The 55970-nt window shown below is 64.2% G+C and carries 52 protein-coding genes, 1 pseudogene and 1 riboswitch (1 of these 54 running past the window's edge); of the genes and pseudogenes, 34 read left to right on the top strand and 19 right to left on the bottom strand.

Going from position 1 to position 55970, the window contains the following annotated elements:
• Positions 1-519: the 5' end (the start) of an adenylate/guanylate cyclase domain-containing protein gene (locus DPM33_RS33245; protein ID WP_112101599.1), read on the bottom strand. The gene continues 579 nt to the left of window position 1, outside the view; the window shows 519 of its 1098 coding nt (coding positions 1-519); its start codon is at positions 517-519; its stop codon lies off the left edge, out of view.
• A 162-nt stretch (positions 520-681) separates the two neighbouring features.
• Between DPM33_RS33245 and DPM33_RS33240 the strand changes: the two genes are divergently transcribed.
• A complete protein-coding gene (locus DPM33_RS33240) occupies positions 682-1116 on the top strand; it encodes an SRPBCC family protein (protein ID WP_112101596.1) in 435 nt (144 codons plus the stop codon).
• A 144-nt stretch (positions 1117-1260) separates the two neighbouring features.
• On the opposite strand, the gene DPM33_RS33235 is transcribed toward DPM33_RS33240, so the two are convergent.
• On the bottom strand, positions 1261-1719 hold the full coding sequence (locus tag DPM33_RS33235) for a GNAT family N-acetyltransferase (protein WP_112101595.1): 459 nt from the start codon (positions 1717-1719) through the stop codon (positions 1261-1263).
• Positions 1720-1880: 161 nt separating this feature from the next.
• Between DPM33_RS33235 and DPM33_RS33230 the strand changes: the two genes are divergently transcribed.
• Complete coding sequence (locus DPM33_RS33230) at positions 1881-2651, top strand: sulfite exporter TauE/SafE family protein (RefSeq protein WP_112101594.1); 771 nt, start codon at positions 1881-1883, stop codon at positions 2649-2651.
• Positions 2652-2697: 46 nt separating this feature from the next.
• Here the strand turns inward: DPM33_RS33230 and DPM33_RS33225 are convergent, their stop codons facing one another.
• Positions 2698-3249 carry a DUF2269 family protein gene (locus DPM33_RS33225; protein WP_112101598.1) on the bottom strand — a complete coding sequence of 184 codons (552 nt, stop codon included), beginning with the start codon at positions 3247-3249 and terminating at the stop codon, positions 2698-2700.
• A gap of 537 nt (positions 3250-3786) precedes the next feature.
• On the opposite strand from DPM33_RS33225, the gene rcdA reads away from it, so the two are divergent.
• From rcdA to DPM33_RS33185, 8 genes are all read left to right on the top strand, one after another.
• Complete coding sequence (rcdA, locus tag DPM33_RS33220) at positions 3787-4317, top strand: protease adaptor protein RcdA (RefSeq protein ID WP_112101593.1); 531 nt, start codon at positions 3787-3789, stop codon at positions 4315-4317.
• A 296-nt stretch (positions 4318-4613) separates the two neighbouring features.
• Complete coding sequence (locus tag DPM33_RS33215; RefSeq protein ID WP_112101592.1) at positions 4614-5678, top strand: glycosyltransferase family 2 protein; 1065 nt, start codon at positions 4614-4616, stop codon at positions 5676-5678.
• 89 nt (positions 5679-5767) lie between these two features.
• A complete protein-coding gene (gene ruvC / locus DPM33_RS33210) occupies positions 5768-6286 on the top strand; it encodes a crossover junction endodeoxyribonuclease RuvC (protein ID WP_112101591.1) in 519 nt (172 codons plus the stop codon).
• A 44-nt stretch (positions 6287-6330) separates the two neighbouring features.
• On the top strand, positions 6331-6600 hold the full coding sequence (locus DPM33_RS33205) for an AbrB/MazE/SpoVT family DNA-binding domain-containing protein (protein ID WP_112101590.1): 270 nt from the start codon (positions 6331-6333) through the stop codon (positions 6598-6600).
• Positions 6578-6997 carry a type II toxin-antitoxin system VapC family toxin gene (locus DPM33_RS33200; protein ID WP_112101589.1) on the top strand — a complete coding sequence of 140 codons (420 nt, stop codon included), beginning with the start codon at positions 6578-6580 and terminating at the stop codon, positions 6995-6997. Before DPM33_RS33205 ends, DPM33_RS33200 begins: the two co-directional genes overlap by 23 nt.
• A 10-nt stretch (positions 6998-7007) precedes the next feature.
• Positions 7008-7628 carry a Holliday junction branch migration protein RuvA gene (gene ruvA, locus DPM33_RS33195; protein WP_112101588.1) on the top strand — a complete coding sequence of 207 codons (621 nt, stop codon included), beginning with the start codon at positions 7008-7010 and terminating at the stop codon, positions 7626-7628.
• 43 nt (positions 7629-7671) lie between these two features.
• Positions 7672-8709: a Holliday junction branch migration DNA helicase RuvB gene (gene ruvB / locus DPM33_RS33190; protein WP_112101587.1), complete on the top strand. Its 1038-nt coding sequence runs from the start codon at positions 7672-7674 to the stop codon at positions 8707-8709.
• Between the two features lie 133 nt (positions 8710-8842).
• A complete protein-coding gene (locus DPM33_RS33185; RefSeq protein WP_112101586.1) occupies positions 8843-9745 on the top strand; it encodes a metallophosphoesterase in 903 nt (300 codons plus the stop codon).
• A gap of 8 nt (positions 9746-9753) precedes the next feature.
• On the opposite strand, the gene DPM33_RS33180 is transcribed toward DPM33_RS33185, so the two are convergent.
• Both DPM33_RS33180 and DPM33_RS33175 read right to left on the bottom strand, forming a co-directional pair.
• Positions 9754-10443, bottom strand: a complete 690-nt coding sequence (locus tag DPM33_RS33180) for a glutathione S-transferase family protein (RefSeq protein ID WP_112101585.1) — start codon at positions 10441-10443, stop codon at positions 9754-9756.
• Positions 10444-10590: 147 nt separating this feature from the next.
• Positions 10591-11844, bottom strand: coding sequence for a glycoside hydrolase family 5 protein (locus tag DPM33_RS33175; RefSeq protein ID WP_112101584.1), 1254 nt, complete (start codon positions 11842-11844; stop codon positions 10591-10593).
• Positions 11845-11896: 52 nt separating this feature from the next.
• On the opposite strand from DPM33_RS33175, the gene ybgC reads away from it, so the two are divergent.
• The 9 genes from ybgC to ftsH all read left to right on the top strand — a co-directional run bounded on the left by ybgC (position 11897) and on the right by ftsH (position 21896).
• Positions 11897-12370 carry a tol-pal system-associated acyl-CoA thioesterase gene (gene ybgC / locus DPM33_RS33170; protein WP_112101583.1) on the top strand — a complete coding sequence of 158 codons (474 nt, stop codon included), beginning with the start codon at positions 11897-11899 and terminating at the stop codon, positions 12368-12370.
• 299 nt (positions 12371-12669) lie between these two features.
• A complete protein-coding gene (gene tolQ, locus DPM33_RS33165) occupies positions 12670-13380 on the top strand; it encodes a protein TolQ (RefSeq protein WP_112101582.1) in 711 nt (236 codons plus the stop codon).
• Positions 13381-13389: 9 nt separating this feature from the next.
• Complete coding sequence (tolR, locus tag DPM33_RS33160) at positions 13390-13851, top strand: protein TolR (RefSeq protein ID WP_425373608.1); 462 nt, start codon at positions 13390-13392, stop codon at positions 13849-13851.
• Between the two features lie 7 nt (positions 13852-13858).
• Positions 13859-15013 (top strand): TonB family protein, encoded by a 1155-nt coding sequence (locus DPM33_RS33155; protein WP_112101580.1) that lies wholly within the window; start codon positions 13859-13861, stop codon positions 15011-15013.
• 66 nt (positions 15014-15079) lie between these two features.
• The gene (gene tolB / locus DPM33_RS33150; protein ID WP_245442610.1) at positions 15080-16366 is read left to right on the top strand and encodes a Tol-Pal system beta propeller repeat protein TolB; all 1287 of its coding nucleotides are present in this window, start codon (positions 15080-15082) and stop codon (positions 16364-16366) included.
• 233 nt (positions 16367-16599) lie between these two features.
• A complete protein-coding gene (pal, locus tag DPM33_RS33145; protein ID WP_112101578.1) occupies positions 16600-17106 on the top strand; it encodes a peptidoglycan-associated lipoprotein Pal in 507 nt (168 codons plus the stop codon).
• A gap of 217 nt (positions 17107-17323) precedes the next feature.
• Positions 17324-18487, top strand: a complete 1164-nt coding sequence (gene ybgF / locus DPM33_RS33140) for a tol-pal system protein YbgF (protein WP_112101577.1) — start codon at positions 17324-17326, stop codon at positions 18485-18487.
• Positions 18481-19857, top strand: a complete 1377-nt coding sequence (gene tilS, locus DPM33_RS33135; protein ID WP_112101576.1) for a tRNA lysidine(34) synthetase TilS — start codon at positions 18481-18483, stop codon at positions 19855-19857. Before ybgF ends, tilS begins: the two co-directional genes overlap by 7 nt.
• A 104-nt stretch (positions 19858-19961) precedes the next feature.
• Positions 19962-21896, top strand: coding sequence for an ATP-dependent zinc metalloprotease FtsH (ftsH, locus tag DPM33_RS33130; RefSeq protein ID WP_112101575.1), 1935 nt, complete (start codon positions 19962-19964; stop codon positions 21894-21896).
• A gap of 200 nt (positions 21897-22096) precedes the next feature.
• Here ftsH and DPM33_RS33125 read toward each other — a convergent pair whose 3' ends face one another.
• Entirely contained in the window at positions 22097-22621 is a 525-nt protein-coding gene (locus DPM33_RS33125; RefSeq protein WP_425373607.1) for a hypothetical protein, read from the bottom strand.
• Between the two features lie 174 nt (positions 22622-22795).
• On the bottom strand, positions 22796-23671 hold the full coding sequence (locus tag DPM33_RS33120; RefSeq protein WP_112101573.1) for a hypothetical protein: 876 nt from the start codon (positions 23669-23671) through the stop codon (positions 22796-22798).
• A 366-nt stretch (positions 23672-24037) separates the two neighbouring features.
• Here DPM33_RS33120 and glmM point away from each other — a divergent pair, with 366 nt between their 5' ends.
• From glmM to serA, 5 genes are all read left to right on the top strand, one after another.
• Entirely contained in the window at positions 24038-25390 is a 1353-nt protein-coding gene (glmM, locus tag DPM33_RS33115; protein ID WP_112101572.1) for a phosphoglucosamine mutase, read from the top strand.
• A 219-nt stretch (positions 25391-25609) separates the two neighbouring features.
• Positions 25610-26467, top strand: coding sequence for an outer membrane protein (locus tag DPM33_RS33110; protein WP_112101571.1), 858 nt, complete (start codon positions 25610-25612; stop codon positions 26465-26467).
• A gap of 205 nt (positions 26468-26672) precedes the next feature.
• Positions 26673-27446 (top strand): outer membrane protein, encoded by a 774-nt coding sequence (locus tag DPM33_RS33105; RefSeq protein WP_112101570.1) that lies wholly within the window; start codon positions 26673-26675, stop codon positions 27444-27446.
• A 193-nt stretch (positions 27447-27639) separates the two neighbouring features.
• Complete coding sequence (locus DPM33_RS33100; protein ID WP_112101569.1) at positions 27640-28815, top strand: phosphoserine transaminase; 1176 nt, start codon at positions 27640-27642, stop codon at positions 28813-28815.
• A gap of 64 nt (positions 28816-28879) precedes the next feature.
• The gene (gene serA, locus DPM33_RS33095; RefSeq protein ID WP_112101568.1) at positions 28880-30481 is read left to right on the top strand and encodes a phosphoglycerate dehydrogenase; all 1602 of its coding nucleotides are present in this window, start codon (positions 28880-28882) and stop codon (positions 30479-30481) included.
• A gap of 87 nt (positions 30482-30568) precedes the next feature.
• Here serA and DPM33_RS33090 read toward each other — a convergent pair whose 3' ends face one another.
• A complete protein-coding gene (locus DPM33_RS33090; RefSeq protein WP_112101567.1) occupies positions 30569-31468 on the bottom strand; it encodes a DMT family transporter in 900 nt (299 codons plus the stop codon).
• 321 nt (positions 31469-31789) lie between these two features.
• Here DPM33_RS33090 and DPM33_RS33085 point away from each other — a divergent pair, with 321 nt between their 5' ends.
• Both DPM33_RS33085 and DPM33_RS33080 read left to right on the top strand, forming a co-directional pair.
• Positions 31790-33088, top strand: coding sequence for an adenylosuccinate synthase (locus tag DPM33_RS33085; RefSeq protein WP_112101566.1), 1299 nt, complete (start codon positions 31790-31792; stop codon positions 33086-33088).
• 70 nt (positions 33089-33158) lie between these two features.
• Positions 33159-35024: a hypothetical protein gene (locus tag DPM33_RS33080; protein ID WP_112101565.1), complete on the top strand. Its 1866-nt coding sequence runs from the start codon at positions 33159-33161 to the stop codon at positions 35022-35024.
• 72 nt (positions 35025-35096) lie between these two features.
• On the opposite strand, the gene DPM33_RS33075 is transcribed toward DPM33_RS33080, so the two are convergent.
• The 4 genes from DPM33_RS33075 to DPM33_RS33060 form a co-directional block, all read right to left on the bottom strand.
• Positions 35097-35396: a CcdB family protein gene (locus DPM33_RS33075; RefSeq protein WP_112101564.1), complete on the bottom strand. Its 300-nt coding sequence runs from the start codon at positions 35394-35396 to the stop codon at positions 35097-35099.
• Positions 35396-35638 (bottom strand): type II toxin-antitoxin system CcdA family antitoxin, encoded by a 243-nt coding sequence (locus DPM33_RS33070; RefSeq protein WP_112101563.1) that lies wholly within the window; start codon positions 35636-35638, stop codon positions 35396-35398. Before DPM33_RS33070 ends, DPM33_RS33075 begins: the two co-directional genes overlap by 1 nt.
• Before the next feature lie 62 nt (positions 35639-35700).
• A complete protein-coding gene (locus DPM33_RS33065) occupies positions 35701-37515 on the bottom strand; it encodes an ABC-F family ATP-binding cassette domain-containing protein (RefSeq protein WP_112101562.1) in 1815 nt (604 codons plus the stop codon).
• Between the two features lie 11 nt (positions 37516-37526).
• Positions 37527-38171 carry a thiamine diphosphokinase gene (locus tag DPM33_RS33060; RefSeq protein WP_112101561.1) on the bottom strand — a complete coding sequence of 215 codons (645 nt, stop codon included), beginning with the start codon at positions 38169-38171 and terminating at the stop codon, positions 37527-37529.
• 136 nt (positions 38172-38307) lie between these two features.
• A riboswitch (TPP riboswitch) is annotated at positions 38308-38412 on the top strand.
• Between the two features lie 42 nt (positions 38413-38454).
• Here DPM33_RS33060 and thiB point away from each other — a divergent pair.
• The 4 genes from thiB (at position 38455) to DPM33_RS33035 (ending at position 43732) form a co-directional block, all read left to right on the top strand.
• On the top strand, positions 38455-39465 hold the full coding sequence (gene thiB, locus DPM33_RS33055) for a thiamine ABC transporter substrate binding subunit (RefSeq protein WP_112101560.1): 1011 nt from the start codon (positions 38455-38457) through the stop codon (positions 39463-39465).
• A 241-nt stretch (positions 39466-39706) separates the two neighbouring features.
• The gene (gene thiP / locus DPM33_RS33045) at positions 39707-41329 is read left to right on the top strand and encodes a thiamine/thiamine pyrophosphate ABC transporter permease (RefSeq protein ID WP_112101559.1); all 1623 of its coding nucleotides are present in this window, start codon (positions 39707-39709) and stop codon (positions 41327-41329) included.
• The gene (gene thiQ, locus DPM33_RS33040; protein WP_112101558.1) at positions 41326-42114 is read left to right on the top strand and encodes a thiamine ABC transporter ATP-binding protein; all 789 of its coding nucleotides are present in this window, start codon (positions 41326-41328) and stop codon (positions 42112-42114) included. The genes thiP and thiQ overlap by 4 nt, the downstream gene beginning before the upstream one ends.
• 151 nt (positions 42115-42265) lie before the next feature.
• Positions 42266-43732: a M48 family metalloprotease gene (locus DPM33_RS33035; protein ID WP_112101557.1), complete on the top strand. Its 1467-nt coding sequence runs from the start codon at positions 42266-42268 to the stop codon at positions 43730-43732.
• Positions 43733-43808: 76 nt separating this feature from the next.
• Here the strand turns inward: DPM33_RS33035 and DPM33_RS33030 are convergent, their stop codons facing one another.
• Together DPM33_RS33030 and DPM33_RS33025 are read right to left on the bottom strand one after the other, a co-directional pair.
• Entirely contained in the window at positions 43809-45683 is a 1875-nt protein-coding gene (locus DPM33_RS33030; protein ID WP_281004845.1) for a caspase family protein, read from the bottom strand.
• A gap of 210 nt (positions 45684-45893) precedes the next feature.
• Positions 45894-46757: an RNA polymerase factor sigma-32 gene (locus tag DPM33_RS33025; RefSeq protein WP_112101555.1), complete on the bottom strand. Its 864-nt coding sequence runs from the start codon at positions 46755-46757 to the stop codon at positions 45894-45896.
• Positions 46758-46782: 25 nt separating this feature from the next.
• Here DPM33_RS33025 and DPM33_RS36505 point away from each other — a divergent pair, with 25 nt between their 5' ends.
• The 4 genes from DPM33_RS36505 (at position 46783) to DPM33_RS33010 (ending at position 49443) form a co-directional block, all read left to right on the top strand.
• Positions 46783-46959: a hypothetical protein gene (locus DPM33_RS36505; RefSeq protein ID WP_167449297.1), complete on the top strand. Its 177-nt coding sequence runs from the start codon at positions 46783-46785 to the stop codon at positions 46957-46959.
• Positions 46960-47062: 103 nt separating this feature from the next.
• The gene (locus DPM33_RS33020) at positions 47063-47836 is read left to right on the top strand and encodes an amino acid ABC transporter substrate-binding protein (RefSeq protein ID WP_112101554.1); all 774 of its coding nucleotides are present in this window, start codon (positions 47063-47065) and stop codon (positions 47834-47836) included.
• A 159-nt stretch (positions 47837-47995) separates the two neighbouring features.
• A complete protein-coding gene (locus DPM33_RS33015; protein ID WP_112101553.1) occupies positions 47996-48676 on the top strand; it encodes an ABC transporter permease subunit in 681 nt (226 codons plus the stop codon).
• Positions 48673-49443 carry an amino acid ABC transporter ATP-binding protein gene (locus tag DPM33_RS33010; RefSeq protein WP_112101552.1) on the top strand — a complete coding sequence of 257 codons (771 nt, stop codon included), beginning with the start codon at positions 48673-48675 and terminating at the stop codon, positions 49441-49443. Before DPM33_RS33015 ends, DPM33_RS33010 begins: the two co-directional genes overlap by 4 nt.
• A 135-nt stretch (positions 49444-49578) precedes the next feature.
• On the opposite strand, the gene DPM33_RS33005 is transcribed toward DPM33_RS33010, so the two are convergent.
• From DPM33_RS33005 to DPM33_RS32985, 5 genes and pseudogenes are all read right to left on the bottom strand, one after another.
• Complete coding sequence (locus tag DPM33_RS33005) at positions 49579-50160, bottom strand: CarD family transcriptional regulator (protein ID WP_112101551.1); 582 nt, start codon at positions 50158-50160, stop codon at positions 49579-49581.
• Between the two features lie 375 nt (positions 50161-50535).
• Positions 50536-50874, bottom strand: coding sequence for a ferredoxin FdxA (fdxA, locus tag DPM33_RS33000; protein ID WP_112101550.1), 339 nt, complete (start codon positions 50872-50874; stop codon positions 50536-50538).
• Positions 50875-51022: 148 nt separating this feature from the next.
• Complete coding sequence (locus DPM33_RS32995) at positions 51023-51409, bottom strand: RNA-binding S4 domain-containing protein (RefSeq protein ID WP_112101549.1); 387 nt, start codon at positions 51407-51409, stop codon at positions 51023-51025.
• Between the two features lie 151 nt (positions 51410-51560).
• The gene (locus tag DPM33_RS32990; RefSeq protein WP_112101548.1) at positions 51561-55010 is read right to left on the bottom strand and encodes a helicase-related protein; all 3450 of its coding nucleotides are present in this window, start codon (positions 55008-55010) and stop codon (positions 51561-51563) included.
• 709 nt (positions 55011-55719) lie between these two features.
• Positions 55720-55970 (bottom strand): annotated as a pseudogene (locus tag DPM33_RS32985) (integrase); the annotation flags it as partial.

The raw sequence follows: 55970 nt of genomic DNA, 5'->3' as shown, positions 1-55970 counted from the left end.
ACGGCCGGCCAACACCTGCGCCGCGCTCCGCTGCCCGAGATAGGCCTCGAGCAGGGCCGAGAGCGCCGACCTGGCGGCGAGAGCGGCAAGTGGCGCGGCGGCAAAGCGCGCCACCTGGTCCAATGTGTTCGATTCGTGCTCCGCGAGAGGACGGGCCGCGGCCCAATTCAGTTTTGGATGCTCGGATTGTGCATCCTCGCGCTCAGGCCCAACCGTATAATCGTGCACGACACCGGTTCCCAATCCCGCCAGCCAATCGCGTCCGAGATCGCCGTCCCCGGCTCCAGGCATCGTGCCGCCGCCAAAACCCAGCGCCTCCATGACGACGCCTGTCTCGGCTCGCCACAGCCAGGCGCGGCGCGTTATGATCGGATGCGGCGCGGCGAGCGTGAGGGCTCCACCGGCGAGCGGCAGCCCGTCGTCAACCAGCCGCGCGCCGAGCGTAGCCAGAAAATCATCCGGTTGGACGGCGCCGCCGGCGCTGTCGACCAGCCAGGCGAGAGTTGATGAAAGCCGCATCGACACGATCATGCTTCGGCCTTTCGTCGCTGTCACCAGCGCGAATTAACCCAAGGAGATTTTTGTTGATCGGAAGGGCGATTTGGCTTCGAATCGAAAGTGCTGGTCCGGCGCCGCCTGCCAGGCGAACCGTGTTGCCGAGCGCATACTTGGGAGATTTCGATGGCTGAACCCTTGATCGTTCATCGTGAGGTGCAGATCGCGGCGCCGCCGGCGACGATCTTCGCCTTCCTGACGGATCCCGACAAAATCGTGCGCTGGATGGGAACGGAGGCGACGGCGGAGCCCAAGCCCGGCGGTCTCTACTTGCTGAATTTGGCGGGAAGAGCCACGGCACGCGGCCAATTCACCGAGGTTGTACCCGTCCACCGCCTTGCCTACAGCTTCGGGTGGGAGGGCAACGACAAGACACCGCCCGGTTCGAGCCTTGTTGAAATCGATCTGGTCGAAGAGTCCGGCGGAACGCGGGTCAAGCTCACCCATAGCGGCCTTGCCGACCGAGAGATTTGCGACAGCCATGAGAAGGGCTGGACGCACTATCTCAGCCGGCTGGCAATCACCGCCGCCGGTGGCGACCCGGGACCGGACAAGATGTAGGGTTGCGGCCGCGATTGCCGACGGCCAACGACACCAAGCGTTAAAGCGCTTCGCGCCGAAACGGAGTCAGGCGGCACGCTTTAAGTCTTTGTTTTGATGCATGTCGTTATCCCGGAACCGCTGCACACTTCTGGGCGACATGCATTAGAGCTCCAGCTTGTAGCCGACGTGGCTGGCCTTGAAGCCGAGGCGGTCATAGAAACGATGCGCGTCTGTCCGGCTCTTGTTGGTCGTCAGCTGAACGACCCGGCAGCCGCGCTCGCGGCATTTCTCGATCGCCCATTCGAACAGGCGCTGTCCCAGCCCCTCGCCGCGGCGGTGCGCGGCGACGCGCACGGCCTCGATCTGGCCGCGCCGGGCGCCGCGCAGCGACAGTCCGGCGACAAAGGTGATCTGCAGCGTGCCGATAAGCTGGTCGCCGTCGGCCATCACGGCGAGGAACTGGTTCGGATCGCCGTCTATCGCCGCGAAGGCGTCCAGATAGGCTTGCGACAGCGGCAGGCTTGTGTCCTCACGGGCCTGGCCAAGCGGATCGTCGGCAAGCATCGCGACGATCGCCGCAACGTCCGTTTCGCATGCCCGGCGAATGCTGATGGCGCTCATTTCACACCTCGAAGGCAGCGAGCCGGCCGACCGAGATCCCTTTACGGCGCAGCCGATCATCGATGTCGAGCTGCATAGCCGATGTCGGCATTATCGACTATCCCGCAGACGGCATTCTGCGCTATGGCTGAATTCCCGCCTTCCTCAACCTCCCTTTGCCGATGTCAGGCCTGCTCAGCGATCCGTGGTTCTATGCCGCCGCCATTCCGGCGGTGATCCTTGTCGGCCTGTCGAAAGGCGGCTTCGGCGGCGCCGTCGGTTTCGTCGGCGTGCCGCTGATGGCGCTGACCATCCCGCCGGTTCAGGCGGCCGCCATCCTGCTGCCGATCCTGTGCCTGATGGACGTCGTTTCGGTGTGGACATGGTGGGGCGTCCATGACCGCAAGATGCTGGTCGACATGATGCCCGGCGCCGTCATCGGCATCGGACTCGGCTGGCTGACCGCGGCTTTGGTGACAGAGGAGATGGTGCGGCTGATCGTCGGCGCCGTCGCGCTGGTCTTCGTGTTGCGCTGGCTCTATCTGCAGTTCCGCCACGGCGCCGACCATGCGGCGGAGCCGAACCGCATCGCCGCCGCCTTCTGGGGCACGGTCGCCGGTTTTACCAGCTTCGTCGCCCATGTCGGCGGCCCGCCATTCCAGGTCTATGCGCTGCCGATCCGGCTCGACCCGAAGGTGCTGTCGGGCACGGCGGCGATCTTCTTTGCCGCCACCAATGCGCTGAAGCTCGTCCCCTATTTCGCGCTCGGTCAGTTCGACACCACCAACCTCACCGCCTCGGCGGTGCTGATGCCGTTGGCGCCGCTTTCGACGATCGCCGGCGCCTGGCTGGTGCGCCGCATGCGGCCGGAAATCTTCTATCCGTTCACCTACGCCACCGTCGCTGTGGTTGCCGTCAAGCTGCTGTGGGACGGCATTGCCGGCCTGATGTAGAAACGAAGCGGCCCTCCAGCCGCCCCGCACCAAACAATTACGACGCTCAGGCGGTGCTCGGCACCATCTGGCGGCTGCCGCCGAAGGCGAGCGCGGCGCCGAGCCCAACCACCATCGCCATGCCGGCAAGAATGCCGATGTCGTGCAAAGTCGGCTTCAGCACCATGTCGGCGATGATCACCAGCATCACCGCATAGTCGAGGCGCGCCCAGCTCATCATGCGCTGGCCGATGGCGAGAACCGCCGGCGTCACGCCATCCTTGGCGATCATGGCGCCTATGCGCTCGCCGGTCGGCTTGAAGACCAGCATGCCGATCGAGAAGGTCGTGGCATAGCCGACGAGGCCGATGACGACCCAAAGCTCGCTAAAGCCGACCCAGAAGCCGCACATGATGAGGCCGAGGACCAGCGTCAGCATCGACATCGGCGCGAAGAACTTGCCGCCGAGCTGGCCGCTGGCGCGCATCGCCTGCAGCTTGTCCTCGATGTTGCCGGCGCGCTCGGCCAGCACGCCGAGCAGGAACAGCACGAAGCCGCCACCGACCCATAAAATGGCCGAAACAACGTGCAGGAATTTGACGATCGAATACCAATCCATGGTTTGCTCCTGGATGTCTTTGTTGACTTGCAGCGGCGCGGGTTTGCGCAGCGCCTGGGAAGGAGCGGCCTTTTGCGTGGCTCGTGTTTCGGAACGATGCCGCGGCAGCAGCCGGCATGTTTCGGCGCCGCGAGAGGCGGTCGGAAAATCAGGCTTTCGGATGATCTGGGGAGGAAGGCCGGCTGTCCTGTTCCGGCACATGAAAGCGCGTTCGGTCAAAAAATCGCCGCGGCGTTAAGGCTTCATTAAGCTTTACAGGCGTTTACTATCCACATCCAGTTTTGCTGGATTCTTACCGAGTGGTTGGAGCCACTTTGTTTGACGCCTCCCTGTTAAACTCCTGAGAGCCGCCTTATCCGCGGCTCTTTTTTTTGTCGGCGGGCGGCGGGCTCGAACGTAACCGGCGTTAACCGTTTGTTAAACATGCGCTTGCCTTCATGGGCATCGAAGCGCATTTTCAAGCCTCAGTCATTTATGGGTGCTGGCCACGTCGGCAAGGATAGTCGAATCGGCTGGCGGCAGTGCAGGGGCGTATCGATGAACGAGCCTTCGAAGGGCAGCGCGAAAACCGTCAAGCTGGCGGAGCGCCGGGTTTTCTCCCAATCCTTCAAGCCGCTCTACCAGGAAGGCATGGGGCTGGTCGAACAGGCCGCCGAATATCTCGATGGCAAGGGCAGGCTCGAGGCCAAGAAATTGTCGCGCACGGCGGCGACGCTCTACGCGGCCGAATCGATGCGGCTGACCACTAGGCTGATGCAGGTCGCGTCCTGGCTCTTGCTGCAGCGGGCGGCGAATTCCGGCGAGATGACGCGTGACCAGGTGGCTTCGGAGAAATCCAAGGTGCGGCTCGACACCGCCTCGGCGCATGACGAGGCGCTCGGCTGGAGCGAGCTGCCGAAGGAATTTCTCGAACTGGTGACGCGCTCGCTGCGCCTGCAGGCGCTGGTGCGGCGCATGGATGAAGAAATCTATGGCGGCGTCATCAGCGACATCCACGCCCCCAGCCGCCGGGCCAACCCGGTTTCCGACCAGATCAGCCTCTTGAACACGGCGTTCGCCCGCGGCTGAAACCGCGTTTGCAACCAACGCTGCGATAGCGCCTCGCGGGAGCGAGGCTTCTCGATCGAGCCGCAATTGGCGAGCCGTGATCGGACGCAAGTCGAGCGCCTGTGGCCCCGACCGTACTTCGATATTGCGGCAGCCCCTGTCGCGTTGAAGGCCATGCCGGCCTTTGCGGGAAGAAACACCCTTGCCTTGAGGCGATAGGCCCCTAGTTGGGGCCGTTCGCCGCAGCCGGGTCGACCCGACCGGTTTTGCACCAAATCACCGTCATTGTGACCAAAGCAGATTGCGAGGCCTGATCCGTGCATTCGCCATTGGACCGCACCCCGGTATCGATCATCATCCCCAATTACAACTACGAACAGTTTCTAGGACGCGCCATCGACAGCGCCTTGGAACAGGACCACCGGAATGTCGAGGTCGTGGTCGTCGACGACGCATCGACCGATGCGTCGGTGGCCGTCATCGAATCCTACGGCGACAAAATCCGCCCGTGCCTGAGGCGCAGGAATGGCGGCCACGCCGCTGCATTCAACACCGGGTTCGAGGCGAGCACCGGGGAGATCGTTCTTTTCCTCGACGCCGACGACTATCTCTATCCGAACGCCATTTCCGAGGTGCTCGGCGAATGGGACGCGGCTGTCGCTCAGGCGCAGTTCAGACTGCATCTCGTCGACGAGGACCAGCGCATCAAGGATGTCTTTCCACCGCCGGAACAACCGTTCGACTCCGGCGACGTCGTCCCGGAATTGTTGCGCAAGGGGCGCTATCATACGACGGTGACGAGCGGGTTGGCGTTCGGCCGTGAGACGCTGGAAGCGATAATGCCCGTGCCGGAGCGCGATTTCCGGCAGGGCGCCGATGGCTATCTGGCGACGCTCGCGCCGCTTGAAGGAGAGGTGAAATCCATCGACACCTGCCTTGGCGCCTATCGCATCCACGGCGCCAACCACTCGGTCTTTGCCGAAAAGCTGGCCGAGCGGGCGCGCTGGCGTGTACAGCATGATTTCCGGCGCCTTGAAGCTCTGTCCGACCGGGCGGCCGAAATGGGCCTGACGGTGCCGCAGGATGCCGGCCTTCGCGATCCGGTTCATCTGGAAGAGCGACTGGCTTCGCTCTGTGTCGACGAACCCCGGCATCCGGTTACGACCGACTCCCGGCTGGGACTGGCAAAAGCGGGCGCCGCCGCCAGCCTGGAAATGAATGCATCCTGGCGGCGACGGGCTGCCCTGGCGGTCTGGTTCCTTTGCATCGGAATCCTGCCGCGGCGCATGGGAAATGCCGTCCTGGCATGGAAGCTGGTCGCGTCGTCCAGGCCGGAATTTCTTACGCGGCTGTCGAAAACCGTCCGCCGCATGACGAACTGATCCGTCTCGCGACGATCTCAACATCGCAATTGTTTCCGGTTTGTTCACATTTTGCTGGCATCGCTTGCCGCCACCGCTAGACTTGGCGCATGGGGGAAGCGATTCGCATCATCGGCATCGATCCGGGTCTGAGGCGCACCGGCTGGGGCATTGTCGAAAGCGTGGGCAACTCGCTGCGCTTCGTTGCGTCCGGTACCGTGCGTTCGGACGACAAGGCGCCCTTGGCGACAAGGCTTTGCCAACTGCATGACGGGCTGGTCGAGGTGCTTCACCGGACCATGCCGCATGAAGCGGCGGTCGAGCAGACTTTCGTCAACAAGGATGCGACCGCGACGCTGAAGCTCGGCCAGGCGCGCGGCATTGCCATGCTGGTGCCGGCGCGCGCTGGACTGGTGGTCGCCGAATACGCCCCCAACGCGGTCAAGAAAGCGGTGATCGGCGTCGGCCATGGCGAGAAGAAGCAGATCCACATGATGGTCAAGGTGCTGATGCCGAGGGCGATCTTCGACACGGACGACGCCGCCGACGCTCTTGCCATCGCCATCTGCCATGCGCATCACCGCCCGAGCGTCGCCTATCGGATGGCGGTCGCGGGGGGATGTTCTTGACTTGTTCCAGGTCATGCAATAAGTAATACCTCTGAGGTATTACCATGCGCGTGACCACAAAGGGGCAAGTCACGATCCCCAAGCAGATAAGGGATCACCTGGGTATCGGTCCGGGCTCCGAGGTGGAGTTCGTGGCGACCGACGAGGGGGCGCGGCTTGTTGCCATCAACGAAAACCTCTCCAAGGAGGAAGCGACCCGCCGGTTCAGGAAAACTCTAGCTGGCATGGCGGGGACCCTGGACCTAGAGGGCATGGGCGCCGAGGAATATGTCGAATGGTTGAGGGGGCCGCGTGAGCATCTCGACCTTGATTGACACGAATGTGCTGATCGATGTCTGGGGGCCGGGCGGCGCTTCGACGGAATGGTCGGCCGACGCCATCGCTTCCTGTCGTAGTGAGGGTGCGTTGGTCGTCAACCAGATCGTCTGGGCCGAGCTGGCTCCGCTGATCGCGACGGAAGCGCAGCTCAAACGAGCGACCGACATGCTGGAGATCGCCCGGGAGCCGTTGCCCTGGGCGGCGGCATTCCTGGCCGGTGTCACGCACTCACGCTATCGCCGCGCCGGAGGCCTGCGGGAGCGGACACTTCCCGATTTCTTCATCGGCGCGCATGCGGCCGTTGCCGGGCACCGTCTCCTGACGCGCGACGCGCCTCGCTATCGCAGCTACTTCCCCGAGCTCGAAATCATTTCGCCGGAAACGCATCCATGAAGGCCATAGCATGATCGGCAAGCTGAAAGGCACGCTGGACGAGATCGACGAGGATACCTGCCTCATCGACGTGCACGGAGTCGGCTATGTCGCCCACTGCTCGGCGCGCACGCTGGCATCGCTGCCGTCGCCCGGCGAGGCGGTGGTGCTGTTCATTGAGACCTATGTGCGCGAGGATATGATCCGGCTTTACGGCTTCCAGACCGGGCTGGAACGCGAGTGGTTTCGTCTTCTGATGAACAATGTGCAGGGCGTCGGCGCCAAGGTGGCGCTGGCGGTGCTGTCGACGCTGGCGCCGGCCGATCTCGCCAATGCGATCGCGCTGCGCGACATCGCCATGGTTTCCCGCGCGCCCGGCGTCGGCAAGAAAGTGGCCGAGCGCATCGTCACCGAATTGCGCACCAAGGCACCGGCCTATGCGGGTGCTGCCACCGGCACGATCGGTCTCAAGCAGGAGCTCGGCGAAGGGGTCGCGGCCGCACCGATCACGGATGCCGTCTCGGCGCTCGTCAATCTCGGCTATTCGCGCGACATAGCGGCGAACGCGGTTGCGGCGGCGCTGAAATCGGCCGGCGAGGGAGCGGACGCCTCGAAGTTGATCCGTTTCGGCCTGAAGGAACTGGCGCGGTGAGGCGGCGCTTGTTCCGCCTTCGGTCCTATGCAAGGAAGGCGGCATGAACCTTTCGCCCCGCCTCATTGCCCCCGACAAGCGCGGCGAGGATGCCGATCAGACGCTGCGGCCGCAGTCGCTCGACGAGTTCGTCGGCCAGGCGGCGGTGCGCGCCAATCTCAAGGTCTTCGTCGATGCCGCCAAGGGCCGTGGCGAGGCGCTCGATCATGTGCTGTTCGTCGGCCCGCCCGGGCTCGGCAAGACAACGCTGGCGCAGATCATGGCGCGCGAGCTCGGCGTCAATTTCCGCTCGACCTCCGGTCCGGTCATCGCCAAGGCCGGCGATCTGGCCGCGCTGCTCACCAATCTCGAGGAGCGAGACGTCCTGTTCATCGACGAGATCCATCGCCTCAATCCGGCGGTCGAGGAAATCCTCTATCCGGCGATGGAGGATTTCCAGCTCGATCTCATCATTGGCGAGGGGCCGGCGGCGCGCTCGGTCAAGATCGACCTTGCCCGCTTCACGCTGGTAGCGGCGACGACAAGGCTTGGGCTTTTGACCAATCCGCTACGCGATCGTTTCGGCATTCCGGTCCGGCTCAATTTCTACACGGTCGAGGAGCTGGAGCTGATCGTGCGGCGCGGCGCCCGTATCCTGTCTATGCCGCTCGGCGACGATGGCGCGGTGGAGATCGCGCGCCGCGCGCGCGGCACGCCGCGCATCGCCGGCCGGCTGTTGCGCCGGGTGCGCGACTTCGCCAGCGTCGCCGGCGCCGAGCATGTGAACAGGAAGATCGCCGACGAGGCGCTGACACGGCTGGAGGTCGACGCGCTCGGCCTCGACGCGCTCGACCGCCGCTATCTTTCGATGATCGCGCGCAATTTCGGCGGCGGACCGGTGGGCATCGAGACGATCGCGGCCGGGCTCTCCGAACCACGCGACGCGATCGAGGACATCATCGAGCCCTATCTCATCCAGCAGGGCTTCATCCAGCGCACGCCGCGCGGCCGCGTGCTGACCGCGAACGCTTGGCGGCATCTCGGGCTCGACCCGCCAAAGGACATCGCGCAGCAGCAGATCAGCCTGTTCCAGGAAGAGTAACGCAGATTTGTTCGCAGTTTTGGCGCGCGATGGCCGTCTGTGCGGAATCTGCGTGCTTCGGCCTAGCTGAGGGCGCAATTGCGGCTTTTAAGGCAGACTTGTAGGACGGAATGCCAAGGGCTTGGGCTGACTTATGATCACCAGACGCGGTTTCCTGCGCCTTGTCGGCGGCTCAGCCTTCGCCATGGTATCGCTCGGCGCCTACGCCGTCGGCATCGAACCGATGCTGCTCACCCATGTGAAGCGCTATACGCTGACGCCGCCGCACTGGCCGGCCGGGCTCAAGCTGCGCGTCGTGGCGCTGGCCGACATCCATGCCTGCCGTCCCTGGATGACGCCGGAGCGCATCGCCTCGCTGGCCGAAGAGGCCAATGCGCTGCAGCCGGACCTGGTCGTGCTGCTCGGCGACTATACCGCCGGGACAAAGCTGGTGACGGGCCGGGTGGAGGTGGCTGAGTGGGCCGAAGCGCTGTCTGGGCTGAAGGCGCCGCTCGGCGTGCTCTCGATCCTCGGCAATCACGACTGGTGGACCGATTTCTTTGCGCAGCGCGCCGAAGCCGGCCCGACCCAGTCGCGCAAGGCGCTCGAGCATGTCGGTATCCCGGTGCTGGAAAACGACGTCGTGCGACTGGAAAAGGAAGGGCACGGTTTCTGGATCGCCGGGCTTGCCGATCAGCTGGCGCTGCTGCCGAACAAGGCCAAGGGACGCGACAGCTTCCAGGGTTTCGACGACCTCGACGGCACCTTGGCCAAGGTGTCAGGCAGCGAGCCGATCATCCTACTAGCGCATGAACCAGACATTTTCACGAAGGTGCCCTGGCGGGTCTCGCTGACGCTGTCCGGGCACACGCATGGCGGACAGGTGCGGCTGTTTGGCTATTCGCCGGTGGTGCCTTCGGACTACGGCAACCGCTTCGCCTATGGGCATGTCGTGGAAAACGACCGCAACCTGATCGTATCAGGCGGGCTCGGCTTCAGCATCATTCCGGTGCGTTTCGGAGTGCGGCCGGAGATCCTGCAGATCGATCTCGGCTGAACCTCTCATCAACTGGCGCGGATGGGAGTGCCGTCGGCTTCGTAGCCGGTGATGCCGGGCTCCCACCACAGCACCGGATTGTTTCGGAAGCTGGCGCGCTCTTCCATCTTGTTGACAAGCGCACGAGTCTTCGGGTGCGCGTCGAGCCGGATGTCGAGGTCCAGGGGTCGGTTGGCGATGAAGCGAAGGTGGCAGGTCAGAATAATGTCCTGAACCGACACGACCCTGCCGAAAAATCCTTCGCCGTCGCGGCCGATCCGTCCTTCCAGCCACGCCATCAGGTGGGCGATGCGCTCGGCGCAGCGTGTCAGATGCGAATTGCCATGATGCCTGATCCCGGACCATTGCATCTGGCTGACCGTCGTCGCGGCGGTGCCGAGCGTCTGGATCGAGGCAAAGAGCAGCCGGTCCTGCCATTCCGATCCCGCCCGCCACATCGATGGCGCCAGCGCCGAATCATCCCCTGCGCGCTGCGGATAGGTGGTAAGCAGATACTCGGCGATCACCCCGCTTTCCCACAGCGTCAGGTCGCCATCACGCAGCGTCGGAACTTGAAGCGCCGGCGTCCATTCGGCGCGAGACGCGGCGGATGGCGTCGTCGTTTCCTCCCGGCGTTCATAGTCGAGGCCGATTTCGTCGAGCACGACGCGAACGCCGCGCGCGAAGGGTGATCCGGTTGTGTAAAGCAGCGAGCGCATAGCCTCATCCCCGATGCCAGCGCGGAATTGATAGCATCGCTGGTGACTAAAGCAGGTCGCGTGGAAGAAGATTCACGCGACCTGCTTTAAGTTTTGATTTCAAGCATGTCTTTGTCCGAAACCGGTCCCACTTTCGGGAGACATGCTTTAACGCGGAAGATGGCGGATTGCATCCATCACGTCGGGTTCCGCCTTCTCGCCGTCGAACGCATCGACGATGCCGAAGGCGCCGCCATAGCTCCATACCGACCAGGAAAAGCCATGCGCCTCGGCGCGGGCGATCATGTCGCGGACATAGGCCGCGCGGTATGCGGCCGGCATGACGAAGCCGTTGCCATATTCCTTGCGGATCATGCCGAATTCGCCAAGCGTGATGTCCTGCGGCCTGACGCCATTGGCCTTCGCCCAGGCGTCGACCGTCCTGAACGGTTGATCCATCACGCCAAGCAGCTTTTCGGGACTGTCCATCGTCGCCACCAGCTCGTCGAGATAGGTGAGCAGACCGCTCTGCCGCGCCCAGGGCGCCTCGGCCCTGATCCGGTCGCGGATCGTGTCCAGCGTCATCTCCAGTTGCGCCTTCGGAACGGCCGTCAGCGGGTAGGGCAGGCCGGTGACATAGGGGATGAAGTCGCCGGCCCAGCTTGCGCCCTGATGCGTCAGAAGGAATGGATCGTAGGAGTGGAAGGTCCAGATGACATTGTCGTCGGCGATCGCCTTGGGGTCGATCTTGGCAAGCGACTCCGCGTTCGAATAGCAGCCGCCGGTGAGCACCAGCGTAAGCCTGGTGGCGGAGGCGCGCGCAGCCGCGAACAATTGCTTCTGGCGATCGGGCCAAAGATTGGTGCCATTGGCGTCGCAATCGACCAGCGGCTCGTTCATCAATTCGAGTGCAACTTGGCCGGGGTCTTCCTTGGCCAGCGTCCGCGCCATCTTGCGTACCAGCTCGGTATAGGCATCGAAGATGGCGGGGTCGTGCACCACCTCGCTCATGCCGATCTTGCGGTTGCCGCCAGCGGGGATCAGATGCAGGTCGACGACCACCTTCAGGCCGGCGCGGTTGATCATGCGCGCCGAGTCCAGCACGCTGGCATAGAGGTCGTCGCGAAGAGCCGCGGTCCGGTCCGAAAGAAAGGGCGCGGGATCGACCGGCATGCGCAGGAAATCGAGGCCCGCATCCTTGAGCGCCTCGAGATCGTCCTCCTTGAGGAATTTGCGCCATTCCGGATAGGGCAGGATCGCCTGGCGCTCGCCCCATTTGTCCTCGGTCGGCCAGGTGACCCACTGGTCGAGATTGAGGCCGCGTTTCATCGAGAACGTCGCCGCCCCGGCCGGCAATGCCAGCGCGCCGAGCGCCAGCAGCGCCGCCAGCAAGGTCTTGATCATCGTGCCCAACAGTGCCATCCCGTTCCCGCGCCAGAACACCTGCCTGCTCGGGCCAGAAAAGGAAAGCGCGATGGACGATCATGGTGAATCGGCGGCGCTCAGCGCCGGGCTTTCCGGAGCGCTGACGGATTTCGGCCACCGGCTGATGGCCAGGGTCTACTATGCCGACACCGATTTTTCCGGCGTCGTCTACCATGCGCGCTATCTCGAGTTCCTGGAGCGCGGTCGCTCCGACTACCTGCGGCTGACCGGCGTCCATCACACCGAGCTTCTGGACGGCAAGCATGGTGAGCGCATCGTCTGGGTGGTGCGGCGCATGGAGATCGACTTCCGTTCGCCGGCGCGCATGGACGATATCCTGATCATCGAGACGCGCACCGATGACATTTCCGGCGCCCGCATCTTCATGGGGCAGCAATTGAAACGCGGCGGCGACGTGCTGGTCGAGGCCAAGGTCGAGGCGGCGATCATCGGCGAAACCGGACGTCCAAAGCGCTTCCCGAAAGAGTGGGTCGCCGCTTTCATGCCGAAGGCCAAGGCCTGAGCCGGCACAAACTCGGAGCCATTGACCAGACGGCTCCGGCCATCGATTGGCCAGCCAAGCGCGGCAATGCGCCGCGCCTTCCGTCCTAACCCATCCTTAACCATAACGGTTCATGAAGGAATTGGCGAAGATTGGCGCAATTCGTGCGCCTTCCTTTCACCAATATTTGCCTCGAAAAGGCCGCGGAACGGTGCATTCGGGGCTTGTCCCGCAAGCTTCTAGCTTCGCGCGATCGGACCAAAGGAATGCCCCATGGGTCAGCCGCCAGCGATGCCCGGAAAATCTTAAGGACTTAAGTCATGGAAAACGTCGCACTCGCCGATCCGGCAGCGCACTTGTCGATATGGGCCCTGTTCATGCAGGCCGGCTGGGTGGTCAAGCTGGTGATGATCGGCCTGCTCTGCGCCTCGATCTGGACCTGGGCGATCATCATCGACAAGCTCGTCGCCTATGGCCGCATGCGGATGGCGCTCAACCGCTTCGAGCAGGTGTTCTGGTCGGGGCAGTCGCTGGAGGATCTCTACCGCACGCTGGCCGACCGCAAGACCACCGGCATGGGCGCGATCTTCGTCGCCGCCATGCGCGAGTGGAAGAAGAGCTTTGAAAAGGGCGCGAAATCGGCGCTGGCGCTGCAGACCCGCATCGACAAGGCGATGGACCTGGCGCTGACCCGCGAGATGGAGAAGCTGGAGGGACGCCTCGGCTTCCTCGCCACCACCGGCTCGGCCGCGCCCTTCATCGGCCTGTTCGGCACCGTCATCGGCATCATGACGTCGTTCCAGGCCATCGCGGCTTCCAAGAACACCAGCCTGTCGGTTGTCGCGCCGGGCATCGCCGAGGCGCTGCTGGCCACCGCCATCGGCCTGCTCGCGGCCATCCCCGCCGTCATCGCCTACAACAAGCTGTCATCGGATGCGAACAAGATCGGCATGCGCATGGAAGGGTTCGCGGATGAGTTCTCCGCCATACTCTCGCGCCAAATCGATGAAAAAGTAGCGCAGAAGGCCTGAGGAACGACCATGGGGATGTCTGCCGCAGGGGCAAGTGGATCGGGACGAGGCGGACGCGGCCACAGGCGTCGCGGCCGGCACCATGCCCTGATGTCGGAAATCAACGTTACGCCGATGGTCGACGTGATGCTGGTGCTTTTGATCATCTTCATGGTCGCGGCGCCGCTGCTGACCGTCGGCGTGCCGATCGACCTGCCGGATACGCAGGCCAAGGCGATGAATGTCGACACCCAGCCGATCACCGTTTCGATCGACGCCACGGGCAAGATTTTCCTGCAGGAGACCGAGATTCCGATCGAGGAGCTGGTCGCCAAGCTGCAGGCGATCTCGAAGACCGGTTACGACGAGCGCATCTTCATCCGCGGCGACAAGTCGACCGACTACGGCACGGCGATGAAGGTCATGGCCCGCATTTCAGCGGCCGGCTACAAGAATATCGGCCTGGTCTCGCTGCAGGAACAGGATCAATAGACGCCACATGCGCACGGGTCTCACCTCATCGGTGATCTTGCATACGGTGGCGCTGGCCTTCGGGCTTTTCACACTGTCGTCGCCGCCGACCATGCCGGCCAGCGACGTGGAATCGGTGGCCGTCGATATCGTGCCGATGGAAGCCGTCGCGCAAACACTGCAAGGCGAGAAGAAAGCGGTCATGCATGACAAGCCGGCGCCTGTTCCGACAAAGCGTCCGGATGTCGTTCCCAATGCCCAGAAAGTCGGCGAAAACACCACCGATACAGACAAGCCGGTGACGGACGAGGCGAAGCCGAAGCCGGTCGAGAAGACCGCGGCGCCGCCACCGGCGCCGACGCCGACGGAGAAGCCGGCGGTCGAGGACGTGCCGAAGCCGCAGGAAAAGCCGAAGCCGACGCCTGCGACGGAAGTCGCGCCGACGCCGACGCCGAAGGAAGAGGTCAAGCCCGAGCCGGTCAAGCAAACGGAGCCCAAGCCGACGCCGGCCAAGCAACCGGCGCCGACACCGCCGAAGGACACGACCGCCGCTATCCCGAAGGAAGAGGTGAAGCCGGACGCCGTCGCCGAGGCGATCGATCAGCAGCAGCCGACCGAGGAAGCCAAGCTGCCGGACTCCGCACCGGCGCCGGAAGCCCGGCCGAAGCCGCAGCCGGCTCAGGCGGAGAGCGCCAAGGCGCCGGATCGCAAGGACGCCGAAAAGCCGGTGAAGGAGGCTTCCTCCAAGCCGAAGTCGGATGAGAAGCAGTTCAACGCCGACGAGATAACGGCCCTGCTCGATAAGCAGAAGCCGTCCGGCGGCGGCGCCAAGCGCTCGACCCAGCAGTCATCGCTCGGCGGCGAAAAGGATCAAGGCCAGAAGCTCTCCAAGTCGGAACAGGGGGCGTTGGAGGATCAACTCGGTGGTTGCTGGACCCTTCCGGTCGGCCTCGAAGGTTCCGAGGATTTCACAGTGGTCATCCGTTTCAACCTCAACGCCTCCGGCAAGCTGGAAGGCCGGCCGACCGTCGAGAAGTCCAGCGGCAATCCCCAGTTCGACGCCAGCGCGGTTCGCGCCGTGCAGAAATGCGATGTCGCCGGGCTGCAGGTTCCCGCCGGAAAACAGGACATATGGTCCGACGTTCGCGTCAACTTCGACCCGAGAGCGATGCTTGGTCTGTAACCCGAGCGTCCAAGAAATCAGCAAGAGAAGCGAGAAGACATGAAATTCATCCTCAAGCCGCTCCTGATGGTCGCCGCAATGGCGATGGGCATGAATGCTGCGGTCAGCTTGCCTGCTTGGGCAACCCTCGAGCTCAACGTCAACAAAGGCAATGTCGAGCCGATGCCGATCGCCATCCCGGACTTCCAGGGAGAGCTCGGAGCGCAGATATCCGAGATCGTCACAGCCGATCTGAAGCGCTCGGGACTGTTTGCGCCGATCGATAAGGCCGCCTTTGTCGAAAAGATCACAAATCCGGATGCCGCGCCCCGATACGAAGACTGGAAAGTCATCAACGCGCAGGCGCTGGTGACCGGCAGCGTGGGCAAGGAGGCGGATGGCCGCATCCGTGCGCAGTACCGGCTGTGGGATATCTTCGGCAACCAGCAACTGGCCGGCGAGCAGTTTTTCGCCAACGACGCCAATCAACGCCGTGTCGCGCACATCATCGCCGATGCGATCTATGAGAAGATCACCGGCGAGAAGGGTTATTTCGACACGCGCGTCGTCTTCGTCGACGAATCCGGCGCCAAGAACGCGCGCAAGAAGCGGCTCGCCATCATGGACCAGGACGGCGCCAATGTGCGCTACCTGTCCGACGGCCGCGCCATCGTTCTGACGCCGCGTTTTTCGCCGAACCGGCAGGAAATCACTTATATGTCCTATGAGAGCGGACAGCCGAAGGTATATCTGCTCCAGATCGAAACCGGACAGCGTGAGCTGGTCGGCAATTTCCCCGGCATGACGTTCGCGCCGCGCTTTTCGCCCGATGGCCAGAAGGTGATCATGAGCCTGCTGCGCGATGATGGAAACTCCAACATCTTCGCCATGGACCTGAGAAGCCGCTCGACCACGCGGCTCACCGATTCGACCGCGATCGACACCTCGCCTTCCTATTCGCCCGACGGCTCGCAGGTCGTCTTCACCTCCGACCGTGGCGGCGGCAGCGGCCGCTCGCAGATCTACGTCATGGGCGGCGACGGCTCGAACCCGCACCGCATCTCCTTCGGCGACGGTGTCTATTCGACGCCGGTATGGTCGCCGCGCGGCGATCTGATCGCCTTCACCAAGCAGAGCGGCGGCGAGTTCCAGATCGGCGTCATGAAGACTGACGGTTCGGGCGAGCGCATCCTGTCCTCCGGCTTCCAGCAGGAAGGCCCGACCTGGGCGCCGAACGGCCGCGTGCTGATGTTCTTCCGCGATTCCGGCGGCGGACCGAAGCTGGTCTCGGTCGACCTCACCGGCCGCAACGAGCAACCGATCCCGACCGCGAACTACGCCTCGGACCCGGCCTGGTCGCCCCTGTTGGAATAGTGTCGCATTTGTCTGGAACCCGCAGAAAACGAGGCCTTTTCGGCCTCTTTTCACAACCCGGTCGCGTTTTGGCCGCATTTCCGCCTACGGTCCGCGCGCAATGTGAGCCCGGCAAAAACGGCCGAGGACGGCGGCTCGAAACCAAAAATTAACCGTGTTTCTTGAATGCCGGTTAACCCAAACGTGGTTACTGGGTGATCAACGAAATCACTCGAATGCGAAGGAGAGGCGGCATGGGCCGTATCGCAGCACTTACCCGAAACCCGGCCATGATCGCCCTGGTGGCAGCGCTTGCCATCACCGGCTGCGCCTCGAAGAAGACTCCGAACAACGCGGCCGATCTCGGCCTCAACGGTGCCGGCGCCGCTACCCCGGGTTCCGCGCAGGACTTCACCGTCAACATCGGCGACCGCATCTTCTTCGATACCGATTCCTCGTCGATCCGCGCCGATGCGCAGACCACGCTGGGACGCCAGGCGCAGTGGCTGAACCAGTACCGCCAGTATGCGATCGTCATCGAAGGCCACGCCGACGAGCGCGGCACGCGCGAGTACAATCTGGCGCTGGGCGCCCGCCGCGCCGCCGCCACCCGCGACTTCCTGGTGTCCAAGGGCGTTGCCGCCAATCGCCTGAAGACGATCTCGTACGGCAAGGAACGTCCGGTCGCCGTCTGCGACGACATCTCGTGCTGGTCGCAGAACCGCCGCGCCGTCACCACGCTGTCGGGCGCCGGTTCCTAAGTCCTCATCGCCGCGACGTCGGTCCGGCGAACCGCGGGCGACAAAAATACAACATCCCCGAAATGAAAGGCGGCCTCAGGGCCGCCTTTTTCATTTGCAACACCCCGAAACAAAATTTGGCCGAAGTCTCGCGCCCTGCTATGAGCGCGAGGGCGCTTCCTCCCCCTGTTCCGATTTGGAAAGGCGCATCAGGCCAACACCCACCGCGAGAGACAGAATGCATTTTAGAACGGTCCTGAGCGGCACGCTTGCGCTGCTGCTCGTATCAAGCCTCCCAAGCCTAGCCGCGCCGGCCGACAGCGCCGGGCAGGCTTCCGGCGGCGGCTTCACCTTCCATCTGCCGACGCTCGGCATCTTCGGCGACAAGAAGAAGCCTGAACAAGCGCAGGTCGCGCAGCAGGACAGCAGCGGCGGCGTGACCGGTCTGGAAGACCAGCTTCGCCAGCTGAACGGCAAGATCGAGGAGATGAATTTCCAGATCCTGCAGATGCAGGAACAGATCCGCAAGCAGCAGGAAGACAACGAATTCCGTTTCCAGCAGCTCGAGGGCGGCTCGCAGGGCGGCGCCAAGCCTGCCGGGCAGAAGAAATCCGAAGCCGCCCCCCAAGGCGGGAATGCCAATGACGGCAACACGAATCTCGGCGATGCCGGCACCGGTCAATCCGGTACCGGCGACGCCGGAACCGACAACAGCGTCGCCCGGGCCCCGGCGACGCAGGTGCCGGCCGACGCCGGCACTCAGGACGGCGCCGGCAAGAGCGTCGGCGACGTCATCGTGGAATCGCAGACCGGCGATCCCGGCAAGCTGATCACCGGCGCGCCGCCGAAGGATTTCGGCACCATCACCGTCGACAAGAACGGCAATGTCGTGAATGCCGAGACCGGTCCGCAGGCCAGCGCGCCGGCGCAAGCCCCCATGGCAAGCGCTCCTTCCGCCGAGACACCGGCCAAGAGGAACAAGGCCGGCGGCACCGAAGTAGCGGCGCTGCCGTCGACCAATAATCCCGACGAGCTCTACCGCAACTCCTACCAGTTCATCCTGTCGGGCGATTATCCGACCGCCGAACAAGGTTTTCGCGACCATATCTCCCGCTTCCCCAAGGACGCCAAGGCGTCGGACGCGCATTACTGGCTCGGCGAGTCGCTGCTCGGGCAGCAGAAATACCGCGACGCAGCCGAGGTCTTCCTTGCCGCCAGCAAGGATTATCCGAAGGCCAAGAAGGCCCCCGACATGCTGCTCAAGCTCGGCGTTTCGCTGGTCGGCCTGAAGCAGAACGACGTCGCCTGCGCCACCTTCAACGAAATCGGCAAGCGCTATCCCGATGTCTCCAGCACGCTCAAGGAGCGCATCAAACAGGAAAAGGCGCTGGCGGCGTGCTGACGCCCGATACCAAATCCGACCTTCCAGACTGCCTTTTCCGTGACCTAGACTTTTCGACCGGCGCTGTTGCGGCCGTGTCCGGCGGCAGCGACTCGACCGCCCTTCTCCTCCTTCTCAAAGATCATCTCGACCGGACTGCATCGGCCGCCAGACTGCTCGCGGTGACGGTCGATCATGGCTTGCGGCCGGGCTCTGCCGCCGAGGCGCGGCTGGTCGCCAATTTCTGCGCCGAGCGCGGCATTGAGCATCGCATTCTCACCTGGAGCGGCGACAAACCTCTGACCGGGCTGGCGGCCGCGGCGCGCGCGGCGCGCTACAACCTGCTTGCCGCTGCGGCGGAAGCGGAAAGCATCAAGCTGATCCTGACCGGTCACACCGCCGACGACCAGGCGGAGACGGTGCTGATGCGGCTGGCGCGCGACGATGACGGTCGCGGTCTCGCCGGCATGGCGCCAGCCACGCTTTACGACTGGCGGACATGGATCGTCAGGCCGCTGCTCGGCGCCCGGCGCGCCGCATTGCGCGAAATGCTGCGCGGCCGCGACATCGGCTGGATCGAGGATCCGACCAATGTCGATACGCGCTTCGAGCGGCCGCGCCTGCGCGCGACGTTGGCGCTGCCCGATGGCGAGCAGCGCATCGCGGAAGCGCTGGCAAGGGCTGGGCAAGCAGCGCTCGAACGCGAGGACCTCGGCCATCGAGCCGCCGTGCTGATCGAAGCCTTTGCCAGCAGGTCGGTTCCGGGCCTCATCCGCCTCGATCGCGATTTTGCTGCGCATGACGATGGGAAAGCGGCCATCTACGCGCTGCGCATCCTGCTGGCGACCGTCGGCGGCGTGTCGTTTCTCCCTGACGAGGCGCGCTGCGCCGCGCTGCTTTCCCGTCTGCGGTCGGCTTCGCTTCGCGCCACATTGTCGCGGACGGCGGTCGACGCGCGCCGAACCGGCATTTTCCTTCACCGCGAGAACCGCAACCTGCCCGCTCCCGCCCCTCCGGCAACCAACGAGTTTTGGGACAATCGGAGACGCATCACTTTGAACGACAGGCTGGGCGGCTTGGTGATCGCGCCGCTGGGGCCCGCCGCCGCCAGGCAAGCGCCGTTGAGCGATGCTGTTCCAGCAAGCCTTTCACGCGCGGCGCTTGCCGCGGAGCCTTCGCTGGAGTCCGGCGTCGAACGCCTTGATTTTGCTGGCGGCAAAGCCGACCCGCAACCGGTCTCCATTGCTCCGGTCGTGACCCCTTTCGCGCGCTTCCTGCCGTGCTTCGACCTCGAGCCCGCCACCGCCGTCGGGGTGCTTGTCGGCGCGCCGCCGCCCGTGGCGCCGCCATTCCTCGGCCATGATGGTGGCCGAGGGTGGGCGAAAGCTTAACCGATACGTGCTGTTCTGCTTGGCAAGGGGAGGCGCTCTCCCTATGTTAGGCCCAAGCTAATCCATCATCGCGGGTCCGCGCGCGGACGCCAACGGGACAATAGATGAATCCGAATTATCGCAACCTTGCGCTTTGGGCGATCATAGCGGTCCTGCTCATAGCCCTGTTCAACCTGTTCCAGACGCCGCAGACGCGCGGCGCCACGACCGATATCGCCTATTCGCAGTTCCTGCAGGATGTCGCGTCCGGCCGGGTCAAGAGCGTGACGATCGCAGGTGCCCGCATCTTCGGCAACTACACGGACAACGCCAACGGCTTCCAGACCTATTCGCCGGGCGACCCGTCGCTGGTGTCCAGGCTGCAGGACAAGAACGTCACCATCACCGCCAAGCCTGAGACCGACGGTTCCAATTCGCTGTTCGGCTATCTGATCTCGTGGCTGCCGATGATCCTGATCCTCGGCGTGTGGATATTCTTCATGCGCCAGATGCAATCCGGCTCCGGCCGCGCCATGGGATTCGGCAAGTCGAAGGCCAAGCTTCTGACGGAGGCGCATGGCCGCGTCACCTTCCAGGATGTCGCCGGCGTCGACGAGGCAAAGGAAGACCTCGAGGAGATCGTCGAATTCCTGCGCGATCCGCAGAAGTTCCAGCGCCTCGGCGGCAAGATCCCGCGCGGCGTACTGCTGGTCGGCCCGCCCGGCACCGGCAAGACGCTGCTGGCGCGCTCGGTCGCCGGCGAGGCCAACGTGCCGTTCTTCACCATTTCCGGTTCGGACTTCGTCGAAATGTTCGTCGGCGTAGGCGCAAGCCGCGTGCGCGACATGTTCGACCAGGCCAAGAAGAACGCGCCCTGCATCATCTTCATCGACGAAATCGACGCCGTCGGCCGCCATCGTGGCGCCGGTCTCGGCGGCGGCAATGACGAGCGCGAGCAGACGCTGAACCAGTTGCTGGTCGAGATGGACGGTTTCGAGTCCAACGAGAGCATCATCCTGATCGCCGCCACCAACCGCCCCGATGTGCTCGACCCGGCGCTGCTGAGGCCCGGCCGTTTCGACCGTCAGGTCGTGGTTCCGAACCCCGACATCGTCGGCCGCGAGAAGATCCTCAAGGTGCATGTGCGCAACGTGCCGCTGGCCCCCAATGTCGACCTCAAGGTGGTCGCTCGCGGCACGCCGGGCTTCTCCGGCGCGGACCTGATGAACCTGGTCAACGAATCCGCGCTGATGGCGGCGCGACGCAACAAGCGGCTCGTCACCATGGCCGAGTTCGAGGACGCCAAGGACAAGATCATGATGGGCGCCGAGCGCCGTTCGTCGGCGATGACCCAGGCCGAGAAGGAACTCACCGCCTATCACGAGGCCGGCCACGCCATCCTGGCGCTCAACGTGCCGTCGGCCGATCCGCTGCACAAGGCGACCATCATCCCGCGGGGCCGTGCGCTCGGCATGGTCATGCAACTGCCGGAGGGCGACCGCTATTCGATGAGCTACAAATACATGATCTCGCGGCTTGCGATCATGATGGGTGGCCGCGTCGCCGAGGAGTTCAAGTTCGGCAAGGAGAACATCACCTCCGGCGCCTCCTCCGACATCGAGCAGGCGACCAAGCTGGCGCGCGCCATGGTCACGCGCTGGGGCTTCTCCGACAAGCTGGGCCATGTCGCCTATGGCGACAACCAGGAAGAGGTCTTCCTCGGACATTCGGTGGCGCGCACGCAAAATATCTCGGAAGAGACGGCGCAGATCATCGACGCCGAAGTGCGGCGGCTGATCGACGACGCATATTCGACCGCCAAGGCCATCCTGACCAAAAAGAAGAAGGAATGGATCGCGCTGGCCGAGGGACTGCTCGAATACGAGACGCTGTCCGGCGACGAGATCAAGCAGTTGATCGCCGGACAGAAGCCTGCCCGCGACCTCGGCGACGATACCCCGCCCAGCCGTGGCTCGGCCGTGCCGAAGGCCGGCACCGGTGGCCGCCGCAAGAAGGGCCCCGAGCCCGAAGGCGGCATGGAGCCGCAACCGTCAAGCTGAGCTTGGTGCGCGAAAGACTGATCGAGAAACGCCGCGGCTTGGTCCGCGGCGTTTTTGTTTGGGAATCGGAGACAAGGCAAGGTTTCCCTCGTCCTGGCGCCCAGACATCGCCCGACAGCAGATCCTCGGACACGCCCGAGGATGATGGCTCAACGTCTGCGGGAAAAACGGTGAACCGCTTTATCCGCCGTATTCGATTTTTATGATTCAGCTTTCAGCCGCGCATTGCAGAGGCTGTAGTAACCGCCGCCCTTCTGGATCCAGCGAAGGCCGTTCAACGTACCCGCCTCCTTGTTGTCGTGGTAACCCTGCAGGCAGGTCTTCATCCGGGCCTTCGCGGGCTTTTCGGTCTTGAACTCGGCGGCGAGATTGGTCGGGAATGTCACGCCCGCCGGCGCTACAGTTGGGGCGACCGCCGCGCTGGTTTCCTTTTTCGGCTGCTCCGCGGTTTTGACCGTATCCGCGCTGACCCCCTCCGCGGCGGACGTCGCGCATTTCTCCTTGCGGAAAGCGGCCCAGTCCATGCCGTTCAGAGTGCCGCCTTCCTTGGCTGCCCGATAGGTCTCGCCGCATTCCTTCATCGTCAGTGCGCTTGCAGGTGCGGTGTTCCAAGCGACCAATGCCGTCACAGTCAACGCCGCCAACTTCAAACTGAACATAAGACCCTCCTGATTGATAGTAAGTTCGATGTCTTTTTGTATACTGTTTGTTCCTGGTATGTTCAACTGGAATCTTTGCGACTACCATAGGCCTGGCGGTGGGCAGCGTGAACGAATCGATGATGCCGACAGCCCCGCGTTATGCAGATGCGAGCAAGGCCGCAGGCGTTTTCGCGCGCAACAAAAAGGCCCGCGCATATTGCGATGCGCGGGCCTTTCCTCTTCGAATAATTAAGGCGATCAGCTCTTCAGCTTGGCGTTGCAGAGGCTGTAGAAGCCGCCGCCCTTCTGGATCCACTTCAGGCCGTTCAGCGTGTTGGCATCCTTGTTGGCATAGTACTGCTCGAGGCAGGTGTGCATGCGGCCCTTGGCAGGGGTCTCGGTGGCGAATTTCGGCGAGATCGCCTTCGGGAAGCTCACACCCTTCGGCGCGGCGACGGACGGCTTCGCCGGTTCGCTGGTGTAGGTGGCTTCCGTCGGAGCCGGCACGGTGTCGTCGTCGGCCGCATTGGCGCCGCATTCGGCCTTGCGGAAGTCGTTCCACTTCATGCCGTTCAGCTTGTTGGCGGTCTTCGCGGCCTGATACTTGGTGCTGCATTCGGCCATGGTCAGGCCCTTGCCGCCGTCGGCAGCCGCGGTCGCCGTCTTGGTCGTCTTGGCGGGCTTGGTGTCGGTGGCGGGCGCGGCGGCAGCCGCGGCCGTTGCGCCGGGGCCGCACTCGGCCTTGCGGAAGTCGTTCCACTTCATGCCGTTCAGCGTGCCGGCGGACTTTGCAGCCTGGTACTTGGCGCTGCATTCCTTGGAGCTCAGGCCCTTGGCTGTGTCGTCGGCAGCGGCGGCGGCCTTCGTCTTCTTGGCGGGCTTGGTGTCAGCGGCCTTCGTATCGGTCGCCGCCTTCGTATCGGTTGCGGCCTTGGCGTCGGTCGCGGCGGAAGCATCGGTGCCGCACTGCGCCTTGCGGAACTGGTTCCAGGTCTGGCCGGCGAGCGTTCCCGCATCCTTGGCCGCGTTATACTTGGTGCTGCACTCGGCCATGGTCAGCGCGTTGGCGGGCGCCGCCACGAAAAAGGCTGCGACGGCGAGGCCCGTCAATGTTGCAAGTCTATGAATAAGCATGGCGTTTTCTCCCTTGCTGCCGCCATTAAGTGTCCCTATGCCAAATCAATAACGCTCAATCTCCGGCTGCGCCAGATGCTTCCAGCGCGGATGTCCTCACAAAGTGTGTTGCTCCCGATAAGGTGATGAATTGCTTGGCGGTTTGCTGGCAGCCAAGCTTTGCCGGTGGATAAGGCGCCGAAAAGCCTGGCGCAGGCAGGTTTAGCGCCGCCAGGTCGAAGGTGGTGATAGGCTGTCGAATCACTTGCACCGCCCGCGACAATGTTTTTCTAAGGAATGGTAATATATAATCACGAAATTTGATGATCGGATGCGGCCCAATCGTGGCACTAGGGGCGGCTGAAAACCGACGGGGACTGTAAGGACATGGCAGGTCAGTATTTCGGCACGGACGGCATCCGCGGACGCGCCAACAAATTTCCGATGACGGCCGAGGTCGCGATGCGCGTCGGCATGGCCGCCGGGCTCTCCTTTCAGCGCGGCAACCATCGTCACCGCGTCGTGCTCGGCAAGGATACGCGGCTTTCCGGCTATATGATCGAGAACGCCATGGTGGCGGGCCTGTGCGCCGCCGGAATGGACGTCTTCCTGCTCGGCCCGATTCCGACGCCGGCCGTCGCCATGCTGGTGCGCTCGCTGCGTGCCGACATCGGCGTCATGATCTCGGCCTCGCACAATCCTTATTACGACAATGGTATCAAGCTGTTCGGGCCCGACGGCTACAAGCTTTCCGACGAGATCGAGGAGCGCATCGAGGGCATGCTCGAAAAGGACATCGAGCTGGCGCTTGCCGATTCCGACGGGCTCGGCCGCGCCAAGCGCGTCGACGGCGTGCATGACCGCTATATCGAATTCGCCAAGCGCACGCTGCCGCGCTCGATGTCGCTGTCGGGTCTCAGGATCGTCGTCGATTGCGCCAATGGCGCCGCTTACAAGGTGGCGCCCGCGGCCCTTTGGGAACTGGGCGCCGAGGTCATTGCCATCAACGTCGAGCCGAACGGCTTCAACATCAACAAGGAATGCGGCTCGACGCACCCGGCCGGCCTGCAGAAGAAGGTGCACGAGGTGCGCGCCGACATCGGCATCGCACTCGACGGCGACGCCGATCGCGTCGTCATCGTCGACGAGAACGGCGCGATCGTCGATGGCGACCAGATCATGGCGCTGATCGCCGAATCTTGGCACCAGAGCGGACGGCTGGCCGGGGGAGGCGTCGTCTCCACCGTGATGTCCAATCTCGGCCTGGAGCGGTTTCTCGGCGACATGCAGCTGCAGTTGCACCGCACCAAGGTCGGCGACCGCTATGTCGTGGAGCACATGCGCGCGCATGGCTTGAATGTCGGCGGCGAGCAGTCCGGCCATATCGTGCTTTCCGATTTCTCCACCACCGGCGACGGCCTGGTCTCGGCGCTGCAGGTGCTGGCCTGCATCAAGCGGCAGAACCGCCCGGTCAGCGAGCTGTCGAAGAAGTTCGAGCCGGTGCCGCAACTCCTGAAGAATGTCCGCATCTCCGGCGGCAAGCCGCTGGACGAAGCACCGGTCAAGGCGGCGATCGAGGAAGGACGCAACCGGCTCGGCAAGTCCGGCCGCCTCGTCATCCGGCCCTCCGGCACCGAGCCGCTGATCCGCGTCATGGCCGAGGGCGACGATCCGCAGCTGGTCGAGGCGGTCGTCAACGACATCGTCGGCATCCTCCAGGAAACCCGCAGCGCGGCCTGAGCCAGCCGCGGTGGCCCCCCAAAATTGACGAGCCCGCCGCCAGGCGGGCTTTTTCGTTGACGGTCGCGTCCTGCGGACAACGGGATTCCATCTAAAATTGTATAGATTCGTGGTTAATCGGTACGGTTAAACGGCTTTTAACCTTTGCAATTCATTATCCAAACCCGAGGTCAATCAACTTCGGGCGATGTCGTCCCGAGGCTTCTCAGGGGTGACAGAATGTTCAAGGCAGCAAGAATGGCAATGTTTGCCGCGCTGTTCGCGGGGGTAGCCGGACCGGCTCTCGCCGCCGACCTCGCGGAACCGCAGCCCGTCGAGCAGGCACCGCCGCCAATCGTCGAAGCGCAGCCCGTCAACGTCGGCGGCTGGTACATCCGCGGCGATATCGACTATCATTGGTCGCGCTTCGGCGGCGGCGACTATACGACCTATAGCGCAACACCGCCGCAGATCCAGGGCAGCTTCGCCACCGGCAGCCTGAAGGGCGCCTTCTCCGCCGGTGCCGGTATCGGTTACCAGATCGACGACCACTTCCGCACGGATTTGACGGGCGACTATCTGTTCAGCTCGAACTTCCACGGCTCGACCAGCGGCTTCTGCAACACGCCCGCTCCCAACACGCCTTGCGTATCGAGTGACACCTCGTCCTACTCCGCGCTGCTGCTGCTGGCCAACGCCTATGTCGACATCGGCACCTGGCATGGCATCACGCCCTATGTCGGCGCCGGTATCGGCGGCGCCTGGGTCAAGTGGGACACGCTTCACAACAGCGACGCCGACGGCGACTTCTTCCATCAGGGCGGCAAGGGCTGGCGCTTCGCCTATGCGCTCATGGCCGGCGCGTCCTACTGCCTGACTGACCGCGTCAAGCTGGATGTCGGCTACCGCTACAGCCATATCAATGGCGGCAAGATGTTCGAATACGCTTCGGACAGCAACGTCGGCCCCGGCTACGATCGTGGCATCAACGTGCATGAAGTGCGCGGCGGTCTCCGCTACCAGTTCGGCGGCCAGTCCGACTGCGCTCCGCCACCGGAGCCCTACGTGCCGGAACCGGAACCGATCTACACCAAGTAATCGCTTCCAGTATATCCTTGAATTCGTCAGCCGCCCGGCATCAGCCGGGCGGCTTTCGCTTTCTGCGCCATCCGTAAAATACGATCAAAATCAATTCGGTAACGGAGCATTATCCTTAACCCGCACTTAACCACTATGGTTAACAATGGCACCTTGAAACGGCGCTCGCATTCGCGGCTGGCGCCAATCTCGGGAGCCGGGGACCATGATATCCAGATCGCGTATCGCGTCAGCGCTTGCCGCAGCCATCCTATTGCCGATGACGCCGGCGCTCGCGGCCGACTACGATCCGCCGATCTATGTCGACCAGGCACCGGACTACCAGCCGGTCGAAATCGGCTCGGGCTGGTATCTGCGCGGCGATGTTTCCTACCTGGCGCAAAAGACCTTCAAGGACCAGGATTTCAGCTTCACGCCCGCGAGCCACAGCGAGAGCGAAGATCCATACTTTGCCAGCATCGGCTTCGGCTATCACTTCAATGATTACCTGCGCGCCGATCTCAACCTAGGCTATCTGCCGGGCAACAAGGAGAGCTTCAGTTACGACGATACTGGCTTGGTCATACCGCCGGCGACGGAGACCGTGGCATCCGGCAACCTCAAGAACAATGCGATCTCGGCCATACTCAATGGCTATGTCGATCTCGGCACCTATGTGGGCGTCACGCCCTATATCGGCGCGGGCGTCGGCATCGTGCGCAGCAAATACGATCTTTCGGCGAGCTATTTCACCAACAACGGGGACCCTTCCGACGACTTCGAAGAGCATAACTCCAAGACGAAATATTCCCTCGCCTACACGTTGAATGCCGGTCTTGCCTATCAGGTCTCGAAGAACGTGCTGATCGACCTCGGCTATCAGTATTTTTCCGCGCCCGACGCGGAATACATCACCGCCGCGAGCCTGAACTCGTTTCCTGTCCACAAAGGCATCAGCAACCACCAGGTCAAGCTCGGCTTGCGCTACGACCTCTGGTAAGCGAAGCAGACCGGGAAATGTCAGCGGCGGATCCAATGGGTCCGCCGTTTCACTTCGGATCGAGCCGCTGAGCAAGGGAATATCCTGACAGCGACAAAAACTTTGCTCTTGACGCCGAAGGCCTAAGCGCATATCGCCGTCCGTGGGCCACCCCTCCCCAACGAGGGGCCACTATCTGGAAGGATAGACCACGATGACGACAGCTACCAAGCCCGGACTCCGTCCGGCAAACCCCAATTTCTCCTCAGGTCCCTGCGCGAAACGCCCCGGCTGGTCGGTCGAGGCGCTGAAAGCCGCCGCGCTCGGACGCTCCCATCGGGCCAAAATCGGCAAGACCAAGCTCGAGCAGGCGATCGCGCTGACGCGCGAGGTCCTCAACGTGCCGGCGGATTACCGCATCGGCATCGTGCCGGCTTCCGACACCGGCGCGGTCGAGATGGCGCTATGGTCGCTGCTTGGCGAGCGCGGCGTCGACATTGTGGCCTGGGAAAGCTTCGGCGCCGGTTGGGTGACCGACGTCGTCAAGCAGCTCAAGCTCGCCGATGTGCGCAAGTTCGAGGCCGGCTACGGCGAGTTGCCGGACCTCGCCAAGATCGATTTCGACCGCGACGTCGTCTTCACCTGGAACGGCACGACCTCGGGCGTGCGCGTCGCCAATGGCGAGTTCATTCCTACGAACCGCAAGGGCCTCACCATCTGCGACGCCACCTCGGCGGCTTTCGCGCAGCGGCTCGATTTCGAAAAACTCGATGTCGTCACCTTCTCCTGGCAGAAGGCGCTGGGCGGCGAGGGTGCGCACGGCATGTTGATCCTCAGCCCGCGCGCCGTCGAGCGGCTGGAAACCTACAAGCCAGCCTGGCCGTTGCCGAAAATCTTCCGCCTGACTTCGGGCGGCAAGCTGATCGAGGGCATCTTCAAGGGCGAGACCATCAACACGCCGTCGATGCTGTGCGTCGAGGATTATATCGATGCGCTGCTCTGGGCGAAGTCGATCGGTGGGCTCGAGACGCTCATTGCTCGCGCGGACGCCAATGCCGCGGTGCTCGACCGGTTCGCCGACAAGTCGGCGTGGCTCGGCCACCTCGCCGTCGATCCGGCGACCCGCTCGAACACCTCGGTCTGTCTCTCCTTCACCGATCCGGACGTTGCGGCGCTCGATGCCGACGGGCAGGCGGCTTTCGCCAAGGGGATGGTGTCGGCGCTCGACAAGGAAGGTGTCGCCTATGACATCGGCTCCTATCGCGATGCGCCGCCCGGCCTGCGCATCTGGTGCGGCGCCACCGTCGAGACCGCCGATCTCGAAGCGTTGCTGCCCTGGCTCGACTGGGCCTTCGCCGCGCAGAAGGCGTCGCTCAAGGCAGCGGCCTGAAATCCGTGGCGGCCTCTGGCCGCCACCATTTCCCGACAAATCCAATCCCCTCAAGGAGGCCGCCATGGCGCCCCGCGTTCTCGTTTCGGATAAACTTTCCACCACGGCCGTGCAGATATTCAAGGATCGCGGCATCGACGTCGACTACTTGCCCGATCTCGGCAAGGACAAGGAAAAGCTGCTCGAGGTGATCGGCCAGTATGATGGCCTCGCCATCCGCTCGGCGACCAAGGTCACCGAGAAGCTGATCAACGCCGCCGGCAAGCTCAAGGTCGTCGGCCGCGCCGGTATCGGCGTCGACAACGTCGATATCCCGGCCGCCAGCCGCAGGGGTATCATCGTGATGAACACGCCCTTCGGCAATTCGATCACCACGGCCGAGCATGCGGTGGCGATGATCTTCGCGCTGGCGCGGCAGATACCGGAAGCCAATGCCTCGACCCATGCAGGCAAGTGGGAAAAGAACCGCTTCATGGGTGTCGAGATTACCAGCAAGACGCTGGGCGTTATCGGCTGCGGCAATATCGGCTCGATCGTCGCCACGCGCGGCGTCGGCCTGAAGATGCATGTGATCGCCTTCGACCCGTTCCTCTCGGACAGCCGCGCCGAGGAGCTCGGCGTCCAGAAGGTCGACCTCGACGAACTCTTCGCCCGTGCCGACTTCATCACGTTGCACACGCCGTTGACCGACAAGACGCGCAACATCATCGACGCGGCCGCGATCGCCAAGATGAAGGACGGTGTGCGCATCATCAATTGCGCGCGCGGCGGCCTGGTCGTCGAGGCCGATCTCGTCGCGGCGCTGAAGAGCGGCAAGGTAGGGGGCGCCGGCGTCGACGTGTTCGAGGTCGAACCGGCCGAGCAGAACCAGCTGTTCGGCATGGAGAATGTCGTGGCCACGCCGCATCTCGGTGCCTCTACCACCGAGGCGCAGGAGAATGTCGCGCTACAGGTGGCCGAGCAGATGTCGGACTACCTGATCAAGGGCGCCGTCTCCAATGCCATCAACATGCCCTCGATCACCGCCGAGGAGGCGCCGCGGCTGAAGCCCTTCGTCAAGCTCGCGGAAGTGCTCGGCGCCTTCGTCGGCCAGGTGACCGAGGATCCGATCAAGGAGGTGGAGATCCTGTTCGACGGCTCGACCGCGACGATGAACACCCGCGCGCTGATCAGCGCCACCCTTGCCGGCCTGATCCGGCCGCAGGTCTCGGACGTCAACATGGTGTCGGCGCCGATCATGGTGAAGGAGCGCGGCATCATCGTGGCCGAGGTCAAGCGGGACAAGTCCGGCGTGTTCGACGGCTATATCAAGCTCACCGTGAAGACCGAGCACATGACGCGCTCGATAGCCGGCACCTGCTTCTCCGACGGCAAGCCGCGCTTCATCCAGATCAAGGGCATCAATCTCGATGCCGAGGTCGGCCAGCACATGCTCTACACGACCAATGCCGACGCGCCCGGCATCATCGGCCTGCTCGGCACGGTGTGCGGCGAGAATGGCGTCAACATCGCCAACTTCCAGCTCGGCCGCAACCGGCCGGGCGGCGACGCGATCGCGCTGCTCTATCTCGACGCGCCGTTCCCGGAAAAGGTGCTGGATCAGCTGCGGGCGCACCAATCGATCGACTCGGCCAAGCCGCTGCATTTCGACGTCGGCGCCGAGTGAATAGCCCGACACAAAAATACGCTCCGCCTGCACCCGCAGGCGGAGCGAATTCGTTCAACTCAAGAATACACGGGCAGCGCGGGGCCATCACTGCATCTGCAGCGCTGCTTTGCTGCCGCTGTATTCGGCGAGCGCGATGCCGCCGAGCACCAGCGCGAGCGCGAGGGCCTGATAGGGCTGAAACTGTTCGCCGACGATCAGCACCGAAAGCAGCGTGCCGAAGATCGGCACGAGGTTGATGAACAGGCCGGCACGGTTGGCGCCGATCAGCTCGTTGCCCTTGATGTAGAGAACCTGCGAGACGACAGAGGCGCCAAGCGCCGTGTAGAGCGTGAGCGCCCATCCGCGCGCGTCCGGCACGATGACGCGGCCGGATGCGGCTTCCCAGAGGAAGAAGGGCACGGAGATCAGCAGCGCGGCGATCGACAGCGCCAGCATCAGGCTTTGCCAGCGGATCGCCGGCTTGAGGCGCAGCCCAACCGAATAGAGACTGTAGCAAAGCACCGCGACGAGCATGATGGCGTCGCCGAAGTTGAGGTTGAGCTTCAGCAACTGGCCAAGCTCGCCATGGCTCGCGGTCAGCGCGACACCGACGATGGTGAGCACGACGCCGACGATCTGCAGAGGCTGCACGCGCAGCCTGAACAGCAAAAAATTGGCAAGGATGATGACGATCGGCATGGCGGCCTGTTCGATCGAGACGTTGATGGCGGTCGTGTAGTTGAGCGCCGTGTAGAAGATGACGTTGAAGATGGTGAAGCCGCAGGCGCCGAGGCCGGCGATCAACCGCCAGTGCCCGCGCACTTCAGGCCAATCCTCGCGCAACGCTCGCCAGCCGACGGGCAGCAGGATCAGCACCGCCATCACCCAGCGCAGGAACACCAGCGTCATCGGCGAGACATGGCCGACGGCGAGCTTGCCCGCCACCGAATTGCCGCCCCATAAGAGCATGGTCGACGTAAGAAACAGATAGGCGGCTCGATGCATCGGAGATCCGGCGCGGGGAGGGCGATCAAGGATGGGTGTCCGGGGTAGTGCGGCAGCGGCGGCAAGTAAATGATGCGAAAGCCGGAACTTGTTGTACCTGGATCAGGATGGCGTTCGTTGGATGGTCATCCCGATCCAGCTCTTTCGGCAGGGCATGATCTTCATGCGAGAACCGGCTCCCGCCTCTCGTTTACGCGGTCCTCCGGTTCGGATCATCCTCCGGGGTTTCGGTAGCAAAGAAAGGGTCGCGCCGGGCGGCGCTTGACGCTATAGAGGCCTGTCGTTTCAGGCCGCTAACGCGGCATTTCAAGGGAAAAGAACATGGCCAATGTGGTGGTCGTCGGCTCGCAATGGGGCGACGAAGGCAAGGGCAAGATCGTCGACTGGCTGTCGGAACGGGCCGATGTGGTCGTGCGCTTCCAGGGCGGCCACAATGCCGGCCACACGCTGGTCGTCGACGGCAAGGTCTACAAGTTGTCGCTGCTGCCTTCAGGCGTGGTGCGCGAAGGCAAGCTTTCGATCATCGGCAACGGCGTGGTGTTCGATCCGCATGCCTTCGTCGCCGAGGTCAAGAAGCTCAAGGAACAGGGCGTGGAGGTCACGCCGGAGCGCCTGAAAATAGCCGAAAACACCGCGCTTATCCTGTCGCTGCACCGGGAGCTGGACGGATTCCGCGAAGACGCCGCCTCGAATTCCGGCACCAAGATTGGCACGACCCGGCGCGGCATCGGCCCGGCTTATGAGGACAAGGTCGGCCGGCGCGCGGTTCGGGTGATGGATTTGGCGGACTTGGAAACGCTCCCCTTGAAGGTCGACAGGCTGCTCACGCACCACAATGCGCTGCGCCGCGGCCTCGGCCATGCCGAAGCGACGCATGAAGCGATCATGCAGGAATTGACCTCGGTGGCCGGCGAGATCCTGCCTTACATGGACCGGGTCTGGAAAGTGCTCGACGACAAGCGCCGCGCCGGCGAGCGCATCCTGTTCGAAGGCGCGCAAGGCACGCTGCTCGACATCGACCACGGCACCTATCCGTTCGTCACCTCGTCAAACACGGTGGCCGGGCAGGCGGCGGCGGGATCGGGCACCGGCCCGAACGCTATCGGCTATGTGCTGGGCATCACCAAGGCCTACACGACGCGGGTCGGCGAGGGGCCGTTCCCGACCGAACAGAAGAACGAGATCGGCGAATTCCTCGGCACGCGCGGCCATGAGTTCGGCGTCGTCACCGGACGCAAGCGCCGCTGCGGCTGGTTCGACGCCGTGCTGGTGCGCCAGGCCGTCGCCGTCAACGGCATCAAGGGCATCGCGCTGACCAAGCTCGACGTGCTCGACGGCTTGGACGAGATCAAGGTCTGCACCGGCTATCGCCTCGACGGCGAGACGATCGATTACCTGCCGGCCAGCCAGGGTGCGCAAGCGCGGGTCGAGCCGGTCTACGAGACGCTCGAAGGCTGGAAGGGGACAACGGCCGGCGCCAGAAGCTGGAACGATCTGCCGGCGCAGGCGGTCAAATATGTCCGCTACATCGAGGAGTTGATCGGCGCCCCGGTGGCGCTGCTCTCCACGAGCCCGGAGCGGGACGACACAATACTTGTGACCGATCCGTTTCAAGACTAGTTTCACAGCCCTTCCCGGCGCTATGGCTGATTTGCAACCGGGCGGGAAAAGAATGCAGGTCACCTGACGCATGGCAGATTTCGTTAGTGTTCTGAAAAAGCAGCTCGACAAGAAGGCTGATCCTTCGTTCGAGGTGCGCAAGCAGATATACGACGGTGCCCGCGCGGTGCTGGCGAAGAAGCTCGCCGAGTATTCCCCGCCGCTTGCACCCGATGTCGTGAGCAAGCAGAAGCGCTCGCTGGAAGATGCCATTTCCAGCGTCGAGCGCGACTACGTCAAACGCCCTCCGGCCGAGGATCCGCTGGCGGAACTGGAGCATATTTTCTCCTCCATCGACCGCAACAAGAACCAGCCGAGCCATGCCCGCCAGCCGGCTGCGCCGGAGCCTGTCAAGCCGGATCCGTTCAAATCCGAACCGTTCAAGCCGGCGCCCGCCAGGACGGAACCGAGCTGGCAAAGCACGCCGAAGGCCGAGCCCACACCGCAAAGCCCTGCCAAGGCCGAGCCGGCCTGGCAGAGCACGGCAAGGACGGAGCCAAGCTGGCAGGCTGGACCAAAGCAGGAGTCCACCTGGCAGAAGGCTCCGCCACCGCCGATGCCGTCGCCGCGCGAAGACGATGTCGACTTCGTGGGCATGGACGCCGCCGATTCCGATGATGGCAGCGATGTCTTTGCCAATGACGAGCAGCCGGCCGCCGATACGTTCCAGCGGCTGCGGCCTCAGCGGCGCAAGCGCAGCTATGGCGGGCTGATCGCCGCGGTCATCGCGCTGCTGGTGCTGGCCGGAGGCGGCTACGGCATATGGCTGAACAAGAACGCGTTCGGCTCGCTCTTCGGCCTCGGCGGAAGCGCTAATAAGACGGTCTCGACCGAGCCGCTGGTCAAGCCGGCCCCGGTTAAGCCGGCGACAGAGACGGCGGCAGCGCCGGCCCCGGCGCCTCCCAGCGAGCCGGCCGATGCGACCAAGTTCACGCAGCGCCTGACACCCGAGGGCAAGGAGACCGATCCCGGTCCGGCCGGCGGACAGGCGACGATCGGCGAAGGCGAATCCGTTGCGGCGCTGACCTCGCGGCCGCCGGCTGCACCGGCAACCGCGCCCGTAGCGACAAGCACTCCGCCCGCTCCGGCTACGCCTACGCCTGCGGTGCCCGCCGCGGGAGCAACGCCCGCGGCGCCCGCGACCGATGCCGCCAATCCGACACCGCCGGCGGCCGTGACCACACCGCCAGCAGCCGACGCGGCAACGCCGCCCGCCGCTGGCGCCACGCCGCCCGCCGCTGGCGCCACGCCACCGGCGGCTGGCGTCACGCCACCCGCGGCGGGAGCAACGCCACCAACCGCAGGCACTGCGCCAGCGCCGGCGACGGCCGAGGCGACCGTGCCGGTCGGTCAGAAGGCAATCTTCTATGAGGAGCGCACCAGCACGCAGCAGGGCACGGCCGAGCCCGGCAGCATCGTCTGGTCGCTGGTGCAGGAATCGCCCGGCGGCGATCTCCCGCCGGAGCCGGCGATCCGCGCGGAAGCGACGATCCCCGGCAAGAACATCCAGCTGCGCATGACGATCCGGCGCAACACCGACCAGACGTTGCCGGCCAGCCACATCATCGAGATGATCTTCCTGACGCCGGAAGGATTTGACGGCGGCGGCGTCGACAACATCCTGCGCATCGCCATGAAGAGTTCCGAGCAGGATGCGGGCAGCCCGCTGATCGGCATCCCGGCCAAGATCGCCGACGGCTTCTTCCTGGTCGCGCTCAATGACACCAAGGCCGACGAAGACGCCAATCTGACGCTGCTCAGAGGGCAGGCGTGGATCGACGTGCCGGTGGTCTACAAGACCGGACGCCGCGCGTTGCTCACCATGGAAAAGGGCATTCCCGGCGAGAAGGTGTTCGACGAGGCGCTGAAGGCCTGGGCGGCGAAGACGTCGGGGTGAGGTTGAGCAATTCCAGGAAAAGTGAGAGCGGTTTTCCGTCCGGAATTGCGTAAAAACAAAAGAAGGCGCGCCTTAAAAGCCTTGAAAGAGCATATCGAGCGCGGCGACGATATCGTCGTGGTGGCTCATGAGATTGGTTCGATTTTCACCGAGTTCGGTCGCAGCCAGCGTCGCGATGAGGTGGGTGGCCATCACCACCTTCCGGCCGTTGATCTCAAAGACCGGATGCAGCTTGCGCATTGGCGAAGGTGCTGAGGCCAATGGCAGAAGCGGAACGACCACGCGAGTCTTGAAGTGGTCGAGCAGGTCGGATTGAACGTCGAGCAGATAGCCGCCTTCGATGCCGCTGGCGAAGACGTCATAGCGCGCCATCAGAATTGCCGATGCTCGGCGAGCGGGATGCCATGCTTGTCGACGTAGTCGTTCCAAGCATCCATCGTCGCACGGTTCTCAAGCTTCCATAGCCGCGTTTTCTCTGCAGCGACCGCTTCCGCTATGCCGGCCTCGGCCGCGCGCGATACATTGACGTTCAGCCCCTTGGCTTCCGCCATGAGTTGGGAATCGATCGACAGATTGGCCGGTTGACGGACCGCGTTCGTCGCTATCTTGCGCATGACAGCCTCTCCATTATGCGCATATCTTATGCGCAGGCTGTCGTCTTTGCAACGAAGTGGTATTAGCCTTCCATCTCCTCGCGCAGCATCTCCAACTCCAGCCACTCTTCCTCGAGCGCGGCGAGCGTGGTGCGCTCCTTGTCGAGCGCGGCGATGGTCTTCTGGAACGAGACGGGATCGCGCTCGTAGAAGGCGGGGTCGGCGATGTTGTTCTCCAACCTGGCGATCGAGGCCGTCACCGCTTCGATCTTCTTGGGCAGCGAGTCCAATGCGAATTTCTGCTTGAAGGAGAGTTTCTTCCCTGAGCCTTTCGGCGCGGCTTGTTCGGCTTTCGGCGAAGTCTCGACGGTCTCGGCTTTCGATCTTGCCTTGCGGTCTTCCAGCTTCGAGCCGCCGCGCTGCGCCAGCATGTCGGAATAGCCGCCGGCATATTCGATCCAGCGGCCGCCGCCGTCCGGCGCGATCACGCTGGTGACGGTGCGGTCGAGGAAATCGCGGTCGTGGCTGACCAGGATCACCGTTCCGGCAAAGCCGGCGACCAGTTCCTGCAGCAGCTCCAGCGTCTCCATGTCGAGATCGTTGGTCGGTTCGTCGAGCACCAGAAGGTTCGCCGGTCTTGCCAGCACGCGGGCCAGCAGCAACCGCGCGCGCTCGCCGCCGGAAAGCTCGCGTACTGGCGTGCGCGCCTGCTCCGGCTTGAACAGGAAATCCTTCATGTAGGAGACGACATGGCGCTGCTCGCCATTGACCAGAAGGTTCTCGCCGCGGCCGTCGGTCAGGTAATGCGCCAGCGTCTCCTGCGGGTCGACGGCCTCGCGCTTCTGGTCGAGCGTTGCGATCTCCAGATTGACGCCGAGCCGCACGGTGCCGGCATCCGGCGAGAGCTCGCCGGTCAGCATCTTCAACAATGTCGTCTTGCCGGCGCCGTTCGGGCCGACCAGGCCGACGCGGTCGCCTCGCTGGATGCGGGTCGAGAATCCCTTGACCACGGTGAGGTCGCCAAAGCTCTTGTCGATGCCCTTCGCCTCAATGACCAGCTTGCCGGATTCGGCGGCATCGCTCGCCACCATGGTGGCGCTGCCTTCGGCGCCGCGATGGCTGCGGAAACGCTGGCGCATCGTCTGCAATTCGCCGAGGCGGCGCATGTTGCGCTTGCGCCTGGCGGTCACGCCGTAACGCAGCCAATGCTCCTCGCGCACGATCTGGCGGCCGAGCTTGTGTTGCTCGCGCTCTTCTTCCTCCAGCACCACGTCGCGCCATTCCTCGAAATGAGCAAAGCCCTTGTCGAGCCGCCGCGTCTGGCCCCGATCGAGCCAGACGGTGGCGCGCGTGACGCGCTCGAGAAAGCGGCGGTCGTGCGAGATCAGGATCACCGCCGACGAAGTGCGGGCGAGCTCTTCTTCCAGCCATTCGATGACCGACAGGTCGAGGTGGTTGGTCGGCTCGTCGAGCAACAGGATGTCAGGCTCTGGCGCCATGACCCGGGCAAGGGCGGCGCGCCGCGCCTCACCGCCGGAAAGGTCGTTCGGCCGCTCCTCGCCGGTAAGACCGAGATGCTCCATCAGATAGGTGGCGCGATGCGGATCGTCGGCCGGGCCGAGGCCGGCCTCGACATAGGCACGGACGTCGGCGAAACCATCCATGTCCGGCATCTGCGGCAGATAGCGGACCGTGGCCGACGGCTGTCGGAACACCTCGCCGTCCTGCGGCTCGATCATCCCGGCGGCGATCTTTAGCAGAGTCGACTTGCCTGAGCCGTTGCGGCCGACCAGTGCGATCTTCTCGCCGGCAGAGGCACTGAGTGCCGCCCCGTCGAGCAGCGGTGTGCCGCCGAAGGTCAGCTTAATGCCGTCGAGATTGAGAAGTGGCGGCGCCATGTCTGGAAATGTCAACTTTCTGGAAGAGGATAGGGGTGGGCCAGAAGCAGCGCCCGGCCGCGCTCCAGCGCGATGCCGAGCCGCCCTTTGACCTCGTTTGATATGGTGAGCGAGGAGCCGAACGCCACCTCGACGCGGTCGAGCGGCCATTTGGCGCCGGTAACCGTCAGGCCGGAAAGCTCAGAGAAGCCGAGCACTGAAAACAGCGTGCCGTCATCATAGTCGTATCGGGCACTGCCCGGCAGTATGGGAACGCCCTCTTGCGCGCCGCTGGTCAGCAGCACGCGCGTGCCGGCCGCGGCCAGCCGCGCGGCCAGCGCCAGATGCAGGAAGGCATGGTCGGCGCGCTTGCCGCCGAAAGCGCCGGCCAGCACCAGGCTGGTGGCGCCGCGCTGAAGCGCTTCCGCGATCGCGAGCTCGCCATCGGTCATGTCCTTTTCGGCCGGAAAGACCTTGCGCGGCACATCGGCCAGATCTTTCGGCAGGTTCGCCGGGACCGAGTCGAAATCGCCGACCCAGAGCTCCGGGATCAGGCCGAGCAAGCGGGCATGGCCGATACCGGCATCGGCGGCGATGACCCGCGAGCCTTCGATCTGACGTTCGAGCCGTGGCGTGGGGACGAGTTCGCCGCCAAGCAGGATGGTGAATGTGCCCATGGCCGTCGCCCTTACCAGCCCTCCAGGCGAAACGGAAGCCGGGAGCGCCAGCACGTCGCGTCCAGGGTCATACCGAACATTAGCTGTCCGGCAAACTTCCCGCTTGCGCGGCGCTTCTGCCGGGCCTATCTGTCGAAACGCTCTAACGGGGTGCCGGACATGATCCGGCTGAGAGGCGAAAAGCCAACCCGCTGAACCTGATCCGGTTTGTACCGGCGGAGGGATTAGACGTTTCGGACCATCCGGCGCCTCAATTCCTTTAACGCGAACGAAGGAGGCGCCGATGCGCACGATATTGTCACGTCTAGTCCTGGCAACAGGTCTTATATCGCTTCTGGCGGGCATCGCGCCGGCGGCGGCGAAAGACAAGTTGACCGTCTATACCTATGAAAGCTTCACCGCCGACTGGGGGCCTGGACCCGCGGTGAAAAAGGAATTCGAGGCCGAATGCGGCTGCGATCTCGAATTCGTCTCGGTCGCCGACGGCGTCGCCCTGCTCAACCGCGTCAAGCTGGAGGGCGCCGGCACCAAGGCCGATATCGTGCTCGGCCTCGACACCAACCTCACCGCCGACGCCAAGGCGAGCGGCCTTTTCGCGCCGCATGGCAAAGTCTCCGGCATCAACGTGCCCGGCGGCTGGAGCGACGACACTTTCGTACCCTTCGACTATGGCTATTTCGCCGTCGTCTACGACACGCAGAAACTTAAGACGCCGCCGAAGAGCCTGAAGGACCTGGTCGAGGGCGCCGGCACCGACAAGATCGTCATCCAGGACCCGCGCACGTCGACGCCCGGCCTCGGCCTGCTTTTGTGGGTGAAGTCGGTCTATGGCGAAAAAGCGCCGGAGGCCTGGGCGAAGCTCAAGCCCAAGGTGCTGACCGTGACGCCGGGCTGGAGCGAGGCCTATGGGCTGTTCACCAAGGGTGAGGCGCCGATGGTGCTCTCCTACACCACCTCGCCGGCCTACCACATGGTGGCCGAGAACACCGAACGTTACCAGGCGGCGTCCTTCGAGGAGGGCGAGTACTTGCAGATCGAGGTCGCCGGCATCACCACGACCGGTGCCAAGAACCCGCTGGCGCAAAAATTCATCGCCTTCATGACCGGGCCGAAATTCCAGGACGTCATTCCGGAGACCAACTGGATGTTCCCGGCCGGCAAGACCGACAAGCCGCTCAACCCTGCCTTCGACAAGCTGGTGAAGCCGACCAAGACCTTGCTGTTCAGTCCTGAACAGGTCGCGGCCAACCGCAAGGCCTGGGTGGACGAGTGGCTGGCGGTGATGAGCAAGTAGGGTTGGCTTGGCTATTCATCGAAGATGATCGCTCTACGGCGCCCCCCTCTGTCCTGCCGGACATCTCCCCCACAAGGGGGGAGATTGGCCGTCATGCCGGCTTTCGCCAATCTCTGGCGGTGCAGGATTGAGCAGGGCGCCCGAGCTTCCAATCTCCCCCCTTGTGGGGGAGATGGCCGGCAGGCCAGAGAGGGGCGCGAAGGAACGCGGCGCCTGCTAATTCAAGCCGACGTGGTGCAGCGTGCAACTCGCCGCGCGCCCTGACTCCCGCATCACCGCCGGTGTTATCGCGCTGGCGGCCATCGCCATCCTCATCGGTGGCGCCTTCGCGGGTCTCGTCCTTGAAGGCGTGCACGACCTCTCCGGCGCTGCTGCTGCCTTCGACAGTTACCTCTTCCGCGTCGCCCGCTTCACGCTCTGGCAGGCGCTGCTGTCGACGCTCTTGTCCGTCGCCCCGGCCTTGCTGGTGGCGCGCGCCTTGTCGCGGCATCCGGCTTTTCCCGGCCGCCGCCTGATCCTGCAGCTGTTCACCGTGCCGCTGGCATTGCCGGCGATCGTCGCGGCGCTCGGCATCTTGGCGCTCTATGGCCGGGCTGGGTATTTTGCCGGCGTCTTCGCCGGGCTTGGCGGCGGGGAATGGCCCGGCATCTACGGCCTCTCCGGCATCCTTGTCGCCCATGTCTTCTTCAACCTGCCCTTGGCCGCGCGCCTGTTCCTCGAGGCGCTGGGCACCATTCCGGCCGACCAGTGGCGGCTGGCAAGCCAGCTTGGCATGGGCGTGCGGCCGGCCTTCCGGCTGATCGAATGGCCGGTGCTGCGGGCGGCTCTGCCGGGGATCGCCGGGCTGGTCTTCATGCTCTGCATCACGTCCTTCACCATCGTGCTGACGCTGGGCGGCGGTCCGGCGGCGACGACGCTGGAGGTCGCCATCTATCAGGCGCTGCGATTCGATTTCGACCCGGCCCGCGCGGTGGTGCTGACGCTGCTGCAGATTGCGCTCACCTACGTCGTGGTCGTCGTGCTGACGCGGCTCGGCGCCAACACGGTCGGCGATGCCAATCTGCCGGTGGCGCCGCGCCGCTATCTTTCGGTAGGCCGGATGGAGAGCGTTCTGAACGCCGGCCTGATCGCGCTTGCCCTGCTGTTCGTGGCCGTACCGATGCTGGCGACGGTGTTTTCAGGCCTCAAGGCCGATCTCGGGCGGTTGGCGGGTGAAGAGGCGGTGCGCCGCGCTACCCTCACCAGCGCGGGCCTCGCCCTCCTCGCGGCGCTGCTCAGCGTGGCCTTGTCGCTGGCGCTGATTGCGGCGCGGCGCGCGCTGGCGCTGCGACGCCGGGCAGGCAGCGCCATGAGCCCGCTCGAACATGCAACCGACACCGGCGCCGGCTTCGTGCTCGTCGTGCCGCCGATCGTGCTTGGCGCCGGCTGGTTCCTGGCGTTGCGCAACATCACCGATGTCTTCGCCATCGCCCCGGTCATGGTCGTCGCCGTCAACGCGGTGATGGCGATGCCCTTTGCCATCCGCGCTATCCGCCCGGCCTATGACGCGGCGAGCGAGCGCAATGAGCGGCTTTGCCTTGCGCTCGGCATATCCGGCTGGAACCGGTTGCGCCTGGTCGACTGGCCGTCGCTCAGGCGGCCTTTGGCGACGGGTTTCGCCTTCGCCATGGCGCTGTCGCTCGGCGACCTCGGCGTGATCGCGCTGTTCGGCAGCGATTCGGTGCAGACCTTGCCCTATCTTCTGCTCGCGCGCATGGGCAGCTACCGCACCGCCGACGCTGCCGGGCTTGCCTTGCTGCTCGGCCTCGTCTGCCTGATGCTGGTGGTTGCCGCCGACTGGCTGGGGCGGGAAGGAAGGTCATGACGACGACCATCAATGGCACCGCAACCGAAAACGGCTTGGCAGTACGGCTGGACGACGTTTCGTTCAGCTATGGCGAGGCATCATTCCGCTTCGACGCCGAATTCGCCGCCGGCAGGATCACCGCGATCATGGGGCCGAGCGGCTCCGGCAAGTCGACGCTGCTCAATCTGATAGCCGGCTTCGAATCGCCCGAGACCGGCAAGGTGCTGATCGGCGGCATCGATGCCGGCAATGCGCCGCCTTCGGCGCGCCCGGTGTCGATGGTCTTCCAGGAAAACAACCTGTTTGCGCATCTTCCGGTCGAGGCCAATGTCGGGCTCGGCCGCTCGCCGTCGCTGAAGCTCGGCGACGCCGAACGGGCGGCCATCGTGGAGGCGCTGGCGCGGGTTGGCCTGGCGGGCAAGGAAAAACGGCTGCCGCGCGAGCTTTCCGGCGGCGAGAGGCAGCGCGTGGCGCTGGCCAGAGTGCTGTTGCGCGACCGGCCCGTATTGCTGCTCGACGAACCTTTCGCGTCGCTCGGCCCGGCGCTGCGCGACGACATGCTCGACCTTGTCGCCGGCATCCATGCCGAGCGCAAAATGACGGTGCTCTTCGTCACGCATCAGCCGGAAGACGCGCGCCGGATCGGCCAGGACGTCGCGTTCCTCGACGAAGGCGCGATCGCGGCAACCGGCCCGGCCGACGATTTCTTCGACCGAACTGGACCGGATGCGTTCAGGCGCTATATCGGCGATCGAGGCGGCACCGTTGCCGGATCACAACACATTGCCCGGAAGCGGACATAATTTGCGGCCAAACCGGTAACGGGTGATCCGGCGTTTGCTTGCCTTGTCCGGGGGAGTGTGGCTAGGTCCAGCCATGCGGTCCGGCGGGCCGTGATTTGCCGAAAGATTTCGAAAGGAAGCCGATCTGTCGACCGGCGCTGAGAAAGTGTGGATGAGGCCGCTTGCACGATTCTTCGCGCTGGCAAGCGTTGCCGTGCTGGCCAGTTGCCAGATGTTCACGCCGCCGGACGTGCAGGAGAGCGGCTTCCAGCCGTCCGACAAGCCGATCACCGTCGACAACGTCGTCGCCAACGCCAAGCTCGCCGAAATGGCGAAGGCGCAGCACCCGCGCATCCTGGCCACCTATGGCGGTGAGTATTCCGACCCCAAGCTCGAACGCATGGTGGCAAAGGTCGTCGGCAATCTGACGGTGGTGTCGGCCAACCCGACCCAGACCTATCGCATCACCATTCTCAACTCGCCCAATGTCAACGCCTTCGCGCTGCCGGGCGGCTATCTCTATGTGACGCGCGGCCTGCTGGCGCTGGCCAACGATTCCTCCGAGCTTGCCGCCGTCATCGCGCATGAGATGGGCCACGTCACCGCCAATCATGGGCTGCAGCGGCAGCAGCTCGAGGCCGAGGAAGGCCTGGCGACCAAGGTGGTTTCCGACGTGCTCGGCGACAGCCCGACCGCCAAGGCGGCGCTGATCCGTGGCAAGCTGAGACTGGCGCAATTCTCGCGCAACCAGGAACTGCAAGCCGACGCCATCGGCATCAAGTCGATCGGCGAGGCGGGCTACGATCCCTATGCCGCCGGCCGCTTCCTGCAGTCGATGTCGGCCTATACCGATTTCCGCTCGGTGAGCGGCGCCACCGACGCCAGCCTCGACTTCCTGGCGACGCACCCCAATACGCCGCAGCGCATCGAATTGGCGCAGCGGCTTGCGCGCAATTTCGGCCCGCCCGGCGTCGGCACGCGCGACCGCGACGCGTTCCTCGCCGGCATCGACGGCCTGCTTTACGGCGACACGCCGGAAGAAGGCTATGTGCGCGGCCAGACCTTCATGCACCCCAATCTCGGCGTCTCGTTCACGGTGCCGGATGGTTTCGTCATCGACAACACGGCTGCCGCCGTCACCGCGACCGGACCGGGCGACATCGCCATCCGCTTCGACGGCGTGGCGATCGACAAGTCCGTCTCGCTCACCGACTACATCCGCAGCGGCTGGGTGGCGGGACTGGAAGACGCGAGCGTGCGCCAGGACACGATCAACGGCAACGATGCGGCGATGGCGCATGCCACCGCGCAAGGCTGGCAGTTCGATATCGCGGTGATCCGCGCCGGCGGGCAGGTCTACCGGCTGCTGACGGCCGCACCTTCGGCCAGCACCTCGCTGGACCCGGTGGCGCGCTCGGTCAGCGCATCCTTCCGCGTGCTCACCCCGGCCGAGAAGGCGGCGCTCAAGCCGCTGCACATCCGCGTCGTCACCGTCCAGGCCGGCCAGACCATGGGATCGCTCGCGGCCCAGATGGTCGGCGTCGACCGCAAGCTCGATCTGTTCCGGGTGCTCAACGCCATGTCGCCGGGCGCGAGCGTATCGGCCGGCGACAAGGTCAAGATCGTCACGGACAAGTAAGGCCTGCCGGCACTGTTATTGGCAGCTTTTGCTTTCAGGTAGCATACCCGCCGGCTCCTGGGCATCGCCGCTGCCATCAGCCATCGCCGCCACCGGACTGCGACCGATCGTGATCGCCGGCATTGCCGCCGCGCCAGGGCGGCACAACCGGAGCTTTTGGCGTGGTGATCTTCGGCGGCGGCGCCATTGGCGCGGGAGTGCGGATCACCTTTACCTTGGTGATCACTTTCGTCACCACCTTGGGCGTGCACACCGCGACCACCGGGGTGTCCAGCTTCGGCGAAAGTCCGAGAATGGCCATCGAATAGGCCTCTTGCCGATCGAAGCCGGCTCTGAGGAAAGCCAGAGCGCGTGCTGGGTCGGCGGGCACGCCGTTGCGGCCTTGTTTGAAGATCAGCGCCAGATCGTTCATGGCATTGGTATGCCCCATCGCCGCTGCCTTAAGCAGGAGGTCCAGCCCCTTGCCGGTATCGCGTTGGACGCCGACACCATCGAACAAGGCGCGCCCCAAGGCGGTCATGGCGTAGGGATCTCCCTTGTCCGACGCCTGCGCATAGAAGCCGTTGGCTTTCGCCGGATCCGGAGCCGCTCCTATTCCGGCCGCGGCGATGTGGCCGAGCTCGAAAACGGCGCGGATATGGCCCTTGTCGGCGGCTTCCTGGATCGCTTTCCTCGCATCGTCATTCCTGCCTGCGGCGAGCAGCGCCCGACCGAGTTCGTAGCGGAAGCGGGCGACATCGGGATGGGCTTGCACCGCCGCCTCGCAGGCCTCGACCGCTCCGCTGCCTATCTCGTTCGCCAAACGGCCGGGGCCGACGCCTTGCAGGTCGAGCGGCTCGCCGGCGGCCTGGTCGCAAGGGTCGACGCTCGGCGACAGCTTCATCGTCGCCTGTTTCAACGCTTTGCCGGCGCCGATCTGGAAGCCGACCTCGACGGGAGCGGCCTGGCCGATTTGCGGCTCGTAACGCAATTGATCGACTTCGGTGGCCATCAGGCTCGATTGCGGCGGCAGAACGCGATCCGGCAAGGACAGCGTTCCGGTCGCCGGATAGCTGGCGAGCTTGAGGCTGACCGGGACATCCTTGGTCGGGAGATCCAGTTCCAACGGAACCGGACCAACGCCGACCGGAACGTTGATGTCGCGATTTCCGATCGCTTCGGCGGCAGCGGCGACCTGGATCCCGCGCTCCGCCGTTTGCTGGTTTTGCTGGGCGTCGGGCGGCGGCGCCGGCTGCTCCTCTCCGCGCATCAGCACCACGTCGTCGAGCAACGACGAATTCTCCCACGGAACCTGCTTGCCGTTCGTCGCCTTGACCACGTCGCGGCGAACGGCCGACATGACCGAGCGTATCTCCTGGTTCGGCGCCAGCGCGCGACGCGAGAAGGCGGACGAGAACGGGCTGAGGTCGCCGGACCCGTCATAGGCGACGGCACCGGGCTCGGTGGCGAATGCAATCAGCGTGTTCTGCGAGCCCGCCAGCTGCGCAAGGCCGGTGCCGCCGGCAACGATCAGCTGGTCGCGCAGCCAATAATCCTTGCGCGGGAAAGGATTGTTGCGGCAGGCATCGAGGATGATCACCTGAATCTTCGATCTCGATCGCAGTTGCTGCAGCACGTCATCGACCTTGATGGCCTGAACTTCCATGTCTGCCGGATCCTTCAGCGATGCGTCGACCGGAATCAGGAAATTCTCGCCGCCGATCTGGAAGCCGTGGCCGGAATAGTAGACGACCGCCAGATCGGCGCCGTCCGCTGCCGCCAGATAGTTGCGGAACTGTTCCTCGAACTGGAGCCTGGTCAGATCCTTCGCGGTGAATACCTCGAAGCCGGCCAGCCGGAATGTCTTCGACACATCCTCGGCGTCCTTGTCAGGATTCTTGAGGGCGGGGATCTCGCGGTATTCGGAATTGCCCATGACAAAGGCAACCCTTCGATCCGCCCGGGCGTCCATCGTCGTAAAGGCCGCGAGGACAAGGGCCGCAAGAAACACACAGCATCGCAGCATGGCAATCCCCCATGATCCGGAGGCTTCAAGAAGGCCAATTGCGATGCAATGGTCTGTTAAAGACCTCACAATCCGTAAGTATGGATGACGGAAAACTGCCGCGATGGCGATATTTTCTTATTTACTAAATTTCTTATGGTCGAACTGTTCGCCGTATCAGGCTGCTTCCGCCAGGAATTCCGGGTTCTGTTTGACTAAGGCCAGCTTCAGCTTTTCCATGGCGCGCGCCTCGATCTGCCGGACGCGCTCCTTGGAGATGCCGAGCTGCTCGCCGAGTGATTCCAGCGTCGCGCCGTCATCGCTCAGCCGGCGCTCCTCGATGATGCGGAGCTCGCGGGCGTTGAGCGCGCCGAGCGCGCTTTTCAACCAGACGGCGCGGCGTTGGATGTCGATCCTGTCGCCGACGATCTCGTCGGGCAGCGGATCCTCCGATACCAGGAAATCCATCCGCTCGGCGGCGCCGTTCTCGTCGGCCAGAGGTGCGTTGAGCGAGCTGTCGGGAGCGGAAAGCCGCGAGTCCATCATCGCGACGTCTGCCTCCGGCACGCCGAGCGCCACCGAGACCTCATGGTAGAGCGAGGCGTTGGAGATCGGCTCGGCGCCGTTGGCGAGGCGGGCGCGCAAACGCCGCAGATTGAAGAACAGCGCCTTCTGCGCCGAACTGGTGCCGCCACGGACGATCGACCAGTTGCGCAGAATGTAGTCCTGCATCGAGGCGCGGATCCACCAGGTGGCGTAGGTCGAGAAGCGTACCTCCCGCGCGGGTTCGAAACGGGCCGCCGCCTCGAGCAGGCCGACATGACCCTCCTGGATCAGATCGCCGAGCGGCAGGCCGTAATGGCGGAATTTCGAGGCCATGGAGATGACTAGGCGCATATGGGCGACGGTGATCCTGTGCAGCGCGTGCTGGTCGTTCTCTTCCTTCCAGCGGAGCGCAAGGACATGTTCCTCGTCGCGCTCGAGGTAGGGAGCCCTCATTGCCGCCCGGACCAGTGTCCGTCCTGCCGCGTCCTCGATCATGCCGGCTCCTTTTGGCGGTGATTGCATGGTGGCGGTTGAAAAGACGCCGCCGCGCCCTACAACAGCCATGCAACGTGTCAGGCGCATGGATGGTTCCGCCGCCCGAGGGGGCAAATGTTGCCAGCGGGAACATTTTGTTATCGACCCGGAAATGCCGCTTGGCAGTTTATCGGGTGGTTTTGAGAACCAGATTTCTGGCTGAGCCGATATTTGAAATCTGGTTCCTTATTTGGCAGCCTTCTATCTGTCAGTTTCCGGCCCTCACAGTCGCGCCGGGGCACCGGTCAAAACGGGATCACAGAAAAATGAAATGGCTCAAATCGCTCCTCATCGCCGGAACGCTGCAGGTTCTGGCGATCACCGCCGGCCATGCCGGCGCCAATCTCGACCAGATCAAGCAGGCCGGCGTGCTCAAGGTCGGCACCGAAGGCACCTACGCGCCCTTCACCTATCATGACGAATCCAACGCGCTGGTCGGCTTCGATGTCGAGATCGCCAAGGCCATCGGCGGCAAGCTCGGCGTCAAGGTCGAGTTCCTCGAAGGCAAGTGGGACGGCCTGATCGCCGGCCTCGACGCCAACCGTTACGACGCCGTCATCAACGAGGTCGGCATCACCGATGCCCGCAAGGCCAAGTATGATTTCTCCGATCCCTATATCGCCTCCAAGGCGGTGCTGATCGTGCGCGGCGACAACACCGACATCAAGACCTTCGCCGACCTCAAGGGCAAGAAGTCGGCACAGTCGCTGACCTCGAATTTCGGCAAGCTCGCCGAGAAGAACGGTGCCGAGCTCGTAGGCACCGACGGCTTCGACCAGTCGATCCAGCTGCTGCTCACCGGCCGCGCCGACGCCACGATCAACGACAGCCTGTCCTTCCTCGACTTCAAGAAGCACAAGCCGGACGCCAATGTGAAGATCGCCGCGCAGGAAGAGAATGCCGACTATTCCGGCGTCATCGTGCGCAAGGGCGATCCCGAGCTCGTCGCCGCCATCAACAAGGCGCTGGCCGACATCAAGGCCGACGGCACCTATCAGAAGATCGCGGACAAGTACTTCGGCCAGGACGTTTCGAAGTAAGCCATTGTCGTTTGTTCGAAGCCGGCGGGCCGTCTTTGACGGCCCGCCATTTTTTGCATGATTGCTCATGGGGCCGTCTTTGACGGCTCGCCGGTTCTTGCATGATAGTCATTCCGTACGGGGGAAGGTGCCGCCGTACCTGAAAAGGAGAAGCGCCCCGTGCCGCACTGGCTGCAATTGATGCTGGAGTCTTTGCCGACGCTTTTGTGGGCGGCGCTGATTTTCACCGTGCCGTTGACGCTGCTGTCCTTCGCGCTTGGCCTGATTGCCGGACTGGTGACGGCGCTGATCCGGCTGTTCGGACCGAAGCCGCTGGTCCTTCTGGTGCGCTTCTATGTCTGGATTTTCCGCGGCACGCCCCTGCTCGTGCAGTTGTTCCTGATCTTCTACGGCCTGCCGTCGGTCGGCATCCTGCTCGATGCATTTCCCGCGGCGCTGATCGGCTTCACGCTCAACATCGGCGCCTACACGTCGGAGATCATCCGCGCCGTCATCGGTTCGGTGCCGAAGGGCCAATGGGAGGCGTCCTATTCGATCGGCATGACCTGGAGCCAGGCGATGCGGCGCACGATCCTGCCGCAGGCAGGGCGCGTCGCGGTGCCGCCGCTCTCCAACACCTTCATCTCGCTGGTCAAGGACACATCGCTGGCGGCCGCGATCACGGTGCCGGAGATGTTCCAGGCCGCGCAGCGCATCGTCGCCACGACCTATGAGCCGCTGATCCTCTACGTCGAGGCGGCGGCGCTTTATCTGGCGCTGAGCTCGGTGCTGTCGGCGCTGCAGGCGCGGCTGGAGGTGCGGCTCAACCGCTATGGCGGGTTCCTGGAGGCCAACGCATGATCGGCCTCACCAACATCGAAAAGCGCTTCGGCGACAATCTGGTGCTGAAAGGCGTGACGGTCAGCCTCGACGAGGGCAGCGTGACGGCGCTGGTCGGCCCTTCCGGCGGCGGCAAGAGCACGCTGCTGCGCTGCATCAACCTCCTGGAGATCCCGACCTCAGGCAGCTTGCGCATCGGCGAGGAGACGCTCGACTTCCATCCGGGCGGCAAGGTGCCGGCCAAGGATATCCAGCGCATCCGGCTGCAGACCGGCATGGTGTTCCAGAATTTCCAGCTCTTCCCGCATCGCACGGCGATCGAGAATGTCATGGAAGGGCTGGTCACGGTGCTGAAATGGCCCGAGCCGAGGGCGCGCGAACGAGCGCTGGCGCTGCTCGAAAAGGTCGGCATGGCGCACAAGGCCGACGCCTGGCCGGCGACGCTGTCCGGCGGCCAGCAGCAGCGCGTGGCGATCGCCCGGGCGCTGGCGCCGTCGCCGCGTGTGCTGCTCTGCGACGAGCCGACCTCGGCGCTCGACCCGGAACTGGCGCAGGAAGTGGTGGACGTGCTCGGGCAACTGGCGCGCGAGGGCACGACCATGGTGATGGCCACGCATGATCTCAGGCTCGCCTCCAAGATCGCGCAGGAGGTCGTCTTCCTCGATGCCGGCTCGATCGTCGAGAAAGGCCCAGCATCGGTGGTGTTCGACAATCCGGAGCGCGAGCGCACCAAGCGCTTCATCGCCTCGCTGCGGCAGGAGGAAGCGCAGAAGGAGTCTGGCGGCTGATCTCCCTACCTCCCCTTTGTGCGAAGGGCGGACCGAGGGGCTGGGGTTGGGGGGGCGGTGCCGCCGCTTCGCAGCAAGCCAGAAACGAAAAACCCGGCGCGAGGCCGGGTTCTTCGTGCTGAAAAGCGGAAAAGCTCAGGCGGCTTCTTCCTGCTCGGATTCTTCGTTGTCGGCCTTGGCGCCGCGCTTCGGGCCCTTGTTGAGGTTGACCTCGATGAGGCGCACCGCTTCGGTTTCCGACATGCGGTTTACCGCGGCGATCTCGCGGGCCATGCGGTCGAGCGCGGCTTCATACAGCTGACGCTCGGAATAGGACTGCTCCGGCTGGTTGTCGGCGCGGTAGAGGTCGCGCACCACTTCCGAGATCGAGATCAGGTCGCCGGAATTGATCTTGGCGTCATATTCCTGGGCGCGGCGCGACCACATGGTGCGCTTGACGCGGGCGCGGCCCTGCACGACCTTCAGCGCGCGGTCGACATAGTCCTCTTCCGACAGCTTGCGCATGCCGATCGAGGTCGCCTTGGCGACCGGAACCTTCAGCCGCATCTTGTCCTTCTGGAAGTCGATGACGAACAGTTCCAGCTTATGACCTGCAACTTCCTGCTCGTCGATCGCCACGATCTGGCCGACGCCATGCGCCGGGTAGACGATGAACTCGCCGGTCTTGAAACCGTGACGTGCTGCGCTGGACTTCTTCTGCGGGGTGATCGTTGCCATTACGCCCTGAACTCCTTGGTTGTAGCACCGGCATGGCGGCGCCGGCTGAACTCGTGTGACCGGCGATGGCCGATCGTTAGCCGCACAACAGGTGAACCCACCGGAAAAAGCCGAGACCAGCAAAGCGCACGAATGTGGCCGCCTGTCCCAGATTGCTCTGGTTCGGGTTTGAGAAGCTCACCTTTCAGTGATTTGGGGCGTTAGCGCCATAAATCGACGTTGTGTCACCGGCATGTTTCGCTCAAGTAACACAAAAAGTCGGAAGAATCAAGGTTTTGCTGCGTTCGCTAACGCCAAGCGACACCCCTGCCTGTCAAGACAGTAGTTGTTTAGGTCACGCTATGCCGCGTCACGTCCGCGCTATCGGCGCTTATATCAATCGCCTTCGCCGGGTTCCGCCGAGAAATATTTCTCGAACTTTCCGGTCTCTCCGTCGAAAGTCTTGGCATCCGCCGGCGGCTCTTTCTTGGCGGTGATATTGGGCCATTTCTCGGCGTATTCGGAATTGACCTGCAACCATTTGTCGAGGCCGCCCTCGGTATCCGGCTTGATCGCGTCGGCCGGACATTCGGGCTCGCAGACGCCGCAGTCGATGCACTCGTCGGGGTGGATGACGAGCATGTTCTCGCCTTCGTAGAAACAGTCGACCGGACAGACCTCGATGCAGTCCATGTATTTGCATTTGATGCAATTGTCGGTCACGACATAGGTCATTGCAGGCTCCGGAACGTCCCATTTTGCTGGGCTTTTTGGCTGAGGTAACGCCTTTGCCCGCCGCTTGCAAGGGCAGGGCTTGCTGGCCGGCCCGCCATTGCGGAAAGGAATTGTCGCGGTTCGTTGCGCCGAGGGTCCGCTTGCAATCTCAATCGTCGCCGAGCAGCCGGTCGGTCTGCCGCCGCTCGCGTTTGGTCGGGCGGCCGCTGCCGGCCTCGCGCAGGGCCGGAATGGCATCTGGAACGGCCTCGCCTTTGGGTGTCGGCACGGGCGACATGTCCTCGTAAAGCAGCCGCGCCTCCTCGGCCGGGCCGCGTCGCGTGCCGCAGTTCATCACCTTCCAGACGAGAATGCGGCCTTCGAGCGTGATGGTCAGAACGTCGCCTGGCTTCACCAGATCCGAGGCCTGCGCTGCTTTGTCGCGATTGATGCGGACGCGCCCGGCGACGACGATCTTCGCCGCCAGGGACCGCGACTTAACGGCGCGCGAGAAGAACAGCCATTTGTCGATGCGCTGGCGGCCTTCTCCAACCATCGGGGCTAGCTTAGTTGAAGCAAGATCTTGTCCGAGAACCGGTTCCCACTTTTCGCTGACGCGGTCCTTCGGTTCGGGATCATGCTGTCTCTTTGTTGGAGCATGATCTCGCCCGAAAACCGGTTCCCACTTTTCGGGATCATGCTCCAACCTATTTCTTCAGCTGGTCGCGCAAGGCGGCGAGCTTGGCAAAGGGCGAATCCGGGTCGAAGCGCTGCGGGCGCTCCTCGCGCGGCTTGCCCTGGAAGGCCGGCTTGCCGCCAGGAGCGTTGCCCTTGCCGTCCTGCCTGTTGCCCTTCCAGTCGGGCCTGCCCTCGCGGCGGCCCCCCTCGTGGCGATCTGGGCGATCGCCTTGCGGCCGCCCTTCGCGCCGTTCACCGCCTTCGCGACGGTCGCCCGTCTCCGGCCTCGGCTTGTATTTCGAGCGGTCGAAGCGCGGCATGCCGGCACCGTCGCGCTGCTCGCGGCGGCCTTCATGGGCCGGGCGATCGCCGGGCTGGCCGCTCGCGGCGCCCGCCTGGCCGTCGCGCGCGGGCTGGCCACCGCGCGGGCGATTGTCGCGGCGGTTGTCCTGGCGGTGGCGCGGACGCTGATGATCGAAACGCGCCTGGCGCCACAGGAGGACAGGCTTCGGCTCTTCTGCTCCCACCGTGGCTTCACCGGCGGCGGCCTCGCTACTTTCACCCTCCCCCTCGTGCGGGGGGTCGGCGCGCAGCGCCAGAGCGGGGGGAGCGCCGGCGGTACCAGTGTCGGCGCCGTCACCCTCATCCGCGTCGCTTTGCGACGCGACCTCCCCCATCGAGGGGGAGGCAAGGGCGTCGGCCCTTTCGGCCGACTCGGGCGCTGCCGTAGTGTCCACCGCTGCGGTGTCCTCCACAGGGAGAGCCTCTTGCGTGACCTCGGCCGGAACTTCCGCCGGCTCTCCCGCGACGGGTTGCGCGACCACTTCCGCGACGGCTTCAGCCGGCGCTTCGACGGCGACCGGTTCCAAACCTTCGGCCGATGTCTCGGCTACCGTGTTCGTCGTCGCAACGTCAGCCGCTACCTTTGCGGCGCGGGCTGCTTCTTCGGCGGCGAGCTTCGCCGCGGCCGCTTCGCGGGCGGCATTGTCCTGGGCTTCAAGCTTAGCCTTCACTTCAGCGGCGGGCTTCGGCTCGGCGCGATAGCCGAGACCCTTGAGGATCTCTTCCATGTCGTCGGCGGTGGCGCCGAGGATCGACATCATCGGTGGCGTCACCATGAAGGCATGGCCGTCATAGGCGCCGTCCGGACGCTGGCCGAGGCCGGGCTTCCAGTTGGTCGCCGGGCGGATCAGGTCGGCAAGCCGCTCGAGGATATCGATGCGCACGGCGCGGCGGCCGAGATTGCGGTAGCCGGCGAGCTTATAGAAGGATTTGTCGAAGGCCGGGTCGATGACCACCGAGGTGCGGCCGGAGGCAAGCGCATGCACCACGTCGCCGAAGCCGGGCTTGTCCTTGCCGTCGTTCTTCAGCGCCCAGAGAAGGGTCACCAGACCGGCCGGGGCCGGCTTGATCAGCGCCGGCACGAAGACGTGATAGGCGCCGAAACGCACGCCGAGGCGGCGCAGCGCCGCGCGGCCTTCCTGGTCGAGCGACTTCATCTCCTCGGCGATGTCGCGGCGATTGATCAGGCCGAAATGCTCGACCAGCTGGAAGGCGATGCCACGCGCGATGCCGGTGAGCTGGTCGGCATTCTTCAGATCGACCAGCGGCTTCAACAGCGATTCGATCTGGAAATTGACGAAACGCTCGGCGCGTGCCGCGACCTTGTCGCGGGCCGGGCCGGTCAGCTGCTCGTCGGCGAGCAGGACCAGGCGCGGTTTCAGCGCCTCGTCGCCGGCGACCAGCGTGCCGATCGGCGCGCCGATCCAGCGCAACACGCCGTCGGAGCCCAAAGCCAGATCGCCATTGGCGCAGGCGGCAAAACGCTCGGCGCGCGCGTCGAACTCGGCCGCAAGCGCCTTCTGGGCCGCGGTGCGCACCGCCTTGGCGTCCTCGCCGCCGGCGCTCTGGTCGGCGGTGAAGCGGAACCCCTGCAACTCGCCGACATGATGGCCTTCGACGAGGACGGTTCCGGTTGGGCTGATTTCGGCTTCAGGCATGGTATTTTCTCTAAGGCGCCGCATGAGGACGGAAGTCCTGCGGTCTACGAAGCGTTTCGTCAACCGCTCATGCAGCGCATCGGACAATCTGTCTTCGATTTCGCGCGTCTTTTCCTGCCAGTGTAGCTGATCGGCCAGCCAGCCAGGCCGGTTGGAGACGAAAGTCCAGGTGCGGATCTGGGCAATGCGGTGCGACAGCGTGTCGATGTCGCCTTCGGTGGTGTCGGCGCGCCGCACCTGCTCGGCCATGTAATTCTCATCGACGTGGCCATGGCGCGCAAGGTCCATGTAGATAGAGGCGATGAGGTCAGCGTGCTGGGCCGGCGCGATCTTGCGGTAGTCGGGGAGCGCGCAGGCCTCCCAGAGCAGCGCGACGCGCTCCTTGCCGGAGGCCAAAGCGCGGATGTCGCCGTCGCGAGACAGATGCTCCAGCGCCTGCGCATCCACGGCCGGCAGCGCGCGCGTCAACCCCTCGACCGGTGCGTTGGTCTCGATCGAGCGCTTCAATTGATCGAGACTGGAAAAGTCGAAATCGGCGGTGCGCCATTGCAGCACCTTCACCGGATCGAAATCGTGTCCCTCGATCTTGTTGACCAGATCCTCGTCGAGCGGATCGACCTGGCCGGTGACGCCGAACGTGCCGTCGCGCAGGTGGCGGCCGGCGCGCCCGGCGATCTGGCCGAGCTCGGCCGCGGTCAGGTTGCGGTATTGATAGCCGTCGAACTTTCGGTTCTGGGCGAAGGCGACGTGGTCGAGGTCGAGGTTCAGCCCCATGCCGATGGCATCGGTGGCGATGAGATAGTCGACGTCGCCGGCCTGAAAGAGCGCCACCTGGGCGTTGCGGGTGCGCGGCGAGAGCGCGCCGAGCACGACGGCAGCACCGCCCTGCTGGCGGCGGATCAGCTCGGCGATGGCATAGACCTCGTCAGCGGAGAAGGCGACGATCGCCGTGCGCCGGGGCAGCCGGGTGAGCTTCTTCGAGCCGGCATAGGCAAGATGCGACAGCCGCGGCCGCGTCACCACCGACACGCCCTTCAAGAGCTTCTGCAGGATGCCGTGCATGGTGGCGGCGCCCAGAAGCAGCGTCTCCTGACGGCCGCGCAGATGCAGGATGCGATCTGTGAAGATATGGCCGCGCTCGAGGTCGCCAGCGAGCTGCACCTCGTCGATGGCGACGAAGGCGGCGTCGGTCTCGCGCGGCATCGCCTCCACGGTGCACACCGAATATTTCGCGCCGGCCGGGACGATCTTCTCCTCGCCGGTGATCAGCGCCACCTTGTGGGCGCCGACCTTCTCGCAGACGCGAGCATAGACCTCGCGGGCAAGCAGCCTGAGCGGCAGGCCGATGATGCCGGTCTCATGCGCGACCATGCGCTCGATGGCGAGATGGGTCTTGCCGGTGTTGGTGGGACCTAGCACGGCCGTCACGTCGCGGCCCGAAAGGATCAGCGGCTGGGAATGTTTCGGCTGGATGTTCATCGGCTCGGAAATAAGGTTTCTGCCGCTATAGTCTGAAGCATGGCGGTGCCGCCGCGTGTGACAGGCGACACATAGGGGCTTCGGGCGTGAAGCGAAAGTGGAATGTTCCTCCAGGGACAAACGGGCCCTGCCAGGGTCGTGCGAAATCGACTGTCGTTAACGGCTGGAACGAGTCTGGAACGAATCGGCGACGAATCGCTGACTCTTTCTGATTCAGGTTTTGTTCACGGCTATATGTGGATTTTTTGACGCCGAGTCTCACCACATGCTGAATCTGGGAATTGGCCCGATTCATGCCTAGCCTCCGATGGACCCGAGTCGGCGTTAACCTTTGCCGGGGAACGATCGAGGCCTTTCCAAGGGTCGGCCTCAAGGTTATGAAATTGTTGATTTTTCTTAATCGGTTTTAACAAATTGAGAAACATTCGAGCCGTCCGCCGTTAACTTTTCGGTCAAAGCCAGAACGAATAGGCGACGAATCAGAGATGCCGGAAGTTTCCCGGTTTGTTCACCCCTAGATATGGTGTTATCCACAGCTTGCCCACCGATAATTCACAGCTTGTGAAGCCGGTTGCGCACAGGGCGTGACCCGGGCCGTTAACCTTTACGTGCCGAATTGAGGCAAGACGTCGCGCCGGCCTTGGCGGCGGCAAAAAAAGGCGGCCTGTCCAGCCGATAGATGGGTAACACTTTGAACCGGATACATGGGTTACAGTTTTCTCCCTGAGTTGCTGTCCGCCGCAGCGCCATCTGGTCGGGGTTGGATGGGGCTGCGGCGGACCAGTTTCTTGTGCCGGCCGTCGATGAAGCCGAGCGGGTGGGCATAGAAGTGGAGCGCCCATTGCCCTGTCTCGGTCTCGGTCGCGGCAACCGCTTCGCCGGCCAGCGTCTTCGACACGTAGATGAAGCCGCCGTTCCACTTGATCTCGCCATTTTGCCGGACGCTGCGCACCGCAGCCT

Origin of the sequence: Mesorhizobium hawassense, from assembly GCF_003289945.1 — a bacterium.
Lineage (GTDB): Bacteria > Pseudomonadota > Alphaproteobacteria > Rhizobiales > Rhizobiaceae > Mesorhizobium > Mesorhizobium hawassense.
Note: the sequence above shows the minus strand (reverse complement) of the source record. Positions and strands in the feature narration are given on the sequence as shown.

What these genes read in the sequence shown, in the direction of transcription:
- DPM33_RS33240 (WP_112101596.1), top strand. Translation starts at nt 682, where the DNA reads ATGGCTGAACCCTTGATCGTTCATCGTGAGGTGCAGATCGCGGCGCCG.
- DPM33_RS33235 (WP_112101595.1), bottom strand. Translation starts at nt 1,719, where the DNA reads ATGAGCGCCATCAGCATTCGCCGGGCATGCGAAACGGACGTTGCGGCG.
- DPM33_RS33230 (WP_112101594.1), top strand. Translation starts at nt 1,881, where the DNA reads ATGTCAGGCCTGCTCAGCGATCCGTGGTTCTATGCCGCCGCCATTCCG.
- DPM33_RS33225 (WP_112101598.1), bottom strand. Translation starts at nt 3,249, where the DNA reads ATGGATTGGTATTCGATCGTCAAATTCCTGCACGTTGTTTCGGCCATT.
- rcdA (WP_112101593.1), top strand. Translation starts at nt 3,787, where the DNA reads ATGAACGAGCCTTCGAAGGGCAGCGCGAAAACCGTCAAGCTGGCGGAG.
- ruvC (WP_112101591.1), top strand. Translation starts at nt 5,768, where the DNA reads ATGGGGGAAGCGATTCGCATCATCGGCATCGATCCGGGTCTGAGGCGC.
- DPM33_RS33205 (WP_112101590.1), top strand. Translation starts at nt 6,331, where the DNA reads ATGCGCGTGACCACAAAGGGGCAAGTCACGATCCCCAAGCAGATAAGG.
- ruvA (WP_112101588.1), top strand. Translation starts at nt 7,008, where the DNA reads ATGATCGGCAAGCTGAAAGGCACGCTGGACGAGATCGACGAGGATACC.
- ruvB (WP_112101587.1), top strand. Translation starts at nt 7,672, where the DNA reads ATGAACCTTTCGCCCCGCCTCATTGCCCCCGACAAGCGCGGCGAGGAT.
- DPM33_RS33185 (WP_112101586.1), top strand. Translation starts at nt 8,843, where the DNA reads ATGATCACCAGACGCGGTTTCCTGCGCCTTGTCGGCGGCTCAGCCTTC.
- DPM33_RS33180 (WP_112101585.1), bottom strand. Translation starts at nt 10,443, where the DNA reads ATGCGCTCGCTGCTTTACACAACCGGATCACCCTTCGCGCGCGGCGTT.
- DPM33_RS33175 (WP_112101584.1), bottom strand. Translation starts at nt 11,844, where the DNA reads ATGGCACTGTTGGGCACGATGATCAAGACCTTGCTGGCGGCGCTGCTG.
- ybgC (WP_112101583.1), top strand. Translation starts at nt 11,897, where the DNA reads ATGGACGATCATGGTGAATCGGCGGCGCTCAGCGCCGGGCTTTCCGGA.
- tolQ (WP_112101582.1), top strand. Translation starts at nt 12,670, where the DNA reads ATGGAAAACGTCGCACTCGCCGATCCGGCAGCGCACTTGTCGATATGG.
- tolR (WP_425373608.1), top strand. Translation starts at nt 13,390, where the DNA reads ATGGGGATGTCTGCCGCAGGGGCAAGTGGATCGGGACGAGGCGGACGC.
- DPM33_RS33155 (WP_112101580.1), top strand. Translation starts at nt 13,859, where the DNA reads ATGCGCACGGGTCTCACCTCATCGGTGATCTTGCATACGGTGGCGCTG.
- tolB (WP_245442610.1), top strand. Translation starts at nt 15,080, where the DNA reads ATGGTCGCCGCAATGGCGATGGGCATGAATGCTGCGGTCAGCTTGCCT.
- pal (WP_112101578.1), top strand. Translation starts at nt 16,600, where the DNA reads ATGGGCCGTATCGCAGCACTTACCCGAAACCCGGCCATGATCGCCCTG.
- ybgF (WP_112101577.1), top strand. Translation starts at nt 17,324, where the DNA reads ATGCATTTTAGAACGGTCCTGAGCGGCACGCTTGCGCTGCTGCTCGTA.
- ftsH (WP_112101575.1), top strand. Translation starts at nt 19,962, where the DNA reads ATGAATCCGAATTATCGCAACCTTGCGCTTTGGGCGATCATAGCGGTC.
- DPM33_RS33120 (WP_112101573.1), bottom strand. Translation starts at nt 23,671, where the DNA reads ATGCTTATTCATAGACTTGCAACATTGACGGGCCTCGCCGTCGCAGCC.
- glmM (WP_112101572.1), top strand. Translation starts at nt 24,038, where the DNA reads ATGGCAGGTCAGTATTTCGGCACGGACGGCATCCGCGGACGCGCCAAC.
- DPM33_RS33110 (WP_112101571.1), top strand. Translation starts at nt 25,610, where the DNA reads ATGTTCAAGGCAGCAAGAATGGCAATGTTTGCCGCGCTGTTCGCGGGG.
- DPM33_RS33105 (WP_112101570.1), top strand. Translation starts at nt 26,673, where the DNA reads ATGATATCCAGATCGCGTATCGCGTCAGCGCTTGCCGCAGCCATCCTA.
- DPM33_RS33100 (WP_112101569.1), top strand. Translation starts at nt 27,640, where the DNA reads ATGACGACAGCTACCAAGCCCGGACTCCGTCCGGCAAACCCCAATTTC.
- serA (WP_112101568.1), top strand. Translation starts at nt 28,880, where the DNA reads ATGGCGCCCCGCGTTCTCGTTTCGGATAAACTTTCCACCACGGCCGTG.
- DPM33_RS33090 (WP_112101567.1), bottom strand. Translation starts at nt 31,468, where the DNA reads ATGCATCGAGCCGCCTATCTGTTTCTTACGTCGACCATGCTCTTATGG.
- DPM33_RS33085 (WP_112101566.1), top strand. Translation starts at nt 31,790, where the DNA reads ATGGCCAATGTGGTGGTCGTCGGCTCGCAATGGGGCGACGAAGGCAAG.
- DPM33_RS33080 (WP_112101565.1), top strand. Translation starts at nt 33,159, where the DNA reads ATGGCAGATTTCGTTAGTGTTCTGAAAAAGCAGCTCGACAAGAAGGCT.
- DPM33_RS33075 (WP_112101564.1), bottom strand. Translation starts at nt 35,396, where the DNA reads ATGGCGCGCTATGACGTCTTCGCCAGCGGCATCGAAGGCGGCTATCTG.
- DPM33_RS33070 (WP_112101563.1), bottom strand. Translation starts at nt 35,638, where the DNA reads ATGCGCAAGATAGCGACGAACGCGGTCCGTCAACCGGCCAATCTGTCG.
- DPM33_RS33065 (WP_112101562.1), bottom strand. Translation starts at nt 37,515, where the DNA reads ATGGCGCCGCCACTTCTCAATCTCGACGGCATTAAGCTGACCTTCGGC.
- DPM33_RS33060 (WP_112101561.1), bottom strand. Translation starts at nt 38,171, where the DNA reads ATGGGCACATTCACCATCCTGCTTGGCGGCGAACTCGTCCCCACGCCA.
- thiB (WP_112101560.1), top strand. Translation starts at nt 38,455, where the DNA reads ATGCGCACGATATTGTCACGTCTAGTCCTGGCAACAGGTCTTATATCG.
- thiQ (WP_112101558.1), top strand. Translation starts at nt 41,326, where the DNA reads ATGACGACGACCATCAATGGCACCGCAACCGAAAACGGCTTGGCAGTA.
- DPM33_RS33035 (WP_112101557.1), top strand. Translation starts at nt 42,266, where the DNA reads ATGAGGCCGCTTGCACGATTCTTCGCGCTGGCAAGCGTTGCCGTGCTG.
- DPM33_RS33030 (WP_281004845.1), bottom strand. Translation starts at nt 45,683, where the DNA reads ATGGACGCCCGGGCGGATCGAAGGGTTGCCTTTGTCATGGGCAATTCC.
- DPM33_RS33025 (WP_112101555.1), bottom strand. Translation starts at nt 46,757, where the DNA reads ATGATCGAGGACGCGGCAGGACGGACACTGGTCCGGGCGGCAATGAGG.
- DPM33_RS36505 (WP_167449297.1), top strand. Translation starts at nt 46,783, where the DNA reads ATGGTGGCGGTTGAAAAGACGCCGCCGCGCCCTACAACAGCCATGCAA.
- DPM33_RS33020 (WP_112101554.1), top strand. Translation starts at nt 47,063, where the DNA reads ATGAAATGGCTCAAATCGCTCCTCATCGCCGGAACGCTGCAGGTTCTG.
- DPM33_RS33010 (WP_112101552.1), top strand. Translation starts at nt 48,673, where the DNA reads ATGATCGGCCTCACCAACATCGAAAAGCGCTTCGGCGACAATCTGGTG.
- DPM33_RS33005 (WP_112101551.1), bottom strand. Translation starts at nt 50,160, where the DNA reads ATGGCAACGATCACCCCGCAGAAGAAGTCCAGCGCAGCACGTCACGGT.
- fdxA (WP_112101550.1), bottom strand. Translation starts at nt 50,874, where the DNA reads ATGACCTATGTCGTGACCGACAATTGCATCAAATGCAAATACATGGAC.
- DPM33_RS32995 (WP_112101549.1), bottom strand. Translation starts at nt 51,409, where the DNA reads ATGGTTGGAGAAGGCCGCCAGCGCATCGACAAATGGCTGTTCTTCTCG.
- DPM33_RS32990 (WP_112101548.1), bottom strand. Translation starts at nt 55,010, where the DNA reads ATGAACATCCAGCCGAAACATTCCCAGCCGCTGATCCTTTCGGGCCGC.